Origin of the sequence: Williamsia sterculiae (assembly GCF_900156495.1) — a bacterium.
Lineage (GTDB): Bacteria > Actinomycetota > Actinomycetes > Mycobacteriales > Mycobacteriaceae > Williamsia_B > Williamsia_B sterculiae.
Window position 1 is genome coordinate 1 of the sequence record NZ_FTNT01000010.1, and the last position, 56,639, is coordinate 56,639.

59 protein-coding genes, 1 pseudogene and 1 riboswitch (1 of these 61 running past the window's edge) are annotated in these 56,639 nt (G+C 67.7%); of the genes and pseudogenes, 30 read left to right on the forward strand and 30 right to left on the reverse strand.

What is annotated here, in order from left to right:
• The first annotated feature begins 49 nt into the window (after positions 1-49).
• The 3 genes and pseudogenes from BW971_RS15365 (at position 50) to BW971_RS15375 (ending at position 2,862) form a co-directional block, all read left to right on the forward strand.
• A pseudogene (locus BW971_RS15365) lies at positions 50-1,299 on the forward strand (IS30 family transposase).
• Positions 1,300-1,436: 137 nt separating this feature from the next.
• The gene (locus BW971_RS15370; protein ID WP_143690410.1) at positions 1,437-1,685 is read left to right on the forward strand and encodes a hypothetical protein; all 249 of its coding nucleotides are present in this window, start codon (positions 1,437-1,439) and stop codon (positions 1,683-1,685) included.
• Between the two features lie 190 nt (positions 1,686-1,875).
• Positions 1,876-2,862, forward strand: coding sequence for an oxygenase MpaB family protein (locus BW971_RS15375; protein WP_076481247.1), 987 nt, complete (start codon positions 1,876-1,878; stop codon positions 2,860-2,862).
• Positions 2,863-2,895: 33 nt separating this feature from the next.
• Here BW971_RS15375 and BW971_RS15380 read toward each other — a convergent pair whose 3' ends face one another.
• The 6 genes from BW971_RS15380 to pdxH all read right to left on the reverse strand — a co-directional run bounded on the left by BW971_RS15380 (position 2,896) and on the right by pdxH (position 9,035).
• Positions 2,896-3,708, reverse strand: coding sequence for a phosphatase PAP2 family protein (locus BW971_RS15380; protein WP_143690411.1), 813 nt, complete (start codon positions 3,706-3,708; stop codon positions 2,896-2,898).
• 68 nt (positions 3,709-3,776) lie between these two features.
• Complete coding sequence (locus BW971_RS15385) at positions 3,777-4,862, reverse strand: isopenicillin N synthase family dioxygenase (RefSeq protein ID WP_076481252.1); 1,086 nt, start codon at positions 4,860-4,862, stop codon at positions 3,777-3,779.
• A gap of 106 nt (positions 4,863-4,968) precedes the next feature.
• The gene (locus BW971_RS15390; protein WP_076481255.1) at positions 4,969-6,270 is read right to left on the reverse strand and encodes an SAM-dependent methyltransferase; all 1,302 of its coding nucleotides are present in this window, start codon (positions 6,268-6,270) and stop codon (positions 4,969-4,971) included.
• Complete coding sequence (locus BW971_RS15395) at positions 6,267-7,031, reverse strand: alpha/beta hydrolase (RefSeq protein WP_234974425.1); 765 nt, start codon at positions 7,029-7,031, stop codon at positions 6,267-6,269. Before BW971_RS15395 ends, BW971_RS15390 begins: the two co-directional genes overlap by 4 nt.
• 43 nt (positions 7,032-7,074) lie before the next feature.
• Positions 7,075-8,352, reverse strand: coding sequence for an MFS transporter (locus BW971_RS15400; protein ID WP_076481264.1), 1,278 nt, complete (start codon positions 8,350-8,352; stop codon positions 7,075-7,077).
• Positions 8,352-9,035 carry a pyridoxamine 5'-phosphate oxidase gene (pdxH, locus tag BW971_RS15405; RefSeq protein ID WP_076481678.1) on the reverse strand — a complete coding sequence of 228 codons (684 nt, stop codon included), beginning with the start codon at positions 9,033-9,035 and terminating at the stop codon, positions 8,352-8,354. The genes BW971_RS15400 and pdxH overlap by 1 nt, the downstream gene beginning before the upstream one ends.
• A 93-nt stretch (positions 9,036-9,128) precedes the next feature.
• Here pdxH and BW971_RS15410 point away from each other — a divergent pair, with 93 nt between their 5' ends.
• From BW971_RS15410 to BW971_RS15430, 5 genes are read left to right on the forward strand one after another with little or no spacing between them, the layout of a single operon-like run.
• Positions 9,129-10,244 carry a citrate synthase 2 gene (locus BW971_RS15410; protein WP_076481266.1) on the forward strand — a complete coding sequence of 372 codons (1,116 nt, stop codon included), beginning with the start codon at positions 9,129-9,131 and terminating at the stop codon, positions 10,242-10,244.
• Positions 10,245-10,274: 30 nt separating this feature from the next.
• A complete protein-coding gene (locus BW971_RS15415; protein WP_076481268.1) occupies positions 10,275-10,580 on the forward strand; it encodes a hypothetical protein in 306 nt (101 codons plus the stop codon).
• Positions 10,581-10,585: 5 nt separating this feature from the next.
• On the forward strand, positions 10,586-10,906 hold the full coding sequence (locus BW971_RS15420; protein WP_234974426.1) for a YbaB/EbfC family nucleoid-associated protein: 321 nt from the start codon (positions 10,586-10,588) through the stop codon (positions 10,904-10,906).
• Positions 10,903-11,871, forward strand: coding sequence for a WXG100-like domain-containing protein (locus BW971_RS15425; protein ID WP_076481271.1), 969 nt, complete (start codon positions 10,903-10,905; stop codon positions 11,869-11,871). The genes BW971_RS15420 and BW971_RS15425 overlap by 4 nt, the downstream gene beginning before the upstream one ends.
• Entirely contained in the window at positions 11,868-12,308 is a 441-nt protein-coding gene (locus tag BW971_RS15430) for a hypothetical protein (RefSeq protein ID WP_076481274.1), read from the forward strand. Before BW971_RS15425 ends, BW971_RS15430 begins: the two co-directional genes overlap by 4 nt.
• A 9-nt stretch (positions 12,309-12,317) precedes the next feature.
• Here BW971_RS15430 and BW971_RS15435 read toward each other — a convergent pair whose 3' ends face one another.
• Positions 12,318-13,595 carry a hypothetical protein gene (locus tag BW971_RS15435; RefSeq protein ID WP_076481277.1) on the reverse strand — a complete coding sequence of 426 codons (1,278 nt, stop codon included), beginning with the start codon at positions 13,593-13,595 and terminating at the stop codon, positions 12,318-12,320.
• Positions 13,596-13,760: 165 nt separating this feature from the next.
• Here BW971_RS15435 and BW971_RS21280 point away from each other — a divergent pair, with 165 nt between their 5' ends.
• From BW971_RS21280 to BW971_RS15455, 5 genes are all read left to right on the forward strand, one after another.
• Positions 13,761-14,117 carry a hypothetical protein gene (locus BW971_RS21280; RefSeq protein ID WP_143690412.1) on the forward strand — a complete coding sequence of 119 codons (357 nt, stop codon included), beginning with the start codon at positions 13,761-13,763 and terminating at the stop codon, positions 14,115-14,117.
• On the forward strand, positions 14,114-14,749 hold the full coding sequence (locus BW971_RS22285; RefSeq protein WP_076481280.1) for a DUF3558 family protein: 636 nt from the start codon (positions 14,114-14,116) through the stop codon (positions 14,747-14,749). Before BW971_RS21280 ends, BW971_RS22285 begins: the two co-directional genes overlap by 4 nt.
• Positions 14,750-15,222: 473 nt before the next feature.
• Positions 15,223-16,362 (forward strand): phosphoserine transaminase, encoded by a 1,140-nt coding sequence (gene serC, locus BW971_RS15445; protein WP_076481283.1) that lies wholly within the window; start codon positions 15,223-15,225, stop codon positions 16,360-16,362.
• Between the two features lie 97 nt (positions 16,363-16,459).
• The gene (sepH, locus tag BW971_RS15450; RefSeq protein WP_076481286.1) at positions 16,460-17,296 is read left to right on the forward strand and encodes a septation protein SepH; all 837 of its coding nucleotides are present in this window, start codon (positions 16,460-16,462) and stop codon (positions 17,294-17,296) included.
• Positions 17,297-17,311: 15 nt separating this feature from the next.
• Positions 17,312-18,118 (forward strand): DUF6928 family protein, encoded by an 807-nt coding sequence (locus tag BW971_RS15455; RefSeq protein ID WP_076481288.1) that lies wholly within the window; start codon positions 17,312-17,314, stop codon positions 18,116-18,118.
• A gap of 17 nt (positions 18,119-18,135) precedes the next feature.
• Here BW971_RS15455 and BW971_RS15460 read toward each other — a convergent pair whose 3' ends face one another.
• The 3 genes from BW971_RS15460 to BW971_RS15470 are packed head-to-tail and all read right to left on the reverse strand — an operon-like array spanning position 18,136 to position 20,458.
• Positions 18,136-18,405 (reverse strand): DUF2537 domain-containing protein, encoded by a 270-nt coding sequence (locus BW971_RS15460; RefSeq protein WP_076481291.1) that lies wholly within the window; start codon positions 18,403-18,405, stop codon positions 18,136-18,138.
• Positions 18,402-19,238 (reverse strand): TrmH family RNA methyltransferase, encoded by an 837-nt coding sequence (locus tag BW971_RS15465; RefSeq protein ID WP_076481294.1) that lies wholly within the window; start codon positions 19,236-19,238, stop codon positions 18,402-18,404. The genes BW971_RS15460 and BW971_RS15465 overlap by 4 nt, the downstream gene beginning before the upstream one ends.
• Positions 19,238-20,458: an MFS transporter gene (locus BW971_RS15470; RefSeq protein WP_083710112.1), complete on the reverse strand. Its 1,221-nt coding sequence runs from the start codon at positions 20,456-20,458 to the stop codon at positions 19,238-19,240. Before BW971_RS15470 ends, BW971_RS15465 begins: the two co-directional genes overlap by 1 nt.
• 39 nt (positions 20,459-20,497) lie before the next feature.
• Between BW971_RS15470 and BW971_RS15475 the strand changes: the two genes are divergently transcribed.
• The gene (locus tag BW971_RS15475) at positions 20,498-21,712 is read left to right on the forward strand and encodes a GNAT family N-acetyltransferase (protein ID WP_076481297.1); all 1,215 of its coding nucleotides are present in this window, start codon (positions 20,498-20,500) and stop codon (positions 21,710-21,712) included.
• On the opposite strand, the gene BW971_RS15480 is transcribed toward BW971_RS15475, so the two are convergent.
• Positions 21,664-22,899 (reverse strand): MFS transporter, encoded by a 1,236-nt coding sequence (locus BW971_RS15480; protein WP_076481300.1) that lies wholly within the window; start codon positions 22,897-22,899, stop codon positions 21,664-21,666. The two genes, BW971_RS15475 and BW971_RS15480, sit on opposite strands and share 49 nt — an antisense overlap.
• Positions 22,900-22,957: 58 nt before the next feature.
• Positions 22,958-23,389 (reverse strand): Rv0880 family HTH-type transcriptional regulator, encoded by a 432-nt coding sequence (locus tag BW971_RS15485; RefSeq protein WP_076481303.1) that lies wholly within the window; start codon positions 23,387-23,389, stop codon positions 22,958-22,960.
• A gap of 31 nt (positions 23,390-23,420) precedes the next feature.
• Between BW971_RS15485 and BW971_RS15490 the strand changes: the two genes are divergently transcribed.
• Positions 23,421-23,666, forward strand: a complete 246-nt coding sequence (locus BW971_RS15490; protein ID WP_076481306.1) for a DUF2530 domain-containing protein — start codon at positions 23,421-23,423, stop codon at positions 23,664-23,666.
• Here BW971_RS15490 and BW971_RS15495 read toward each other — a convergent pair.
• The 6 genes from BW971_RS15495 to BW971_RS15520 all read right to left on the reverse strand — a co-directional run bounded on the left by BW971_RS15495 (position 23,566) and on the right by BW971_RS15520 (position 30,214).
• The gene (locus BW971_RS15495; protein ID WP_234974427.1) at positions 23,566-24,150 is read right to left on the reverse strand and encodes a phosphatase PAP2 family protein; all 585 of its coding nucleotides are present in this window, start codon (positions 24,148-24,150) and stop codon (positions 23,566-23,568) included. The two genes, BW971_RS15490 and BW971_RS15495, sit on opposite strands and share 101 nt — an antisense overlap.
• A 13-nt stretch (positions 24,151-24,163) precedes the next feature.
• Positions 24,164-24,826 carry a response regulator gene (locus BW971_RS15500; RefSeq protein ID WP_076481312.1) on the reverse strand — a complete coding sequence of 221 codons (663 nt, stop codon included), beginning with the start codon at positions 24,824-24,826 and terminating at the stop codon, positions 24,164-24,166.
• Positions 24,823-26,418 (reverse strand): ATP-binding protein, encoded by a 1,596-nt coding sequence (locus BW971_RS15505; protein WP_076481315.1) that lies wholly within the window; start codon positions 26,416-26,418, stop codon positions 24,823-24,825. The genes BW971_RS15500 and BW971_RS15505 overlap by 4 nt, the downstream gene beginning before the upstream one ends.
• Before the next feature lie 56 nt (positions 26,419-26,474).
• A complete protein-coding gene (locus BW971_RS15510; RefSeq protein ID WP_076481318.1) occupies positions 26,475-27,833 on the reverse strand; it encodes a CitMHS family transporter in 1,359 nt (452 codons plus the stop codon).
• A gap of 132 nt (positions 27,834-27,965) precedes the next feature.
• On the reverse strand, positions 27,966-29,168 hold the full coding sequence (locus BW971_RS15515; RefSeq protein ID WP_076481321.1) for a serine hydrolase domain-containing protein: 1,203 nt from the start codon (positions 29,166-29,168) through the stop codon (positions 27,966-27,968).
• 440 nt (positions 29,169-29,608) lie between these two features.
• The gene (locus tag BW971_RS15520) at positions 29,609-30,214 is read right to left on the reverse strand and encodes a TetR/AcrR family transcriptional regulator (RefSeq protein WP_076481324.1); all 606 of its coding nucleotides are present in this window, start codon (positions 30,212-30,214) and stop codon (positions 29,609-29,611) included.
• Between the two features lie 142 nt (positions 30,215-30,356).
• Here BW971_RS15520 and BW971_RS15525 point away from each other — a divergent pair, with 142 nt between their 5' ends.
• Entirely contained in the window at positions 30,357-31,619 is a 1,263-nt protein-coding gene (locus tag BW971_RS15525) for an aminotransferase class III-fold pyridoxal phosphate-dependent enzyme (protein WP_076481326.1), read from the forward strand.
• Positions 31,620-31,673: 54 nt separating this feature from the next.
• Positions 31,674-33,137, forward strand: coding sequence for an APC family permease (locus BW971_RS15530; protein ID WP_076481329.1), 1,464 nt, complete (start codon positions 31,674-31,676; stop codon positions 33,135-33,137).
• Between the two features lie 62 nt (positions 33,138-33,199).
• Here BW971_RS15530 and BW971_RS15535 read toward each other — a convergent pair whose 3' ends face one another.
• Both BW971_RS15535 and BW971_RS15540 read right to left on the reverse strand, forming a co-directional pair.
• On the reverse strand, positions 33,200-35,872 hold the full coding sequence (locus BW971_RS15535) for a sacsin N-terminal ATP-binding-like domain-containing protein (RefSeq protein ID WP_076481331.1): 2,673 nt from the start codon (positions 35,870-35,872) through the stop codon (positions 33,200-33,202).
• Positions 35,853-36,641: a DUF3027 domain-containing protein gene (locus tag BW971_RS15540; RefSeq protein WP_234974428.1), complete on the reverse strand. Its 789-nt coding sequence runs from the start codon at positions 36,639-36,641 to the stop codon at positions 35,853-35,855. The genes BW971_RS15535 and BW971_RS15540 overlap by 20 nt, the downstream gene beginning before the upstream one ends.
• A gap of 80 nt (positions 36,642-36,721) precedes the next feature.
• Here BW971_RS15540 and BW971_RS15545 point away from each other — a divergent pair, with 80 nt between their 5' ends.
• Positions 36,722-38,434: an MFS transporter gene (locus BW971_RS15545; protein ID WP_083710119.1), complete on the forward strand. Its 1,713-nt coding sequence runs from the start codon at positions 36,722-36,724 to the stop codon at positions 38,432-38,434.
• Between the two features lie 3 nt (positions 38,435-38,437).
• On the forward strand, positions 38,438-38,968 hold the full coding sequence (locus BW971_RS15550; protein WP_083710122.1) for a DUF2771 family protein: 531 nt from the start codon (positions 38,438-38,440) through the stop codon (positions 38,966-38,968).
• Between the two features lie 31 nt (positions 38,969-38,999).
• Here BW971_RS15550 and BW971_RS22165 read toward each other — a convergent pair whose 3' ends face one another.
• A complete protein-coding gene (locus BW971_RS22165) occupies positions 39,000-39,416 on the reverse strand; it encodes a cold-shock protein (RefSeq protein ID WP_076481691.1) in 417 nt (138 codons plus the stop codon).
• Positions 39,417-39,544: 128 nt separating this feature from the next.
• Here BW971_RS22165 and BW971_RS15560 point away from each other — a divergent pair, with 128 nt between their 5' ends.
• The 5 genes from BW971_RS15560 (at position 39,545) to BW971_RS15580 (ending at position 42,680) form a co-directional block, all read left to right on the forward strand.
• Positions 39,545-39,754, forward strand: coding sequence for a hypothetical protein (locus BW971_RS15560; protein ID WP_076481334.1), 210 nt, complete (start codon positions 39,545-39,547; stop codon positions 39,752-39,754).
• A gap of 5 nt (positions 39,755-39,759) precedes the next feature.
• Positions 39,760-40,251, forward strand: coding sequence for a flavin reductase family protein (locus tag BW971_RS15565; RefSeq protein WP_076481693.1), 492 nt, complete (start codon positions 39,760-39,762; stop codon positions 40,249-40,251).
• Positions 40,248-41,327, forward strand: a complete 1,080-nt coding sequence (gene moaA, locus BW971_RS15570; protein WP_076481336.1) for a GTP 3',8-cyclase MoaA — start codon at positions 40,248-40,250, stop codon at positions 41,325-41,327. Before BW971_RS15565 ends, moaA begins: the two co-directional genes overlap by 4 nt.
• A gap of 7 nt (positions 41,328-41,334) precedes the next feature.
• Entirely contained in the window at positions 41,335-41,586 is a 252-nt protein-coding gene (locus BW971_RS15575) for a MoaD/ThiS family protein (RefSeq protein WP_234974429.1), read from the forward strand.
• A 275-nt stretch (positions 41,587-41,861) separates the two neighbouring features.
• A riboswitch (cyclic di-AMP (ydaO/yuaA leader) is annotated at positions 41,862-42,023 on the forward strand.
• Positions 42,024-42,029: 6 nt separating this feature from the next.
• A complete protein-coding gene (locus tag BW971_RS15580) occupies positions 42,030-42,680 on the forward strand; it encodes a transglycosylase family protein (RefSeq protein ID WP_076481339.1) in 651 nt (216 codons plus the stop codon).
• A gap of 233 nt (positions 42,681-42,913) precedes the next feature.
• On the opposite strand, the gene BW971_RS15585 is transcribed toward BW971_RS15580, so the two are convergent.
• From BW971_RS15585 to BW971_RS15600, 4 genes are all read right to left on the reverse strand, one after another.
• A complete protein-coding gene (locus tag BW971_RS15585; protein ID WP_327201619.1) occupies positions 42,914-43,324 on the reverse strand; it encodes a molybdenum cofactor biosynthesis protein MoaE in 411 nt (136 codons plus the stop codon).
• Between the two features lie 23 nt (positions 43,325-43,347).
• The gene (locus BW971_RS15590) at positions 43,348-43,821 is read right to left on the reverse strand and encodes a MogA/MoaB family molybdenum cofactor biosynthesis protein (protein WP_076481343.1); all 474 of its coding nucleotides are present in this window, start codon (positions 43,819-43,821) and stop codon (positions 43,348-43,350) included.
• On the reverse strand, positions 43,818-44,255 hold the full coding sequence (gene moaC, locus BW971_RS15595) for a cyclic pyranopterin monophosphate synthase MoaC (RefSeq protein WP_143690419.1): 438 nt from the start codon (positions 44,253-44,255) through the stop codon (positions 43,818-43,820). Before moaC ends, BW971_RS15590 begins: the two co-directional genes overlap by 4 nt.
• A 70-nt stretch (positions 44,256-44,325) precedes the next feature.
• Positions 44,326-44,520 (reverse strand): hypothetical protein, encoded by a 195-nt coding sequence (locus BW971_RS15600; protein WP_076481348.1) that lies wholly within the window; start codon positions 44,518-44,520, stop codon positions 44,326-44,328.
• Between the two features lie 44 nt (positions 44,521-44,564).
• Here BW971_RS15600 and BW971_RS15605 point away from each other — a divergent pair, with 44 nt between their 5' ends.
• Both BW971_RS15605 and BW971_RS15610 read left to right on the forward strand, forming a co-directional pair.
• On the forward strand, positions 44,565-46,892 hold the full coding sequence (locus BW971_RS15605) for a helicase-associated domain-containing protein (protein WP_076481699.1): 2,328 nt from the start codon (positions 44,565-44,567) through the stop codon (positions 46,890-46,892).
• A 35-nt stretch (positions 46,893-46,927) separates the two neighbouring features.
• Complete coding sequence (locus tag BW971_RS15610) at positions 46,928-48,580, forward strand: DNA repair helicase XPB (RefSeq protein ID WP_076481352.1); 1,653 nt, start codon at positions 46,928-46,930, stop codon at positions 48,578-48,580.
• 15 nt (positions 48,581-48,595) lie between these two features.
• On the opposite strand, the gene BW971_RS15615 is transcribed toward BW971_RS15610, so the two are convergent.
• On the reverse strand, positions 48,596-49,498 hold the full coding sequence (locus BW971_RS15615) for an LppU/SCO3897 family protein (protein ID WP_143690413.1): 903 nt from the start codon (positions 49,496-49,498) through the stop codon (positions 48,596-48,598).
• A gap of 441 nt (positions 49,499-49,939) precedes the next feature.
• On the opposite strand from BW971_RS15615, the gene BW971_RS15620 reads away from it, so the two are divergent.
• Positions 49,940-51,097 (forward strand): pyridoxal phosphate-dependent aminotransferase, encoded by a 1,158-nt coding sequence (locus tag BW971_RS15620; RefSeq protein WP_076481701.1) that lies wholly within the window; start codon positions 49,940-49,942, stop codon positions 51,095-51,097.
• 133 nt (positions 51,098-51,230) lie between these two features.
• Here BW971_RS15620 and BW971_RS15625 read toward each other — a convergent pair whose 3' ends face one another.
• Together BW971_RS15625 and BW971_RS15630 are read right to left on the reverse strand one after the other, a co-directional pair.
• On the reverse strand, positions 51,231-51,965 hold the full coding sequence (locus BW971_RS15625) for a hypothetical protein (RefSeq protein WP_143690414.1): 735 nt from the start codon (positions 51,963-51,965) through the stop codon (positions 51,231-51,233).
• Positions 51,966-52,275: 310 nt separating this feature from the next.
• The gene (locus tag BW971_RS15630; RefSeq protein ID WP_076481360.1) at positions 52,276-53,136 is read right to left on the reverse strand and encodes an alpha/beta fold hydrolase; all 861 of its coding nucleotides are present in this window, start codon (positions 53,134-53,136) and stop codon (positions 52,276-52,278) included.
• Between the two features lie 81 nt (positions 53,137-53,217).
• On the opposite strand from BW971_RS15630, the gene BW971_RS15635 reads away from it, so the two are divergent.
• Entirely contained in the window at positions 53,218-53,721 is a 504-nt protein-coding gene (locus tag BW971_RS15635) for a CGNR zinc finger domain-containing protein (protein WP_076481362.1), read from the forward strand.
• Positions 53,722-53,730: 9 nt separating this feature from the next.
• Here the strand turns inward: BW971_RS15635 and BW971_RS15640 are convergent, their stop codons facing one another.
• On the reverse strand, positions 53,731-54,075 hold the full coding sequence (locus BW971_RS15640) for a winged helix-turn-helix transcriptional regulator (protein WP_076481365.1): 345 nt from the start codon (positions 54,073-54,075) through the stop codon (positions 53,731-53,733).
• Positions 54,076-54,171: 96 nt separating this feature from the next.
• On the opposite strand from BW971_RS15640, the gene BW971_RS15645 reads away from it, so the two are divergent.
• Complete coding sequence (locus BW971_RS15645) at positions 54,172-54,984, forward strand: NAD(P)H-dependent oxidoreductase (protein ID WP_076481368.1); 813 nt, start codon at positions 54,172-54,174, stop codon at positions 54,982-54,984.
• A 46-nt stretch (positions 54,985-55,030) separates the two neighbouring features.
• Positions 55,031-55,738 (forward strand): HAD family hydrolase, encoded by a 708-nt coding sequence (locus tag BW971_RS15650; RefSeq protein ID WP_200799452.1) that lies wholly within the window; start codon positions 55,031-55,033, stop codon positions 55,736-55,738.
• Positions 55,739-55,751: 13 nt separating this feature from the next.
• Here BW971_RS15650 and BW971_RS15655 read toward each other — a convergent pair whose 3' ends face one another.
• Positions 55,752-56,639, reverse strand: the 3' portion of a protein-coding gene (locus BW971_RS15655; RefSeq protein WP_076481373.1) for an ABC transporter permease. It continues 492 nt past the right edge of the window; 888 of the gene's 1,380 nt are visible here — the last part of the coding sequence; its start codon lies beyond the right edge, outside the window; it ends in the stop codon at positions 55,752-55,754.

The following is a 56,639-nucleotide window of genomic DNA, read 5'->3' on the forward strand; positions in this document are numbered from 1 at the left end:
GGGCGGGTTCTATCGGTCGTAGCAACGCTGACTGATAGGGAGTGTGGCGTTGCCGAAGTTGTTTGCCGACGAGGTGCGTGACGAGTTTTTCGCGTTGGTGTGTGGTGGGGCGTCGTTACAGCGGGCCGGCATGGTTGTCGGGGTGTCGCGTGAGACCGCGACAACGTGGTGGCGATCCTCGGGTGTTGTGACTCCACGAATCCAGTACGGCGCGACGGGGGGCTACCGGGCTCGGTACCGGCACCGAGCCCAGGCGCCCTGCGTGCCGAGGACCAGCTGCCGCGGCAGCGGCGGTCGTTGACCAGTGAGGACCGTTCCGCGATCGCGGTCGGTGTGACGTGTGGCTGCTCTTACGCCCAGATCGGAGCGATGATTGGGCGTGACAAGTCGGTGGTCTGCCGAGAGGTGACCCGTAACCGGGGCCCAGACGGCTCGTACTGGGCGCCGGTCGCCCACCGCGCCGCCCACGAACGGCGCCGGCGACCCAAACCGGTGAAGTTGGCTGCGAACCCGGGCCTGTGTCGTCGGATCGAGGTCGCGATGGACGAGGGCTGGTCACCGGGTCTGATCGCGGCGATGCTGCGCCACGAGCACCCCGGCACCAGTGCGGCAGCAAGGATGGGTCGGGTGTCGCACGAGACGATCTATCAGGCGCTCTACGTCCAGACCCGCGGCAACCTACGCGCGGACCTGCACCGGCAGCTGTCGCTGAAACGGTCGGCACGTAAATCCCGGGGCAGCACCGGCCGCGGTGGCTCACACACCTACGACCACGCACTCACGATCAGTCAACGCCCCGCACAGGTCGCCGACCGGGCCGTGCCCGGTCACTGGGAAGGTGACCTCATCCTCGGGCGCGGTAACCGATCCGCCATCGGCACCCTGGTCGAACGGTCCACCCGGTTCGTGATTCTGCTGCACCTACCTGGCCGCCGCCACGACGCCCCGAGCGTGGCGCAGGCGATGATCACCGAGATGAGCAAACTCCCCGCCCACCTACGACGCTCGATCACCTGGGACCGGGGCAGCGAGCTGGCCGACTACGTCGACATCCAACTCAACCTGCAGGCACCGGTCTACTTCTGCGACCCCCACTCACCGTGGCAACGCGGATCGAACGAGAACACCAACCGGCTCCTACGGTTCTGGTTCGAGAAAGGCACCGACCTCTCGACCCACACCCCCGACGACCTCGCCCGCATCGCCGCGACCCTCAACGCACGACCCCGCCCTACCCTGGACCTGAAGACCCCCACACAAGCACTACACGAGCTGCTCGCCAACCCGCCAGCAGCATGACCGTTGCTAACACCGATTGACCCAGCCCTGAAGCATCACCAGGATGTGAAGGGAACTGCGGGAAGAAGACTGCGGTCGCGATAATCCACAGCTTGCCGATCAGTCCCCAGATCCGTTGCCTCAGCACTGACCTGAGCGTGGCCCGGGTCACGATCCTTGACGTGGAGGATCACTCGCTCGATGCCGACGATCTCATTCGACGCCGCACATTGATCAGATCCGGCATTGCGACCGACAACGACATCCGTGCGTCGTTGGCGGCCGGTGACATCGCCCGGATCTGGCGTGGGGTCTACTACGCGATCGACCCACAGAGGTTTGGCCGCATGATCTTCGACGCCCTGGACGCTTGTGCGCTGTCCGGCGAGGTCGGGTTTTCCGCATGAAGCGTGATTTCCCGCTGAAAAGTCTGCAGGAAACGACCAAGACTGCGGGAAAGCCGATTTCCCGCAGTTTTCGAACACCCCCGCGAGCCCGCGCGCTCGTCGGGTCCGAATGAGCCGTTGACACCCCTATGAGACGAATCTACAGTTTCGTCTCATAGGGGTGTCCCGCAGTTTCAAGAGGAGGTATGCGATGACACGGTCACCGCAAGCCGTTCATCTCGTTGACTCCGCACCTGACGTCGGAGCGGTTCTCGGGCCCGACTCCGTCACCTGGCATCAGTTCGGTGACTGGCGTGGGATGCTGATGGGCCTGTGGTCGGGCTCGATGCAGAACATGCATCCCAAGTTGGGCACCGCGGTCTGGGAACACTCGGACTTCTTCGGTGAGCGCTGGGAACGGTTGATGCGCTCCCTGTACCCGATCTTCGGAGTGGTCTTTGACCAGCCGCATCCAACCGGTCGCGAGGTCCGCGACTACCACCGGGAGATCAAGGGCACGATGCCCGACGGCAGCCGTTATCACGCGCTGGACCCCGACGTCTTCTACTGGGCACACGCGACGTTCTTCTATGGCGCGATCCGCTGCGCGGAGGTCTTCGGTCCGCCGATGACCGAGGCACAGAAGCGGCATATGTTCGACGAGTCGCGGGTCTGGTATTCGATGTACGGCGTGAGCATGCGGCCCTGCCCGGAGACGTGGGAGGACTTCCTTGCCTACTGGGATCACATGTGTCGGAATGTGTTGATCGACCATCCGGCAGTACGGACCGTGTTGGACATCTCCGAACTACCACCGCCGCCGTATCTGCGTGGACTGCCCCGACCGGTGTGGAGGGTGCTGGCACGACCGCTGCAGTGGGGTTTCCTGTGGCTGACGACCGGTCTCTACGACCCGCCGGTTCGCGAGATGATGGGCCTGACCTGGTCGGATCGCGACGAGAAGGCGTTCCGGGTGGTCGGGCGTGGGGTTCACCTGGTGATGTCGCTGGTCCCGCGGCGCTATCGACTGCATCCGCGAGCCCGTGACGCCTGGGACCGGGTGTCGGGCCGCGTGCCCGCCGACGCCCCGCTGGTCGAGACCCCAGAGCGGAATCTGCCGCCCGAATCGGTGCGGGGGCGCAGCACGCACTACTGCCCGGTACATGCCGAACGTCGCGCCGACCTGCCCTGGCAGTGACGCCCGCCGGTGACCTGACCGGCGCGGGCGACCTCAGCGGGCGTAGACCTCGTCGTGGACGGGGTAGGTCTGAGGGACGAATTCCTCGGGTGCCCGACGTCTCGTGCGAGTACCCAGCAGCAACACCGACAGTGCGGCCGCCGCACAGATGCCCACGGCGGCGACCACTGGCTTGCCGATGTAGATCGACCAGGCCAACGGAGGCAGCGACGCGACGACGGCCAGCGTGATCGCGTGCAGCGGTGTGCCCACCAGGGTGGTGCGCGAGTTGGGGACCACCATCACCACGGCCACGGCCAGGAGAATCGAGCCGACGAGGTCGCTCGGACGATGCCAACCCCACACCATCAGATCCTGGGACACCAGGGTCAACCACATCGCACCGGCGGCCACGATCAACGGCTGGAGGGGTCGCGGCGCCGCCCGGACGATCGCGGCGACACATCCGGCGGCCGCTGCCGCATGCCCGCTGGGGAACGTGTTGGCGTCGGGGAACTGGCTGTTGATCAGGTCGGGCCGCAGCAGCACCACGTCACGTAGCAGCCGGGCCAACAGGATCACCACCACCGGAATGACCAACAGCGCGATGATGCTCAAGCGGCGTCGGGCCAGTAATCCGAGGACGATGATCGCGGCGACGGCGACCAACCACAGGCGGGGGTCCGTCACGGATCCCAGTCCGACCTCACTGGGCAGGTCGTTGTGCGCACCCGTTCCTCGAAGGGTCAAGAACGCGCGTTCGTCGAGATCCTGCCCGCGCACGGTGCGCACGCAGAACACGTAGACCCCCACCATCGCGGCCAGCAGCGCCAGGCTGCCGGCGATCCTGCCGAGAACTGCAGACACCTCCGGCTCACCCTTCCTCGTCGGTCGATGTTCGTTGGCGAGGGTACCCGCGCTCGTGGCGCGCCGGGTCAACGACGACGGGCGCGTTGCACCCTGGCCTGCTCGCGCTCGGCGAACACATTGCGCACCCCGGCGCGGGAACCGGCGAGTTTCATCGCGATGTGTTCGCCGACGGTGATCGGTGAGTACCGGGCTCCGGCGCCCACGCAGGAGGGAAGAGTGGAGATGAGTGCGTCGATGTTGCCGTCGTGGAAGTATGCGGCCGACCGTCGGCGCTCGACGACACCCTCGATCACGGGTGGTTTGACCCGGTGCAGGGTGGACATCCACCGCTCGTTGGTCCATCGGCTCATCAGGTCACCGAGGTTGACCAGCAGCGCGCCGTCAGCGGGTAGCACGTCGTGCCAACAGTCGTCACGGCCCAGGACCTGCAGCCCCTTGACCTGGTCGGCCCACAACACGGTGACGATCCCGTAGTCGGTGTGCTCCCCCATCCCGGTCAGATCGCCATCGAGCTCGACCTTGCCGGGCGGCAGTGCGTAGTTGTTCATCCGCAGCACGTCGAGCGAGTGATCGGTGAACGACTCGAAGAACCCCGGTTGCAGGTCGAGCGCATCGGCGAAGATGCGGGTGAGCACGCGTGCCACCCGGCCGGCCTCGCTGAAGTAGGTCTCGACCGCGGGCCGGAACACATCGGAGTCGGCGGGCCAGGTGTTGTCGGCGTAGTCGTCGGCGGGCAGATCCAGCGCCGGGTAGGTCGTCGCCTCCACACCCACGTTGTAGGCCTCGAAGAAATCGTTCATCCGGTCGGCGGACTCCACGCCCAGGCTCAGTGACAGCGACTCGGATTTGGGTGGCGAGTACCCCCGGTTGATGCGCGGCGGGGTGCGGTAGCGCGACTTCTCATCCAGCGATCGGTCGAAGAAGTCGTCGAGGGCACCGGTGAACTCGTGCAGGATGCGATTCGGCACACCGTGGCCGACGATCTGCATGAAACCGATCCGAGTGCACGCGTCGTCGATCTGCCTGGCCACCTCGTCACGATCGGCGGCGGATCCGTCGCCGACATACGGCGAGATGTCGACGACCGGTACACAGAAGTCGACGGGTGCAGAGAGGTCATCTGGGGCCGCAGCCTGGGGTGAATCGGTCATCGCGGCTGATGGTACTGCCGGTCGCGACCAGCTGCCGGGTATGCGCGGGCGCGGTCAGCGATGTGAGCAGCGAAAATTGCGGAAATCCACCGCGCAGCACAGACGCTCAGACGCCGCGCACCGCCGGCATCTGCGAGCGTCCCTGCGCGTCGGGCCGCACGGCCAGGATCTGATCGACGCCCATCCGACCGTCGCGGAAGGCCATCCGTCCGCCGACGAGGTAGAGCCGCCACACCCGCGCGACTTCCTCCCCGACCATTGCCACGACCTCGTCCCAGTGATCGGAGAAGGTGGCGTACCACGCATCCACGGTCCAGACGTAGTGCTCCCGCAGCGCGTGCACGTCGCGGACCTCGAGCCCTGCCTCCTCGATCATCGCCACCGTCTCGCCGACCGGCCGCATGAACATGTCGGGGGCGATGAAGGATTCGATGAAGGGGCCGCCGCCAGGATGGTTTCCCGCGGTTCGTGACATCTGCTGGATGAGCACGCGGCCGTACGGGATCACCTTGTCGCGCAACACTCGCGCGTAGGTGGAGTAGTTCTGTTGGCCCACGTGTTCGCCCATCTCGATGGATCCGACGGCGTCGAACGGCGGGTCGGGGACCTCGCGATAGTCCTGCACCCGGATCTCGACCCGGTCACCGAGGCCGCGTTCGGCGATCCGGGCGTCGATGAACGACTTCTGCTCCCGCGAGAGGGTCACCCCGACCACCCGCGCACCGAAGTGCTCGGCCGCGTGCAGGCTCAGCGAACCCCAGCCGCAACCGACGTCGAGGAACCGCATGTCGGGTCGGGCGTCAAGGCCGAGCTTGCGGCACACCAGGTCCAGCTTGTCGCGCTGGGCATCGCCGATCGTGTAACCCACTGCATCCGAGGTGAAGTACGCACTGGAGTAGGCCATGGTGTCGTCCAGGATGAGAGCGTAGAACTCATTGGACAGGTCGTAATGATGGCTGATGGCGGCGCGGTCGCGGTTCAACGAGTGCAGCCGACCGCGCAGCCGGGCCTGGGAGCGGGGGGCGGGCAACGGTTTACCGATCGCACCCAACGACCATGCGGTGGAGATGAGTTCGCGGATCCGGGTCGGGGTCAGCGACACCGTGGACAGGCCGCGATCGGCGACCACCCGCCACACGTGGGTCAGCGCGGCGTCGAGATCACCCTCGACGTCGAGTTCACCGGTCACGTACGCCTGCGCCGCGCCGAGCTCTCCCGGGTTCCACAGCAGTCGTCGCAGGGCGTTTCGGCTGCGCAGAACGACCCGGGGCGCATCGTCGGGCCCGGCAGTGCTGCCGTCCCACGCGGTGAGATGCACCGGCAACGAGCCCTTGACGATCGGGGTGAGCAGACGCTCCAGCTCTCCGGCCACCCCGAGCTCCGACCGGCGCGACGTGGACACGCTCATCGCAACTCCTCAGCGGCAAACCCCTCAGCGGCAAACCCCTCAGCGGCAAACCCCTCAGCGGCAAACCCCTCAGCGGCAAACTCCTCAGCGGCATTCGGGGTGTGGTCGGCGACGGTCTCGGCAACGAAGCCGAGTACCTGGCGGGTCCAGCGGCGCGGGCGCATCAGCATGAAGTGTCCCGCCCGAGCCATCGGGATCCATTCGGCGTCGACCCCACGGTGGCCTGCCAAATCCGTCGCGCGCCGGGACAGCTTGGGGTCGGTCCAGCTGTCGGCGGTGCCATGAGCCACGCGGAGCCGCTGACCGGGACGCAGGGTGACGGTCTCGGTGCCCTCGGGCCACCACGGCGCCAACGCCATCACCCCGACCACCGACGGCTCATCGGCGACGGCAGCGGCGGTGCGACCACCCATCGAGTGCCCGACCAGCACCACCGGGATGTCGCCGTGGCGTTCCCGGATCTGCTCCAGGGCCCAGCGTGCGTCGCGGACGGGACTGCGGTCGGCACCGTTCCACCCGCGCAGCCGGTACTGCAACGAGTACACGGCAGCCTGCGGGAAGGTCCGCCGGAGTGCCCGCGTGAACGGCCACATGCGCAACACCGACAGCTGCCACGAGCGGGTGGGGGCGACGCTGCGGACCTTGCCACCGTGCAACACGAGGACCGTGAAGACGGGATCGGCGGGCGGGCTGCCCGCGCGCAGGATCGGCGGATGGGAAGGACTCGGGGTCACCATGACCCGTATTCGGCGATCGGCCACCGACGGATGTGTCGACTCATGTCACAACCCTACGCACCGCAGGTCAGCGAGCAGATCGGTCGGTGATGCGGTATCGGACGAAAGCGGGAACAGCCAACGCGGCCAACACCGTGAACACCACCACCAGGATGCCGCCACCCGCTGTGGTGACCGCGACACCGGCGCTTGCCGCCACCGCGCCGTGGGCGACATCGGCAATCCGTGGGCCGCCCGCGACGACCACGGTGAACACCCCCTGCAGTCGCCCACGGACGTCGTCGCTGGCCGCGGACTGCAGCATCGACATGCGGAACGCGGCGGACGCGACGTCGGCGGCACCGCCGACCATCAGCAGGATCACCGCCACCGGCAGCATCGGCAACGTCGACCCACCGGCGAAGGCGACGGCCACGCCCGCCCCGGCCACCGACAGGCCCCAGGCGATGACGCAGAGGATCACCGCGAGACCCTGCCGTTGCACCCGAGTGACCCAGCCGGAGAACACACCACCCACCACGGAGCCGGCCCCGATCGCCGCGAACAGCAGCGCGAACGCGAGACCGCCGCCCTCGGGACCGCCGAAGCTGACGTGCGCCATCTCGGGGAACAGTGCCCGCGGCATGCCGAAGACCATCGCGATGAGGTCGACGACGAAGGACATCATCAGCACCTTGTGCCCACGCAGGTAGCGGAACCCGTCCAGCACGGACCGCAATCCGGCGACCCGCGGTGCGTCCTCGCTGCGTTCGGGTTTCAGCGCCGGCAGCTTGATGACCGCCCACAGCGTCGCGAACAGGAAGATCGTGTCGATGAGGTAGAGCGTCGAATACCCCAGTTTGGGGATCAGCGCCCCGCCGAGCACCGGACCCGCGATGGCACCGGCCTGCATGACGGTCATGTTCAGCGAGTTGGCCGCGGGCAGATCGGCCAACCCGACGATCTTGGGCAGGATGGCCGACTTGGTGGGCTGATTGATGGCGAAGAAGGCCTGCTGCACCGCGAAGAGCACCAGGATCGTCCAGACATCGTCCAAACCCACGGCTGCCTGCACCCAGAACAGTGCGCTGCATCCGACGAGGCCCGCGGTGGTGAATATCAGCAGCCGACGGCGGTCGATGATGTCGGCGAGCGCGCCGCCCCACAGTCCGAAGACGATGAGCGGGACCAGCCCGAAGATGCCCGCCAGGCCCACGTACGCCGAGCTGTGGGTGACCTGATAGATCTGCGCCGGGACCGCGACGACGGTGAGTTGCGCACCGATGACGGTGACGATGTTGGCCGTCCACAACCGCCGGAAGTCGAGATTGCGCAGCGGGGTGGTGTCGGCGAGCAGCCTCGCCATCAGGGCTGCAACCTGGTGACCTGCCATCTGCCGTCGACGAGGGTGGCCAGCGCCCGGTTGTGCAACCGATTGGCCCGGCCCTGCCAGAACTCGACGCTGTCGGGGACGAGGCGGAAGCCGCCCCAATCATCGGGGGCCGGAATGGGGTCGTCCCCGAATCGCTGCGCGGCCTCGGCGGCCTTGCGCTCGAGGTCGATCCGCGAGTCGATGGGTTTCGACTGGTCGGATGCGACAGCCCCCAGCTGCGATCCGCGGGGCCGGCGTTGCCAGTAGTGCTCGGTCTCGGCGCGGTCCACCTTGTGTACACGGCCGCGGAAGTGCACCTGCCTTTCCAGCGCGATCCAGGGAAAGGTGACCGAGGCCACCGGGTTGGCGTCGAGGTGGTGAGCCTTGTCCGAGTCGTATCCGGTGTAGAACACGATGCCGCTGCGGTCGGCTCCCTTGCAGAGCACGGTCCGCGTGGACGGCATCCCGTCGGCGTCGACGGTGGCGACCACCATCGCATTGGGTTCGGGGATGCGGGCCTCGATACCCTCACGCAGCCACAGGTTGAACAGGTCCAACCACGGCGGATCTCCGTGCAGCCAGCTCGGATCGAGGTTGTCGCGAACACCGTCGGCTCCGGCCGCACGGTCCCCGACCCCGACGTTGGGCGGGATCCCGGCCCCATATCCGACTCGCATGGCCTCCAGATCGACCCGTCCCTGATCGTCGCTCACAGTTCTGTGACCCTACTCTGCGGTAGCCGGCGGCTCCCGGTCGCTTACAGTTACGCCATGGCTGAAGTACCCGAGAACTTTGTCGAGGGACTCGAAGGCGTCGTCGCCTTCACCACCGAGATCGCCGAGCCGGACAAAGACGGCGGCAACCTGCGCTATCGCGGGGTCGACATCGAGGATCTCGTCGAGAACGACGTCACGTTCGCCGACGTCTGGGCGCTGCTGGTGGACGGTGAGTTCGGCGACGGACTGCCTCCGGCCGAGCCGTTCCCGCTACCCGTGCACACCGGCGATGTCCGGGTGGACGTCCAGGCCGCACTGGCGATGCTCGCCCCCATCTGGGGTTACAAGCCGTTGCTCGACATCGACGACGCGACCGCCCGCGACAACCTGGCCCGCGCATCGGTGATGGCCCTGTCGTATGTGGCGCAGTCGGCGCGCGGGATCCACCAGCCCGCGGTGCCGCAGGACATCATCGACCGGTGCGAGTCGGTGACCGCACGATTCATGACGCGGTGGAAGGGCGACCCCGACCCGAAGCATGTGAAGGCCATCGACGCCTACTGGGTGAGTGCAGCCGAGCACGGACTGAACGCCTCCACGTTCACCGCTCGGGTCATCGCGTCCACCGGTGCCGATGTCGCGGCGTCGTTGTCGGGGGCGATCGGCGCGATGTCGGGCCCGCTGCACGGCGGTGCACCCGCGCGCGTGCTGCCGATGATCGACGAGGTGGAACGCACCGACGATCCCCGCGGTCTGGTCAAGGGAGTCCTCGACCGCAAGGAGAAGCTGATGGGCTTCGGGCATCGGGTCTACCGAGCCGAGGATCCCCGTGCGCGGGTGCTGCGCAAGACCGCCCGCGAGTTGGATGCACCCCGTTACGAGGTGGCCGCCGCCCTGGAGCAGGCGGCGCTCACCGAACTACGGGAACGTCGCCCGGACCGTGCGATCGAGACCAACGTGGAGTTCTGGGCCGCGGTGATCCTCGACTTCGCGGAGGTGCCGCCGCACATGATGCCCGCCATGTTCACCTGTGGGCGGACGGCGGGCTGGTGCGCGCACATCCTGGAGCAGAAGCGACTGGGCAAACTGGTACGACCCGCGGCCATCTATGTCGGACCCGGTCCACGTCGGCCGGAGGACGTGGTCGGATGGGACCTGATCGACGGCTGAGCGGAACCGACGGGACGGAGTAGTCGTCCGATGGACATGGATCACGGTGGCGTTCGGGTCGAGCTCGACCCGAACGCGGTGCGCCATCGAGTCGCCGCGTCGGTCGAGTTGCGGGATGCGTTGGCCGGGTTGATGGCCGAGGCGGATGCCGCGAGTGCGTCGTTGCGGGCCGCGTGTTCGGACGACCAGGGCGGGCGTGGGTTCGTCACCGCACTGGGTGGTCGGGACCGTGCCGCGACCGAGTCGGTGCGGACGTCGCTACATGCGGCCGGGCGGCTGACCAGCGGGCTCGAGGGTGCATCCCGCTCCTTGTCCGACGCCGACGGGACTCGGTGAGCGTGGTGCCGTCGAACCGGTGGGACGACATGTTCGCCGCGGTGCAGGCGCAGCGCGCGGAACTCCACCGGGTCAGCGAGATCATGCAGGCGGCCACCGCCGAGGCGACCAGCACCGACCGATTGGTCGGGGTGACGGTCGATGCCCGCGGCAGGTTGGTGGACCTCCGGATCGATCCCCTCGCCGCGCGCAGGCACCGTGCGGACGTGTTGTCGACGATGATCGTCGAGCTGGTCGCGCAGGCCGACGACGCCATGCAGCAGCGGCGGGACGAGTTGATCGCAGCCACCGAGGAGCTCCGTCCGAGCTGGGAGGACGTCCGATGATCAGTCCGCCGTCCGACGTGGCCGACGCCGTTGCGCGGTTGGCCGGGGATCGCTGGCCGTCGGTCGACGAGGATGCGCTGCGCGGGTTCGCGGCGCGCTACCGCTCGATGGCCGACCGACTGGTCGAGGTCGCTTTGCGCTCGCATGAGGCGGACGGCACCGGAGTGGTGGGCCGGGCCGGCGCGGCGCATGAGCAGGTATACCGACAGTTGATCGCCGAGGACGGTCCGATGGCTACCGCGGCACGGGGTTTCCGCTCGTCGGCGGCGTCGATCGACGCCTTCGCCGACGTGGTTGAGGACACCAAGAAGCGGATGATCGTCATCGCGGCGATGTCGGAGCGCGATGCGGCGCAGACGCACCTGGCATCGGTGGCCGGAATGGCCGAACCCGCCGCGACGGTGCCGTCGTCGGGCAAGTATGCGATGACCGCCGCGGCCGACGACTACGACGACAAGTCGCACCACGCGGGTCAGGATCAGAACGGTCAGCCGCAGGCCGGCGGCGGGATGATGCCGATGGGCGGGATTCCCGCGATGCTGGGTGGCGCCGCGGGTGTGGCGGTCGCGGCGCGGGCTGCGGCCGGTGGCGGCGTGGACCACGAGATCTCCTCGGATGTCGCGGAGTTCCTCCGACATCGGGCCCGGGAACTGCAGTCGGCGCTGCCCGCCGATGTGGCCGGTCGGGTACGGATGGCCGTCGGGCTCGGGCAAGACGGTTCCGGCGGATACGCGGTGGTGGTCGGCACCAGCGAACACAACGGGTACCTACGGCCGGGAGTGACAACGGAACCAGACGAGAGCGTGGTGGGGTTGGCGGGTGATCCCGAGGGTGCGGTGGTGGAGAAGCTACGCGGTCACGGGTTGGAGGTGACCGCGGTGGCGTCCGGGATCGGCGAGCCGGTGGTCGCCGGGGATTCGCTGGGCTTCGACGACGACGATGCCGGCGATCCGGACCAGGGATGAGCGCGACCCGGCATCGGCTGGACACCGCACCGGGCGGGTTGTCGACGCTGGTGGACCGGGTCACCCAGGCACATGTGCATCGGGCCGCACGGTCGGTGACGCTGCTGGCACTGGACTTCACCCGCGTCCACACGGATCCTTCGGTGGCGAAGCTGTTGGACGAATGGGCCAATCAGTCGGCGTCGTCCGCACAGATCGTGCTGCAGGCGGCGGGGGTGCGGTCGCGGTACGACCAGCTGGCGTTCACCCGATCCGAGCAGGGTGACCCGGCGGGGTACGTCGACAGCTTCCAGAAGGCGCGGGCGATGGCGTGTCTGGCCTACGCCGCGGGCGATGGTGGTCGGGAGGCGTTACGCGAGGTCGCGTACGAGGGATACGCCGCCACGGGCGACGCCGAGGTCATCGCGTCACTGTTGGACGATCACACCGGGCTCTGAGTCGGCCGATCAGGCCGTGCCCTTGTTGTCGTCCTTCTCCTCGGTCTCTTCCGAGGGCAGCGCACCGTCGGGGCCGTCGCCGCGGGCGGCCCAGTCGCCGAGGACCGGTGGCGCGACCAACGGCAGCCCGCCGATGATCTCCGCACCGTTCTCGGTGTTGTGCATGTAGGCGGCGGCGCGATGGCGGCCTTCGCCGTCCTTACCCTTACGACCGCCCGCGCCGGGCGGCATGGATCCACTGGTCCCGCGGCCGGTGGCCGGAGCGCCTGCCGCGCCTGTCGGTTGTCCAGATGACGTTCCCAGAGAGGAATTCGGCAGGGACAGGCGCTTGGCGAGTGCGTTGGCTTCCCCTGCCGCTCCCCCGCCTGCGCCCGCCGCAGCGCCGGCGCCCAGGCCTCCTGCGAACCCGCCGAGGGGGGCGCCGCCCAGTCCGTCGGCGCCTTCACCACCCGCACCGTTCACACCGGCACCCGGGAGGTTGGTGAGCCCTTCGTCGGCCGAGGTCATGACCGGTGAGCCGAGGCCACCGGGACTCAGTCCGTCGCCGCCCCCACCGCCGCCACCGGACGGTCCGCCCGCATCCGAGGCCGAGCCGTTGCCCGCATCCGAAGCTGCTGCGGCGGGGCTCTGACCAGTGGTGGCGTCGGTCGAAGTTTGGGTATTCGGGCCCGATGGTCCGGAATCGCTCCCACCCGAGTTGGCGCTGTCGACGTCAGCCATCCCGCCCTGAGTCGACTTGACGGTGGAGCTGGCGGGGCCATCGCCAGTTGAGGTGCCTGAACCGCTGCCACCACTCGCGAAACCTTCACTGCCTCCGCTCCCGAAGGCAGGGAGTTGCAGGGGCGTGACGTCGGGAATCGCCGAGTTCGCGCTGTTCATCGGCACGCTGTAGACACCGGTCAGCAAAGCCGCTGCCTGACGACGAGCGGCCAACATCTGTGCGGGCGTGTAGTTCTGACTGAAGGCGTTGGAGGAACCGATCGAGGAACCTGCGGACTGCGAATCCGCTAGGACGTCCGCGGCCGCGGTTAGTTGATGGACAACCTGGTTGATGTTGTTTGAATTAGCTGCTGCATGGTCGTACAGCTGTTCGGCTGACGCCTGCATCGCGTTTGCCGCTTCGCCGAGCAGATCATCAGCGCCGCCAACCAAGTTGCGAATCTTCGCCATGAAACTTGTGGTGGCGACCGCCACCGTCAGTTGGGCGTTCGACAACACCTCGGCGTCTGCCTTCGCGTTCGCAGACTCGAGCTCGGCGATTGCGGCAAGCATCTGCGGCAGCGTCATACCTTCCCAGTTCGTGGTGCCGCCTGGTGCCACTTTGCCTCCTAATATGCATGAGTTGTGCACGAGGGTAGCGGCATTCCCTCAGTCCTGTAAGTTCCTAGCCGGGAACCTAATGCTTGTCGGATACGTCTGATGAGCAGCTGTGTGCCAGTGAGGGAGGTAGACATGACCGAGAGCTTCAGCGATAGCCCGGTGTCCAGTATGTCCGGTAGCGCAGTGCAACTGACAGCTCAGCAATGGCAGCAAGCCGCTGATGCCGCAAACCAGTGCGCTGAGGCGCTCGACAACGCACACAGCGCAGCCGTTAATACTCTACGCGGCAATTGGTTTGGTACGACACCAATTGAAGGACCTTCTATATACGACCGCCTCAAACAGCGCGTCAATGACGGCGATAACGCATGGGCTGGAGCTCTCGTCGCAGAGAGTCAATACTTGCGAAAATTTGCCGCTGAATGCGAATCTGCGCAACAGCGACTTTTTCAAGCAGACAGTAGTTCCGCATCAGGAATCCCGAGTTGAGAAGTCGATACTCGATACCTGTTAGCACTGCTCTCATACTTGGATCAGTTCTTACTTTTCTAACCTCGTGCGAGGCAAATCACAGCCCCATTACCGAGCATGCAACATCTTCAACACTAATTCCCCAAACAAAAATCCAGACCTTTACCACGGCGACACCCGTACCACTTCCATTCGCGACTACAAAGACAAAACGTTGGAACAGTGCAAACAACGGCACTCCGTACGAGCCTTGCAATGCCCTAACGCCCGCCTCGCTCTTAGCGTCCAAGATACTGCCAGAAACAATTCAGGATGCCGCAAGCGTCGATGGTCAAACCATTCGAGGATGCATGTGGGATAGGACAAGCACCGGTGCAGGATTTAGTCAGGTGGTCGTTAACTCTGCGTCGCTTACTGCTTATAAGCACAACGAACCCGACAACTTTCTTGCTGACATCGAACAGAACGGACGCACCATTGGGGTTGCCACTTCGGCAACCCAATGTTTTACCTACGTCCAGAGCTATCGTTCAGGTGTAATCACCGCATTCTACATGGGCTCCGTTAATCCAGAGAGTTACGAAGAACTCTGCCAAAATGCGATCCGCTTCACTCGAGCAAATCTTCAGCGAATCCCTATCGGTAATTAAATCAACCGCCGCCACTGTTGCAGAATCCAAGACGGCGTTCAAAGAACATACCCGAAAGTAAACGCTTTAATTTCTCACACAGAGTCCTCGCACGATTTCCTGATTAACATTTCATGTCACCTCAAAAGACCCCCTCGCGCACGGCAACTTCGACCATTCGGATTCTTCGCGAGGAACATAGACAGAACGGACGCCGCAGCGTTACGGGTTATCATTACCATAACCGTCATAGCCAGTCGGCACGGCCGATGTCGTGATCCCTAACCCCCGGCTACAAGCTAACGAGTGCTCTGTTATCTGCCGCGCGCCCATTCCGTAATCGGACTACCGCGATTCGGCGCTCAGTTTGGCTCCAACGGTCGACGATCGAGTCGCGACTGCATGCCGCCACTAGTCAAACTCATTCGGCGGGTTCCGGGCACCCCCCAACCCACCCTCCCGACCACAACTCCCACCTCCCTAGACTCGACACCATGAGTGACACCGCCGCGTCCATCACCATCCCCGCTGATCTGCTGCCGTCGGACGGCCGATTCGGTTGTGGTCCGTCCAAGGTGCGGACGGAGCAGATCCAGGCCATCGTCGACGCCGGAACCAGCGTCATGGGCACCAGCCATCGGCAGGCGCCGGTGAAGAACGTGGTCGGCCGGATTCGTGAGGGGCTCGCCCAACTCTTCTCACTGCCGGAGGGTTACGAAGTGGTGCTCTCCAACGGTGGCACCACCGCATTCTGGGATGCAGCGGCATTCGGGCTGGTCAAGCAGAAGTCGCTGCACCTCACCTACGGCGAGTTCTCCTCCAAGTTCGCCACGGTCACCAAGGGCGCCCCGTTCCTGGACGCACCGACCGTCATCTCCACCGACCCGGGCACCGCACCCGACCCGAACGACATCACCGCCGATCAGGCCGGCGACGTCGACCTGATCGCGTGGGCGCATAACGAGACCTCCACCGGTGTCGCTGTCCCTGTCGTGCGCCCGGCAAACGCCGGCGATGCGCTCGTCGCCATCGACGCGACCTCCGGTGCCGGTGGTCTGCCGGTCACCGCCACCGACGCCGATGTCTACTACTTCGCCCCGCAGAAGAATTTCGCCTCCGACGGCGGCATCTGGCTCGCGCTGATGAGCCCCGCGGCCCTCGAGCGCATCGCCGAGATCGGCGGCTCCGACCGCTGGTGCCCGGAGTTCCTCTCCTTGCCCACCGCCGTGGACAACAGCTCCAAGAACCAGACCTACAACACCCCCGCCGTCGCCACCCTGCTGCTGCTTGCCGACCAGCTCGACTGGATGAACGGCAACGGCGGACTGGACTGGTGCACCCAACGCACCGCCGACAGCTCCAGCCGCCTCTACGAGTGGGCTGAGAAGAGCGAGTTCGCGACCCCGTTCGTCGACGCCGCGCACCGCAGCCAAGTGGTCGGCACCATCGACTTCGACGACTCCGTCGACGCCTCGGCGGTCGCCAAGGTGCTGCGCGCGAACGGCGTGGTGGACACCGAGCCGTACCGCAAGCTCGGTCGCAACCAGCTGCGTGTCGGCATGTTCCCGGCCGTCGAACCCGACGATGTCAGCAAGCTGACGTCGTGCATCGACCACGTGGTGGCCGCCCTCTGAGCTGCTCGTTCTCTGCGTGTCTGCGGCGCACATCACGGCCGCTGGATTACGCTGGCGCCAATGCGACGCGCGCCTCGGCGCAAGAAGGAGGAGCAGGATGCGTGAACTCCGTGTCGTCGGCGTAGAACCGGACGCCGGACATGTGGTCCTTCAGGACATCGAGTCCGGTGAGAAGTTCCGCATCGAAGCAGACGACCGACTGCGGGCCGCGGCCCGCGGCGACCGGAGCCGACTCGGTCAGATCGAGATCGAGATGGACAGCACTCTGCGTCCTCGCGACATCCAAGCCCGCATCCGTGCCGGAGCGTCCATCGCGCAGGTGGCCTCCGCGGCCGGTGTCCCGGCCAGCCGGATCGAACGCTTCGCGCACCCGGTGCTGCTGGAACGACGTCGCGTCGCCGAACTCGCCGCGCTGGCCCACCCGGTTCGCCACGACGGCCCCACCCTGGAGAACCTGAGTGAGGTGGTCACCGCCGCCTTCGTCGCTCGCGGACACAACCCCGACGACACCGTCTGGGACGCGTGGAAGGGCGACGACAACCGGTGGATCGTGCAGATCGGCTGGCGCATCGGTCGCAGCCAGAACTTCGCGCACTTCCGCTACCTACCCGGCTCGCACGGCGGCACCGTCGAGGCCATCGACGAGTTCGCAGACGAGCTGATCGATCCCGACGTCAGTCGTCCTTTGCAGAGCGTCGCAGCGGTCGCCCCGCTGCGCGCGGAGTCCACCCCCGACCACCCGGAACTCGACTTCATCACCGTCGAGGCCGACGAGGTCATCGACGGCCAGCGGGCCCGGCACGAGGCCGAGGAACCCACCCCGTCGCTACCCGCGCCCGACAAGCCGCGACCCACCAAGCACAGCCGGAGTAAGCCCCAGGTCCCGGCCTGGGAGGATGTCCTCCTGGGTGTGCGCAGCAACGGCAACACGTGACGAGAGGCTTGAGACTTGGCAGCGAAGGCGTCGATGCTCTGGTTCGTCGATTCCGACGATCCGGTCACTGACATCCGGCGGGGACTGAACAACGACCCGCACCAAGCCCAGCATCTGGTACAGCAACTCGTCGGCGACGGCGTGGTGGTCGACGAGGGGCCGTGCAGTCTCGCCGACGCCGACGGCCTTCCCGACGACAACGTGATCGCAGGCGTCTACGGTCGCCTCGCGGTGATCTGCGGTCGGGCCGTCGCCACCGACCGACCCTCGGAGTTCACCGACACCCGACTGCGGCTTCGTCCGACCGCGGTCGCGGTGCTGCTCCACACCGACCCCGTCGACTCGTTCGGCGCGTTCGCGCGCTGGGAGAACGGAGCCCTGCGGCGCTCGTTCGCCGCCGACCCCGTCGACATCCGCGAAGACGAAGGCCTGCCGTACCCGTTCGAGCGCGGCTTCTGGGCCGGCGAACATCCCCTGCAGTACGCCGAGGGTGTTCCGCACGATCCGCAGGCCCTGCCGTTTCACCCGCAGGAATTCGCCGAACAGTCGACCCGTGACTGGCTCGGTTTCCGCTTCACCCGGCCCCTGGGCCCCGACGACGCGGACCCGCGCGACATCCCGGCCACCCGATTCGCCATCCGGCCGCCCGGCTGGCAGCCACCGCCCGAGCCCGAGCGGCAGACCGAGCCCGTCTCCGCTGCCACCGAACCCGCCCGACACCCGGAGGTGAGACCGGAACCGGGACAACCGGAGGCGCCGGCAGGCAACCGGGTCGCGCGCTGGTTCGGGTTCGCGCCGAAGTCGGAGTCGCACGAGTCCTGACCGGGACTCGCGCGCCGTCAGCGCAGCGTCAGCACCACCGAACCCACCAGGGCGACCACCGCACCGGCCATCACCCCCGCCGACACCCACCGCCACACGGGACGGCGGCGGCGCAACCAGACCGTCGGCAGCGTGCCGCCGCAGACCACCACCACGGCGAGCACCCCCAGCCACGGCCGCATCTGGGCGGCCACGCTGTACACCCCCAGCAGCACTCCCCCGGTGAACACAGCGGTGCAGGCGGTGACCAGCAGGCCGCTCAACCACGGGGTGGGCTCGGGGTTCACATCCGTGCCCGCGCCCGCTCGTAGAAGGCGACCGCGGCCGCGGTGGCGACATTCAGGGAGTCGGTGCCCCGGGCCATCGGGATCTGCGTACGGACGTCGCAGTTGCGCATGGCCGCCCGCGTCAGCCCGGGCCCCTCGGCCCCGACCAGGAACGCGACCTTCGCCGACCCCGCCACCCCGGCCAGCGGCACCGCGTCGGGTGCCGGGGTCAGGGCGATGGTGGTGAAGCCCTGCTCACGCAGCCATCCGATCTCACCCGGCCAGTCGTCGCACCGGGCGAACGGCACCAGCAAGGCGTGCCCCATCGAGACCCGCACACACCGCCGGTACAACGGGTCGGCGCACCCGGCGCCGAACAGCACCGCGTCCACACCGAGTCCGGCCGCGTTGCGGAAGATGCTGCCGATGTTCTCGTGGTCGTTGACGCCCTCGAGCACGGCCACGGAGGTCGCACCGGCAACCGCCTGCGCCACTGTGCACACCGGCGGTCGGCGTGACACCGCCAGCACCCCGCGGTTGAGGTGGAAACCGATCACCTCGGCCATCACCTCCGCCGACGCCCGGAAGTACGGCACCCCTGCCAACGACGGATCGTCGAGGGTCGTCCCCAACTCCACGCGACGCTTCTCCACCCCGAACAGTGCGTGGGTCGCGAACCGGGAGGCGACCATCCGCTCGACCACCAGCACACCCTCGGCGATCACCAACCCCTTGCCCGGCCGACCACCGGGCAGCGCGGGCAGGTCAGGCCGACGATCCACCGAGTTCAGATCGCGGAAGTCGTTCACCCGAGGGTCGTCGGGGTCGTCGATGTCGACGACCTGCACCCCCATCAGCGGACCTGCGCGCGTTCGCGCGCACCGAGCACCCCGGAGAGCAAGGCCAGACCCATCACGACGAACGCGAACACCACCCCGGCCCCGGTGATGGTCCAGGCGTTGGCCAGCAGTCCCTCGGCGATCACCGGCACCGAGATCGCGACGTAGCAGACCACGAAGAAGGCCGACGCGACCGCGGCCCGCTGATCCACCGGCGCGGTGCGGGTGACAACGGCCAAACCCTTGGCGAAGCCGATGCCCTGCCCGATGCCGCCGACGATCCCGGCAACCGCCAGCATCTCCCACCAGCCCGACCAGAAAGTCAGCACCAACGCGAGCGTCCCGCACACGAACAAGCCCACGGCCAACGGCTCGGCGCGGTCGTCGGCGATGCCGCGAGCGGCGACCTGTCCCGCCACCGAACCGAAGAAGGTGGTCGAGGCCAGCAACACCACCCCGATCAGCTGATGCACCCCGGTGACCTCGGTGGCGATGGTCGGCGCGACCCCGGTGAACAGGCCGAGCAGGGCGAATCCTGCGAACCCGAGCAGCGACGCCCGGATGAACGGTCGGCGCGTGTCCTCAGGCACGGCCATCGAGTTGAACCGCAGCGGTTTGTCGCGCTGCCTGCCGCGGGTCTCCGGAAGGACCAGCACGATCAGCACGGCGACCACACACGCCCCCAGATGCACCACATAGGTGGTGCGGGTGGGCGCGGGCAGCCAGGTGACCACCATCGCGGCGATGATCGGGCCCAACCCCAGCCCACCGATGTTGGCGATGGTCGCCAACGTCGGGGCTCGCGACACCAACCGACCGCGGGCCATCTCGGTGATCGCCACCGATGCCGTCCCGACGAAGATCCCCGCCGACAGCCCCGACAACAGCCGGCCCAGCAGCAACAGCGGGACATCGTCCGCGAACAGGAAGACGACGTCGCTGACGACGGCGAAACCCAGTCCGAACAGCAACACCGGCCGGCGACCCAGCACATCGGACCAGCGCCCGAAGGCCAGCAGGCTGGCCAGCACCCCCAGCGCGTAGGTCGCGAAGATGACCGTCACCGTGTGCAGCGAGAACCCGATCTCGCGCTCATAGGTGGAGTACACCGCGGTGGGCATGGTGGTGCCGAACATCACCACGATCAGCACGAGCATCAAGCCGTAGGTCGCGACCGCACGGTCGGCGGGGTCCGCACGGTCCGAAGTCCGGACGTGGTCCGAAGTGTCAGCCATGTTGGAGAGACTAGTGGGGATGTGACAGCGTGATCTTCCGTGAGCACAGCTGCCGGCACCCTGGAACTGCGACGCGCCACCGATGACGACTGGGACGACATCATCGCCGCCGACGCCCGCGCCTTCGCCTTCATCCACCCCCTCGACGACGAGGCGCAGCAGGATCTGCGGCGCAAGGTGCGCGACGAGGACGTGGTGGTGGTGCGCGACGGTGCCGACCTGGTCGGAGTGGCGATGTTCTACCGGATGACGATGACCGTGCCGGGCGGCACCCGCGTCGACATCCCGGGACTGTCCTGGGTGTCGGTCGCCGCGACCCACCGTCGTCGCGGGATCCTACGGATGATGCTCACCGAGATCTTCGAACAGTGGGAACGGGAGAACTTCACCTTCGCCGCGCTGACCGCCAGCGAGGGCACCATCTATGAGCGCTTCGGCTTCGGCCCGGCCTGCTTCGAGGAGCGGGTCAGCGTGGAGCTGGGCCGTTCGACGTTCCGTGAGCCCGCCCCCGACGATTCGCGCGTCAGGTTCGCCGACGACGAGCAGATCCGCACCGCCGTACCCGAATTGCACGACCGCTGGTCCGCGACGCGCTCGGGCGCGCTCGCTCGCAGCGACGTGTGGTGGCAGATGATCTTCGCCGACCGCGAGATGCTGCGCGACGGTCGCAGTGCACTGCACTACCTGTTGCACGCCGACGGTTACGCCAGCTACCGCATCGCCCACCGCGGTGACGACGCGGTCGCGGAGGTGTCGGAGATCTTCACCGTCTCCGACGTCGCCCACACCGATCTGTGGCGCGTACTGCTGGGCCTGGACCTCATCCCCCGGGTCACCGCGACCATCCCCACCGACGACGCACTGCCGGTGAAGCTGACAGACCTACGTGCGGTGAAGGTGGAACACGTCGCCGACGCGATGTGGCTGCGCATCCTGGACGTCCCCGCCGCGCTCGCCGCCCGCGTCTACGACCGCGACACCTCCTTCGTTCTGGAGGTGCACGACAACCACCGCGACGCCGGCGGCCGTTTCGCCGTGGACATCGCCGACGGCCGGGCCACCGTGACCGCGACCACCGAACCGCCGACCATCACCACCGACATCTCGGTGCTGTCGAGCATCTACCTCGGCGGGTACCGGGCGGTGGAGTTCGCGCGCGCGAACCGGTTGTGGGTCGCCGACCAGCCCACGCTGACCGCCTTCGATCAGGCGTTCTCCACCGAACGTCGCCCGTTCTCCGGCACCTTCTTCTGACGGTCCCGCCGCCACACCAGCAGTACACAGACCAGCACCGACACCGCGCTGATCACGCCGCCGACGACCAGCGGGGCACGCGGGTCGGTGACCCCGGCCAGCCAGCCGAGCACCGGACTGCCCAACGGGGTGCCGCCGAGGAAGCACAGCATGTACACGCCCATCACCCGGCCACGCATCTCCGAGTCAACCGACAGCTGCACGATGTTCATCGCCGATGTACTGAAGGTCAGCACCGCCGCCCCGACCGGCACCAACATCACCGCGACCAACCAGTACGTGGGCATCACCCCCACCACCACCTCCAGGACGCCGAACGCCAACGCGGCGACGAGAAACTGCCGCAACCGCGCCGGTGAGCTGCGGCGGGCGGCCATCGTGGCCCCCGACAGGGTCCCGACCGCCAACATCGTCGACAGCAGCCCGTAACCGCCCGCCGAACCGTGGAAGGTGTTCGCGGTGAGCAGGGCCAACGACAGCGGGAAGTTCATCCCGAACGTCGACACCATGAACACGGTGGTCAGTACGACCACCAACTGCGGGTTGTCGCGGACGTACCGCAGCCCGCTACGGATCGAGTTCCCTGCCGCAGCCCGCGGTGGTCGTTGCAACTCGTCGGTCCGCATCGCCAGCAGCCCGGCGATGACGGCGACCGAACTGACCGCGTTGAGCAGGAACACCGGACCGGTGCCCAACACCGTGATCAGCACGCCCGCGATCGCCGGGCCGATGATCCGGGCCAGGTTGAAGGTCATCGAGTTCAGTGCCACCGCGTTGGGTAGCTGCGCCGGACCCACCATCTCGATGGTGAACGACTGCCGGATCGGACTGTCGATCGCGGAGATACACCCCAGGGCCAAGGCAAGGACGTACACCTGGATCAGGGTGACCACGCCCGAGGTGTCCAACAGCCCCAACACCAGGGCGCACACCGCCATCGATGTCTGGGTGATCAGCAGCAAACGACGTTTGTCGAACCGGTCGGCCAACGCGCCCGCGGGTACCGACAGCACCGCGGTGGGCCCGAATTGCAGGGCCATCACGATACCGACGGCCAGCCCGCTGCTACCGGACAGATGCAGCACCAACCAGTCCTGGGCGATGCGCTGCATCCAGGTTCCGATCAGGGAGACGACCTGACCGCCTGCCCACAGCCGGTAATTGCGCACGCCCAACGAGACGAGCATGCGCGGGAGGTGTGGTCGGGTGACCACTCTGGGTGGCGTACCGGGCGGGCGGGCGATGTCAGTCTTCGTCGTTGACGAGATCACCCATGATCCCGACCGCGCGACGCAGGACGGCGGCGTCGTCGTCCGACAGCCGCGACAACCGGTCCCTCAGCCACGCCTCGCGGGCGTTCTTCTCGTCACGGATGACCTCACCGCCCTGCTCGGACAGGGTCACGATGACCTGTCGGCCGTCGGTGGGGTGGGGTTCACGGCGCACCATCCCCAGGTCGGCTAAGGATGCGATGACCCGGGTCATCGACGGCGGCTGCACTCGTTCGGTGGCCGCCATCGCCCCCGGCGTCATCGGGCCTTCCCGTTCCAGTGTCGCCAGCGCGGACAGCTGGGTGAGGGAGACCAGTGACGTCGCGCGGCGCAGACGCAGGTGCCGGGCCAAGCGGACGGTGGCCACCGCAAGGTCGCTGGCCAACTTCACATCCTTGTCATTCACGACACAAGGATAGGACAACTAACATGTTTGTATGAGCGACAGCGACATTCCTGAGCCGCCTCGGTTCCTCACCGCCCCCGAGCCGGTCATCGTGGTCGGGATGGTCGCGTTCCTGGTCGCCAGCGTGGTGGTCGGCGTGACCGGGTGGGGCGGCTCGTCGGCGCTGACCATCTGCCTCACCGGGTTGGGGGTGGGGCTTTTCGGGACGTCGCTGATGCTGACGCAGCGGGTCGCCGCGCGCCGCGGACGGCGCGGCGCACAGCTGGGACTGCGCTGACCCCCGCCACCCACAGGGCGCCGAACGTCCAGCCGGCCAACACGTCGGTCATCCAGTGCACGCCGAGGTAGACGCGGCTGACACCGATCAGCGCCGATGCCACGACCGCGATCATCGTCATCCAGCTCCGGCACACGGTGACCGCGACCAATCCCAACACGATCGCCGACATCATGGCGTGCCCGGAAGGGAACGCGTAGGTGTCGATGTCGACCAATCGAATCGGTGCGGGCGGCCGGTCGCGGCCGAAGAGATGTTTGAGCCCCACCATGACGACGTACCCCACCACCGAGCCGAGCAGTACCGTCAGCGCACGCACGGGCTCGCGGCGGATCGCCCAGCCAACGGTCGCGATCAGCGCGATCGCCGTCATCGCCAGGGTGTTGCCGACCGTGGTGATCGCATGCATCGCGTCGGTCCACGCCGGGGAGCGGTGAGCGACGAACCAGTCGGTGACGGTCTCGTCGATGTCGAGATGTCTCACGGGCAGCGGACTCTCATCGGGCGCGCCGGTACTCCTGCTTCGGTCGGCCGGTGGATCCGTACCGCAGCCGCATGATCAGGGTCCCCGCGGCCACCAGGTTGGCAAGGTGCTTACGCGCGGTCGGGGCGGCGATGCCCACCGCTGCCGACACATCGTCGGCGAACAGAGCGGTGTCGGGATCGGTGAAGACGGCGAGGACGGCCTCCTCTGTCTGCGACCCGCCTTCGGGACGATCGGCGCCGCGACCGCCGGTCCGCAACGCACCGAGCGCCGTGTCCACCTGGGCCTGGTCGACCGTGTCGGCGGCCAGCACCCGACGATAGTGGGCATACCCGGCCAGTCGGCGGGCGAGTTCAGCGCGGTCGAAGGGCTTGATCAGGTAGGCGAGGGCGCCGGCGCGCAGCGCGGCGCGGATGGCTCGGGCGTCGCTCTCCGCACCCACGACGAAGGCGTCGCAGGGCAGTTCGGTGAGTAGGTCGATGCCGGAGCCGTCGGGCAGGTAGACGTCCACCAACGCCAGGTCGATGTCGGGATGATCGGCCAGCGCCGACCGGGCCGCGGCCAGCGACCCCGCGGTCGCCACCACCCGGAACCCGGCCAGTGCTTCCACGATGCCGCGGTGGAGTCCTGCGACCCGGAAGTCGTCATCGATGACCAGAACCCGTAGATCCGTCACAGTGCCTCCGGCAGTACGGCGACGAAGACCGCGCCACCGAGCGGGTTGTCGGGACCGGTGCTGCCGCCCGGGTCGGCGATGGTGATGTCCCCACCCACCGACCGCGCGAGTTGCCGTGCCAGGGCCAGACCCATCCCCCGACCACCGGGCACGGTGTCGGCGACGTTGGTGGTGACCCCCTCGTCGAACACCCGGCCGGGTACGTCGATGGTGATGCCGTCGCCGCTGTCGGCGACGGTCAGCAGGAGGGTGGCGCCGTCGGTGATCACCTCCACCTCCACCGTCGCGGGGCGGGGTGTGGTCGCGCGGACCGCGGCGTCGAGGGCATTGTCGATCAGGTTACCGAGCACCGATATGACCAGCGGCGGTCTCGCCAACGCACCCTGCACCCAGCTCTGGTCACCGATCCGCAGGATGACCGCCCGCTCACGCGCCTGCACGATCTTTGCGGCCAGGAAGGCGTGCAGGTGTGGTTCGGCGATGTTGTCCAGGCCGCCGTCGGCGGCCGCGTCCCGGCGCAGTCCACCGATCTCGTCCAGGTAATCGCTCGCCTCGGTCACGTCGCCCCGGCGGATCAGCCCGGCGACCACGTGCATCTGATTGGCCGACTCGTGGCGCTGCGCGCGCAGGGCGTCGGTCATAGACCGGATCGCGTCGACCTCGCGGCCGAGTTCTTCGACGTCGGTGCGGTCGACCACCGACAGCACCAGCCCGAGGTCGGTTCCGTCGCGGGTCACCCGATGCGAGCGGACCAGGACGATCCGCTCCCCCACCGCTGCCGCCCGCGCGGTCGCGGTGGGTGTCATCGCGACCTCCAGCACCCGCGGGGTGAGGCCGACAGCGATCACCGGATCGCCCACGTCACCGGTCGGTGCCAGCAGCCTGCGCGCCTCGTCGTTGACCACCCGGACCACCCCGTACGCGTCGACCGCGAGCACCCCCTCGCCCAGAGCGTGGAGCACCGCCTGTTGTTCGCGGACCAGCTCGGTGAGTTGGTCGGGTTCCAGGCCCAGGGTGAGTCGTCGCCAGCGTCGCGACAACAGCACCGACCCCACGGTGCCGACCACCAGCGCCAACACGGCGATCCCGGCGATTCGCAGCAGGTCGTGGCGCAGGTCGTCGCCGATGGCCGCCGTGGAGATGCCGACGCTGACCAGTCCCACCACCCCACCCGTGGGACCGAACACCGGCACCTTGGCGCGGACCGATTCACCGAGGGTGCCGCGGTCGGTGTTGAGGTCCTCACGCCCGGACAACGCCACGGCCGGGTCGGTGGAGAGTGATCTGCCGATCTGGGTGGGGTCGGGGTGGGCAAGCCGTATGCCGTCGGCATCGGCGACCACCACGAAAAGGGCCCCGGTGCGCTGTGCGACGGCGATCGCCTCGGTCTGCACCCGATCGCCGCGACGCGCGCAGACGTCGGCGCGGACGTCCGGGTCGGTGGCCACCGACCGCGCGATGGCCAGTGCCCGCTGCCCGTACTCGGAACGCAGTCGGTCGTCGGTTCCGTAGATGAGATACCCGAAACCGACGAGCAGACTGAGCAGGATCACCACGATCTGCAGCGCCAACACCTGAGTCCGCAGCCGCATGGGCGACAGCCTAGACATCGCCGACACCCGACGGGGACCACTTACACCAGGGCCACCTACACCGGGATGACGCCCACGAGTCCGCCGACGACCAGCATCGCGACGGACACCACGGCCGCGCGCCACAGCACCTTCCTGTGATGATCACCCAGGCCCACCCCGGCCAGCGCCACCAACAGCAGGATCGCCGGGACCAGCGGGCTCTGCATGTGCACGGTCTGACCGGTGATGGACGCCCTGGCCATCTCCGCGGGCTCGATGCCGTACTGCGACGCGGTCTCCGACAGCACCGGCAGCACCCCGAAGTAGAACGCGTCGTTGCTCATCAGGAAAGTCAGCGGGATGGACAGCAAGCCGGTGACCACGGCCAGGTGTGGCCCCATCGACGACGGCAGGATGTGGGTGAGCCATCCGGCGATCGCCTCGACCATGCCGGTCCCCGCGAACACCCCGGTCAACACGGCCGCGGCCAACACCATCGCGACCACCGAGACGATGCTCGACGCGTGTCGGGTGATCGCCGCCTGCTGTTCGGAGACCTTGGGGAAGTTGATGACCAGGGCCAGCCCCGCGAAGATCATGAACAGCACCGGGATGGCGAGGATGTCAGCGCCCAGCAGCCCCAGCAGGACGACGGTGAGGGCGGCGTTGACCCAGAACAACCGCGGTCGGGCGTCGGGCCGGTCGGCGTCGGATCCGTCACCGCCGCCGGTGATCGCGGTCGTCTCCGGTCCGTCACCGCCGGTGGTCGTGACCGTGTCGCCGCCGGCACCGACCAGCACCCGCTCGCGGATCACGATCCGGCCGATGCGGCGGCGCTCCATCACCCCGAGGTGATAGGCGAAGAGCAGCACGATGATCAGGCCGACGGCCAGTGACGGCAGCATCGGGACGAAGACGTCGGACGGGGAGATCTTCAGCGCGGACGCGGCACGGGCGGTCGGACCGCCCCACGGGACGATGTTCATGGTGCCGTTGGCCAGACCCGCGACCACGGTGAGCACCACCGGACTGACCCCGAGTTTGAGGTACAGCGGCAGCAGGGCCGAGGTGACGATGATGAACGTGGTGGATCCGTCACCGTCCAGCGAGACCACCATGGCCAGCACCGCGGTACCCACCACGAGGCGGGCCGGGTCGTCGCGCACCAGCCGGACCACCGCCCGCACCACCGGGTCGAACAGTCCGACGTCGATCATGATCCCGAAGAAGATGATCGCGAAGAACAGCATCGCAGCGGTCGGCGCGAGGTCCTTGATGCCGTCGGTGATCATGTCGCTGATGCCCAGGCCGGCACCTGCGAACAACCCGAACGCGACGGGCACCAGGATCAGGGCCACCACCGGGGTGGCTCGCTTGGTGATGATGAGGAACATGAACGTGGCCACCATCAGGAGGCCGAGGGCTACGAGCATGACGAACGCCGATCTCTTCGGGTTGAACCAGGTGATCTGGACTACCCGATGAGTGTGTGAGTAACGCGCATCACAATCACGCTTGTGCGCCTAAGGCGCGTTTTGCGCTTTGTGCGCGCGTACCGCGCCCCCTCAACCGAGATGGTGCATGACCGCTCGATACACGGCATGCCATTCAGCGGCTCCCCCACCGACGTAGTCCCCACCTCGATTGAGAAGAACGGTGTGGGCCAATCGGACTCCGGTGAGACCGGCGTCGGGACCGACAGTGATGTACTGCCCTTGGAAGCCGTTGGCCTGGAAGCCGTCCGGCGTGGCTCCGTTCCACCACTGATACCCGTATCCGCCCGCACTGACCGCGTCGCCGACCGTTGTCCCGTTCCCGAAATCATCGCCCACCGCACCGCGGGACGGGACCAGCGCGGTGGCCTCGCGCACATAGGCCGCCGAGACCACCTGGCGACCATTCGCGGCCCGTCCGTCGTTCCCCATCAGTTCACCGAACCTGGCGAAATCCCGCGGCCGTGCGAACAACTCCTCGGACGCGATCGCCGCGCCCGTCCGATCGGTCATGATGTCGGCAGGAGCCTCCATACCCGACGGCTTCCACAGTTGCTCCGACAACACGTCGTTGAACGGCTTGCCGTACAGCTTCTCCAGCATCCAGGCGAGGACCTGGGGGTTGCCGCTGTTGTAGTTGAATGTGGTGCCCTGCGGCGTAACTCGTGGCAGTGAACTGAGGTACTCGTCACGAGTCCTGCCCAACGCTCCACGCGAGTAGTAGTCCAGCGCCAGATCTATCCACTCGGTTATCTGATTGTTGTCGGCCACCGAAGAGGTGTGTTCATCCCACTCGATACCCGATCTCATCTCCAAGATGTTCCTGATGGCGGTCCCCCGCCAGGCGGTTCCACGCAGTTCGGGCACGTACCGGTCGATGGGATCGTCCAGAGACCGGATGCGACCCTGATCACGCGCGATCCCGACGAGCGTCGAGACGAAGGATTTGGTCATGGACCACGCCTGATGCGCGACGGTGGGTGAGTACCCGTTCTCGTAGTACTCGGCGATGACCGTTCCGTTGTGGACGAAGACGATCGCATCGGTGCCCGAGTCCTTCAGGTAGTCACCGACGGTCTTCGACCGGCCGTCCCAGGAGTAGGCGATCTTCTCGAGCGGAACCGAGACATCGTGCAGCGCCGCCGGATCACCGGAAGCGATGGGGGCGTGCGGCAGGACCAGATCCGGCTTCACCGGATCTATCGGAGTCGGGAGGAGGATCCGGTTGTTCTCGGTGGCCTCCTTCACGAAGGTGGACCAGAACTCCGGGGTCATGAGTGTCCTCGACGCTCCCGACAGCACAGACGGCAGCGGCGGGACACCGAGAACTCTGCCGCCCTGAACGGCCGCGAGAAGACCACGCGCATCCGTCACCGCGGTGGGGGATGCGTTTGGCCCGAACGCATTCGACGGCGCTGCCCGTGCGACGCTCATCGGTGTCGCGAGAGCCAGGACAGCGAGTAGGGAGATCGCGCCTCGACGCACGTGCCGTCGGCGCCGGCCCGCCGGTTCAGGAGTGACCGCGGCCGTCGAGCGCACTCCGTCGTCGATGTTCATGTGTGGTCCCATCTCTCGGATGTTCGGCCTGGCACCGACCGGGTGGGGGCGACCTTCGGTGGGTAAATATTATTACGAACGTCCGGATTAATTCCATCGCAGTTCTCGCCCGCATGAGGACCGGGCTGCTCTCGGCGCCCACGCCAAGGTGCCGTGGGCTAAGCGACGCTACTGCGCGTGAAACTGTTCACGTGGTGTCGGATCACCTCGCGTTGGCGAGCAACCGTCATCTCCTCGGGAAAGAGAACTGCCTGAACGGAGATCCCGTCGATCAGGGCGACGGTCTCGACGGCCAGTGCCGTCGAGTCGACACCCGGTTGTGCGAACCCGAGGTCGACGACCTCCTCGATCAGCTCCTGCCACCCGAGGACCGTCGATGCATAGCTCGCCTGTCGCGCCGCGCGAAGGGTGGAGTCGTGCAGCGCCAATCCGAAGAAGCTCACGTCGATCTGGGCCTCCAGCAACCGGAGTCTGTCCAGCGGAAGTGCCTCTTCGAGTGCCCGGCACAGCAGGTCGACCGGGTCCCGCGTCGTCGATCTGAGAGTCTCTATCCGATTCGCGACCTGCTCGAACGCCGCCCTGTGCGCCGCGACCAGGATGTCCGCCTTGTTGGCGAAGTAGTGCGCGAGAACGCCCGTGGACACTCCCGCCTCGCGCGCGATCGCGCGGACCGTCACTCCCTCCAGGCCGACCTGGTCCACGACACGCATCGTCGCGGCCACGATCAGTCCACGTCGCTCCTCGTGATCCACGATCTTGGGCACATCACTCCTCATACGCGAGCCGACGGGTAGGACACAGCACCCCGAGACGACTTCACCGGAACTTTACATCGCGGAATTATATCGGACGCGTGTATTAAATACCTTCTCCTCATCGGTTTCGGAACTCCTGAGAGGTACCCCCATGACGACGACCAGCTCGAGCTCAGCCACGACTCTCGGGTCCGGAGTCCACGACCGCGCCCTGCGTGCGCGGGCGCACCGTGTCATACCCGGCGGGATGTACGGACACCTCGCGGTGGAGAAGACACAGCTCCCGACCAACTTCCCGCAGTTCTACGAGACCGCCGTCGGAGCGCACGTCCGCGACGTCGACGGCAACGAGTACATCGACTTGATGTGTTCATGGGGACCGGTACTCCTCGGATATGCGCATCCCGCAGTCGAGGAGGCGGTCCGACGACAGATGAGCCTGGGCGACATCAACAACGGGCCCTCCGCTCGCCTCGTCGAACTCGCCGAACTGCTGGTGGACACTGTCGCGCACGCCGACTGGGCCATCTTCGGGAAGAACGGCACCGATGCGACCACCGCATGCTGCACCATCGCACGGGCCGCGACGGGTCGGACCAAGATCCTGAAGGCCACCACGGCGTACCACGGATCCAACCCGACCTTCACCCCCATCCCAGCCGGGGTGACCGACGCAGATCGAGTGAACATCGTCGAGTTCGCCTTCAACGATCTGGCCTCGCTCGAAGCCGCGGCCGCCGAAAACGACGGTGACGTGGCGGCGGTGATCGTCACCCCGTTCTTCCATGACGGCTTCGGAGATCTCGCCTCCGTGGACCCGGCATTCGCAGCAGGCGTGCGGGCCCTGTGTGATCGCATCGGCGCCGTGCTGATACTCGACGAGGTCCGTGCCGGATTCCGCCTGGACGTTCGGGGGTCGTGGGAGCGGATCGGGGTTCGCCCCGATCTGTCCGCATTCAGCAAGGCACTCGGGAACGGTTATCCCATCTCCGCGATCACCGGCACCGACCAACTGCGCGACGCCGCCGACAGTGTCTATCTCACCGGATCCTTCTGGCTCCAGTCGGTTCCGATGGCTGCGGCCATCGCCACCGTTCACGAGCTGGTGAACACCGGCGGCGTCGAACACATGAACTCACTGGGACAGCGTCTGGTCACAGGACTCAGAGCGGTGGCGGAGGATCACGAGGTTCCACTCATCGTCTCGGGTGAGGTGACGATGCCGAAGATTCGTTTCGTCGACGACCCAGACCTACGTCTGGCCAACGTCTTCTGTTCGACCGCTCTGGATTTCGGTGTGTTCTTGCATCCTTGGCACAACTGGTTCGTCAGTGCAGCGCACACCGAGGGCACCATCGACGCGGCACTGACCGCCGCGGCCGCCGGCGCGAGCGCGGTCCGGCAGTCGCTCTGAGCGCGGCCACGAACGACCTTCCACCACTTTTCCACATCTCGACACGGAGACAGCATGTCCAGTTCAGCAGATTCAGCCAGCACAACGATTCGCGCCGATGGTGACGGGACACCAACGGCAGGCGCCACCTTACGCACCCGCCACCTGCTGTTGATGATCGTCGCCGCAGCGGCACCACTCGGGGTCGCGATCGGCAATCTGCCGATCGGGATCGTCCTCGGAAACGGGATAGGTCTTCCCGCGGCTTTCCTCGCCGCTGCGATCATCATCGCCTGTCTGGCAACCGGATTCATCCGCCTGGCACGACAGGTCCGAGCCGAGGGCGGCTTCGCCGACCTCGTCCGCGCCGGACTCGGCGAGGGCGCCGGGTTGGGGGTCGCGTACGTGACGGGCATCGCATACTGGACCGGTTCACTCGCGCTCGCGGCATCGACCGGATACTTCGGCAACCTCATCGCACATTCGCACGGCATCGACATCCCCTGGTGGGTCTACTCGTTCGTCGCCTACGGGATCATTCTCACCCTGGGTCGCCGCGCCGCGGACCTGTCGGCCCGACTGCTGCTGGCGCTGATGGTCGCCGAGGTCGCAGTCGTCGTCGCCCTGGATCTGGCGATCATCGTCAATCACGGTGCGAGCGCGTTCCCGGTGGACGTGTTCGCCCTCTCCCATGCGTTGTCCGGCAACCTGGGACCCGCAGTGCTGATCGGGTTCACGAGCTTCATCGGAGTAGAATCGGCCGTGCTGTACACCCGCGAGACCCGCGACCCCGGTCGATCGGTCCCGCGTGCGACCTACGGTGCGGTGGTCGCCATCGGTGCGCTGTACGTCCTGACCGCCTGGTTGATCATCGGCTCACTCGGGACCTCGACCGCGGTCGCCAAAGCCGGTGAGCTCCAGGGCGATCTCGTCTTCACCGTGGCAGGCAACGAGCTCGGCTCGACGTTCACCATTGTGGTCCAGATCTTCTTCGTCACGTCACTGATGGCCTGTTTCATCGCGTTGCACAACGCGAGTTCGCGCTATACCCATACACTCGCCGACCGCGGCGCACTGCCGAGGACACTCGCCACGCTGCATCCGACGTTTCGTTCGCCCGCCCGCGCGTCCACGGCCCTCGCGGGCATCGGACTTCTCCTGTTCATCGCTTTCGCCGCGACGGGTGCGGATCCCTACATCGGGCTCGCCACGTCGCTGACGGGTCTGTTCACGTTGGGGATAGTGGCCGCTCAAGCTCTTGTCGCCATCTCCGTCGTGGTCTACTTCATCCGGAACGGCGCGCGATTCGCGTGGTCGACCGTCACCGCGCCGCTGTTGGGAGGTGTCGGCGCTCTCCTCGCCTGCGCGGCCATCGTGGCGAACTATTCGGTGCTCGTCGGGTCGAATTCGCTGGGGGCGCGTCTGGTTCCCCTGATCCTGTTGGTCGCACTGGTGGCCGGCTTCGCCGTCCACGCAGTTCGGCACCGCGCCCCCGCTCGTCGCGGGCAGGCACCGCAGGAAGTCGTCGAAGCCGCCTGAGACGCCGGGCGCCTCGGCCGGCAGGCGACGTCACCCCGCCGAGATCTGATCGACGTCTCCGTTCAGCGTTGCAGGTGCATGACCCCCGCACGGTCCAACCAGTATGCGACCGCATGGTCGGTGACGGTGCCGCCCCGGGTGACCCGCACCACGAGCCGGTCGTGCAACCGCACCTCCCCCATCGGTGACGCCATCTCACGCGCCGTGGCGAACAGCACCGCGATGGCGGAGTCGCGCCAGATGGTCGGGTTCCCGAGCTCCATCACGACGACGTCGAGTTCCTCACCTGCGGTACCGATGTCGAGCACGGTGCCCAGGTCGCGGGCATCGTCTGCAGCGAGCGGCGACGTGGTGAGAACCACGTCGCCGGGTGTCAGGATCTGCAGGTACTGCGCGGCATCGACGGCGAGCGCCGAGGACGGGGTGGACCCGTCCACGGCACGTACCCGCGCGGGTGCGTCCACCCGGTCCAGGTCAAGCGCGCCCGACCGGTAGGCGGCGACCAGCGCGGAATGTGCGGCGGTGACCACCCCGGGCGCGATGGCGCGTGCGGGATCGGCGAGGTGGTCGAGCAGGAGTACCGCCTGATCGTCGTCGACCACCGTGATGGTGGCCAGCGCGGCCCCCAGCTCGTCGGCGCGGGGATGGTCGAGGGTGTCGTAGAGGCCCGCGGTCGCGGCGTCGCCGGGCGCGCGCAGCGCCCACAACGGGGTGTCGTCGATGCGGGCGTGGGTGCGTAACCACCACGCGGTGTAGCCGTCCCGGTCGCGGAGTTGGTCGGCGACCGCCGGGTCGTCGGCCAGCAGGGTGAGTGCTTCGGGCCACGCCGAGTCGTCGACGAGGTCGAGGTCGCGGACCGCGGCGAGGCGGGTGGGCGGTTCGTCGGACCGGTCCCACCACCGGTCCTCGTCGGGCAGGTCGTGGTCGGGTCCGGTCGGCAGGTCGTCGGTGACGACGACGAAACCCCAGCCCACCCCCAGTCTGCGCACCACCTCGGGGTGGTCGGTGTCGGCGAGGATGCCGAACGGTGCGTCGGGGGCCAACACTGCCGCCAGCGGGCTGTCGGGCAGCAGTAGCTCGTCGGCCGGACGCAGCTCACCGTCGGTGCTGCGCAGCAGGATCGCACCCAGCCAGTCCGGGACCGCGACGTCCGGCTCGGCCGCGATGAGGGCGATCACGGCGTCGGTGACCTTCGCGAGGTCGTCCGGGTCCGCGTCGTCCGGATCCTGGTCGAGCCACGACCGCAGCGCCGGATCGGCCAGGACTTCCGCCGTCGGGATCCGACGCGCCCCTAGTCGTTCGAGCAACGGATGAGCGGCGTCGGGGTGCACGGTGGGGATCCAGGGAATCGCGGTGGTCGCCCGGTCGGGCCCGATGGCCAGCCCGCGCGCTCCGACGTGCAGCCGGCCGTCGGCCCGCGGCACCGGCAGCGCCCCGAGTTCGGCGGCCGCACGGTCGTCGACCACCGACGGGCTGAGCGCCTCGTAGAGGTCATGCCACCAACCGGGCGGTCGCTGCACCCCGGTCAGCCGCTCGGCCAGCTCGGCGAGCCCGATCTCGGTGACCCCCACCGACCGCAGGCGGGGTAGGCCGCCGCGACCCGACAGGGCGGGGTGGACCAGCCCGCCCAGCAGGTCCGCGAGGTGGTCGGCCAGGACCACCGGGAGGTCCGCGAATACCACGGCCCGCGACGGCACCAGGTCGGCGCCATCCGCACCCGGCAGCCACGTATGTCGCGACAGGTCGTCGAGGATGGCCGCCCGCAATGTCTCGTCGACGGAGTTGCGGGCGAAACCCGGTGCGGGCACCAGTGCGACGCGCTGGTCGGCGGCGACGGCCAGCGGCAACCGGTGGTAACCGTCGGCCAGCGACGCGATGTCGGCGTCCGGGTGCAACGACCGCCGGTCCGCCGTGATCGCGATGTCAGCGAAAACTTTTGCAGGAATGGTGAGTTCGACGTCGGTACGAGTGGGAGCGCAGAGCACGGTCTCCCGCAGCGGGCGCACCCGCTCGGCGCTGCCGTGGATCAGCCAGCGTGCGTGAGTGGTCGACACCGGCAACCATCCGCCGGAGCGCTCGAACACGTTGCCGGTCACGGTGATCCGGTCCAGCGCCTCGAGCTCCAACAACAGTTCGGGGGCCTCGTCGGCGCAGCGGTCGAGGAGGTGGTCGAGGTCGATGCCCGCGCGCGGGGTGATGACGATCTCGGTGTCGAAGCCCTCGGCCGGCGCCTCGTTTACCGGCCACGGCAGCCGCAGCAGCGGCACCGGCCCGGGCAGGCCGACCGTGCCGACAGCGTCGGCGGTACGGGCGAGGTCGAACGCCACCCCGCCCCGGACCGAGCGGATGGTGACGGCATCGGCGATCACGGCGACAGCATGGAAACCGACGCCGAACCGACCCACCAAGCCGGGCTCGGACTTGTCGGAGACGCGGGTCGCAGCCAGCGCGCGCACCCCCGCGGCGGTCAGCGGCGCACCGCGGTTGGCCACGTGCAGACGACCATCGGTGGTCCACACCGACATCGCGCCGCGAACACCCGCGCGGACCGCGGCGTCGGCGGCGTTCGCTGCCAGTTCGGTGAACAGTCGGTCGCGATAACCGACCCCGGTCAGATCGGACTCGGTGGCGACGTCCTCGGCCAACCGCGTCGGCGACGCACGCCAGGCGCCGAGGACGGACGCGCGCAGCGTCTCGGTGTCGAACGGGTCGAGGTCAGGCGGACTTGTCGTCACCGACGATTTCCACCGCGCCGTCGTCGTAGGCGGGGTACGCGGGCGACCCCTCCCCGGCGGGCTGGGTGGCGTCGGAGTGCGCCCCGCAGCCGTAGCCCGCGGCGACCACCCGGCCGTCCTCGGCCATCGCGTTGGCGCACACCCCGAACGCGGCGCGCAGCGCGCCGGTCACCGGGATGTAGAAACCACAGGTCGAACAGCAGAACTTGGTGGCGCGGGCCATGTCCGACTCGGGTCCGCGGTCGGCGGACCAGCGTGCGGCGGCGAGGTCGCGACCGAAGGGTGACAGCAGCCGTGTGCGGCCGAGCCCCAGCTCCATCGACACCTCGCCGATCTGCGGGTCGTCGACCGGCGTGCGATCGACGTTGTCGATCTGGTTGGGCACCAATCGCGGATCGTCCTCGGGCGCGGCGAGCACATCACCGGGGTTGAGGTCACCCGGCTGTAGCCGCTGGTTCCACGGCACCCACTCGGGGGCGGTCAGCGCCCCCGCACCGGGCAGCAGCGCCACCTCGCTGACGGTCACCTCGTCGCCGCCGGGCGATCCGGCGACCACCGCACACCACTGCCATCCCCGGTATCCGGGTACGTCGGCCTCGAAGTAGTGCGTGACCGCGCAGTCACCCGCGGCCTCGGCGGCGAGGTGTGCGCCCACGGCACCGTCCTCGGTCGACTCGATGGCCGCGCGCGCCAGATCCACGGCGGCGAGCAGCCGGTCGTCGGGGTTCCCGACCCCGTCTGTCGTCGCGACGTCCAGTGCAGCGTTCACGGTGTCCAGTGTGCCGTATCCCGCTCCGAACCCCGCGTTGCGGGTTGGTGACGTCCTGGCGATGAGGAACAATTGATTCGATGAGAAGCAGCCGGGATCCACGTGACCACCCGGGTGCGGCCAACTACCCCGCGGGGACGCCGCGCTCCGGCGGCGCACATCCGCGCACCGGCCACGACGGAACGCGCAACGGCAACCCCTATCGGCAACCGCCCACGCACAACCCGCACCTGCCGCCGCTCGACGAGACCACGCCGCCCGACGATCCGTCGCACGGTCCCGGCGGCACCCGGGCCATACCGCGCAAGGTCACCGTCACCCGGGTGGCGGCGATGCGCGGACGCGAGCTCACCTTCCGCGGCTGGGGCAAACTGCGCAGCGCCGCCACCGCGGACGGCGCCGACCGTTCCGGACTCGAGGCGCTCACCTACCCGACGATCGTCAACTACGCGGTCGACGCGGCGATGACCGTCGCGCTGGCGAACACGCTGTTCTTCGCCGCCGCGAACGCCGAGTCCAAGGGCAAGGTCGCGCTCTACCTGCTGCTGACCATCGCGCCGTTCGCGTTGGTCGCCCCGTTGATCGGGCCGATGCTGGACAAGCTGCAGCGCGGTCGGCGGATCGCGATGGCCACCACCTTCGGACTCCGGGTGCTGCTGGCGCTGCTGATCATGGCCAACTGCGCCTGGGATGCGACCAGCCATCAGGTGACCTACGACCCGTGGGTGTTGTACCCCTGCGCGTTGGGCCTGTTGGTCCTGTCCAAGTCGTTCGGGGTGCTCAAGTCCGCGGTGACGCCGCGGGTGTTGCCGCCGTCGATCGACCTGGTCCGGGTGAACTCCCGGCTCACCACCTTCGGCCTGGTCGGCGGCACGGTGCTGGGCGGCGCGATCGCGGCCGCGTTCGAGATGATGTTGGGCAAGTGGTTGCCGTTGCACCTGCCCGGCGCGATGGTCTGGTTGGCCGTCATCGCGCTGGTCGGGGCGGTGTTGTGTATGCGGATCCCGTCCTGGGTGGAGGTCACCGCGGGTGAGGTCCCCACCACGCTGACCTACCACGGCGAACCCGCCCGGCCGGGAACCGAGACGCGACAGGAGACCCGGGAACACAAGCGCGCATTCACCCCGGCCGCCCTGGCCGCCACCATCCGCCAGCCGCTGGGACGACTCGTGGTGACCGGGCTCTGGGGCAACGGCACCATCCGCATCCTCACCGGTTTCCTCACCCTGTTCATCGCGTTCTATGCCAAGTCGAACCAGGGTTCGCACAGCGGGTGGATGCAGCTGGCCATGTTGGGCGGCGTCGGCGCGGCCGCAGGCATCGGCAATTTCGTCGGCAACGCCGCGGGCACCCGCCTGGAACTGAGGAACCCATCGTTGATAGTTGTCGCCAGCACCGGCGCCTGTCTGGCCGTCGCGGTGCTGGCCGCGGTGTTCGGCAACATCCTGTTCGCCGTGTTGGCCGCGCTGGTCGCCTCCGGGACCAGCGCCATCGGCAAGGTCTGCCTCGACTCGTCCATCCAGCACGACCTGCCCGAGGAGTCCCGTGCGTCGGCGTTCGGGCGGTCGGAGACGGTGTTGCAGCTCAGCTGGGTGTTCGGCGCCGCGCTGGGTGTGCTGCTCCCGCCGACCCTGTGGATCGGGTTCACGGTGGTCGCCGTCCTGCTCGCCGCCGGGCTGGCGCAGACGGTGATGAGCTTCCGCGGGTCCTCTCTCATCCCCGGGTTCGGCGGCAAGCGACCGGTGCAGGCCATGCCGACGGGATCCTTCCCCCGACCCGATGGCTATCGTTGACCCGTGGTTGCGGTGTCATCGGGCGAGAAGAAGGCACTCGCCATCATCCTGGTTGTCGCAGTCGTGTTCGTCGCCGTGGTCGGCGGTCTGGTGTTCGCACTGACCAGCGGCCACGACGACCCCGATGAGCCCTACCTGCAGGTGACCTCGGGGTCGCATTTCGCCAGGGTGCGTCCGTCGGTGTGGTGCGACGTCAAGCTCGAGAAGTGCGATCCGCCCGCAGGCACCCAGGCCCGCCGTCCCGCCGCGTTCCCGGTGCAGCCCGGCGACACCCTGATGCTGTCGGTGTCCGCCGACATCGCCTCCGGACCGTGGTTTCTGGTCACGCAGTACGCCACCCCGCGGGGAGTGCAGGAACCCGGTATCGCGGTCAAGCTGTCCAAGACCACCTACACGGAGGTGCTGCGCTCCACTGCCGACCGCACGCTGGTGTCGGTGGAGGTGCAGGTGCCGTCCGCGGTGGCCGTCGGTGACCAGACCAACGTGCGCGGATACCTCTCGTTGGACACCACCCCGTACGACCGGAAGAAGTGACGCGGTCGCGGTCGACCACGACCGCTGCGGCTCAGTGGCTGTCGAGCTCGCGGGACACGGCGCGGACGACCTCGGAGATGCGCTGGGAGGTCTTGCGGTCCGGATAGCGGCCGTTGCGCAGATCGGGCTGGACCTTCGCCTCGAGCAGCGTGATCAGGTCGGCGATCATGCCGTGCAACTCGTCCGGGGTGTGTCGCTTGGCCGATTTGCGCTCCGCCTCACGGGTGTTCTTGGTCACGCTCGGGGCCGGCTCGAGCACCGTCACCGACAGCGCCTGTGGACCGCGACGGCCCGCGGCCATCCCGAACTCCACCTTCTGGCCCGGTTTCAGTGATTCGACGCCGCCGGACAATGCAGAAGACCGCACGTAGACGTCCTCCCCACCCTCCTGGGACAGGAAGCCGAAGCCCTTCTCCGCGTCGTACCACTTCACCTTGCCGGTCGGCACCGTGCTCACCTTCATCCGTCGTCACACATGAGTACTGATTGCAAAAGAAAGCGCCCCGTCGACGACCACAGGTGTCCTCGCGAGACGCGTCCCCTACTCATGGTAGCCGCCTGAACTACCGTGGTCATATGCGTACCCACCCGGGAGACTGGCTGTTGCGGACCGCGGTCGCGCTGTTCGCGGTCGGTGTGCTGGCCATCGCGGCGTTGTTCGTCACGCCTGCGGTCGACCACGGCACCACCCTGCCCACGTTCGTCTATCTGCTCACCATGTGCGCGCCCCTCGGCTTCGTCGCGGGGCTCGTCTTCGCTCTACGCTCAGGGAGGCGTCGACCGTGATCACGATGTACCCCGTCAGTGACGATGCAGCGCTGCGTCGCGCGTTCAGCTGCTTCCCGTCCGGCGTCGTCGCGGTCTGCGCGGGTGACGAGACCGAACTGGTCGGGATGGCGGCGAGCTCGTTCGCGACCGTCTCCCTCGATCCGCCGCTGGTGTCGTTGTGTGTGCAGAACACCTCCACCACCTGGCCACGCCTCCGGACCGCCCCGAGTATCGGGGTGAGTGTCTTCGCGGGCGGTCAGGATCAGTTGTGCAAGCAGCTGGCCGGTCCGGCCGAGCGCCGTTTCGACGGCATCGAGCCCCAGTTCGGTGAGAACGGTGACGTCTTCATCCCGGATGCCGCGGCCAAGCTGTCGTGCTCGATCTACAACGAGATCCCGGCAGGCGACCACATCCTGGTGCTGCTCAAGATCGACGCCCTCGACGCCGACGTCGGTGTGGAACCGCTGGTGTTCCACGCCAGCACCTTCCGTGCCCTGGAGGCGCGTATTCGATGACCGCCACGGACCTCGGACTGCCCCTGCCGACCCGACCACACGAACCCGCGCCGGGGATGCCGACGGAGGGGCCGATGGTCGACACCCATGGCCGCGCCGTGCACGACCTGCGGGTGTCGGTCACCGACCGGTGCAATCTGCGGTGCCGGTACTGCATGCCCGCCGAGGGACTGGACTGGTTGTCGCGGGACTCCACGCTCCGCGCCGACGAGATCGTCCGGTTGGTCCGGGTGGGCGTGCAGCGGTTGGGCATCCGCGCGGTTCGCTTCACCGGCGGTGAACCACTGCTGCGTCGCGACCTTCCGGAGATCATCGCCGAGGTCGCCGCGTTGACCCCGCGACCGGAGATCTCCGTCACCAGCAACGGTCTGGCGCTGGGCCGCAAGGCCGGGATCCTGGCCGCCGTCGGCCTGAACCGGGTGAACGTCTCGCTGGACACCATGGACCGTGATCGATTCGCCCACATCACCCGCCGCGACCGCCTGGACGACGTGCTCGCAGGCCTGCGAGCCGCGGCCGACGCCGGGTTGACCCCGGTCAAGGTGAACGCGGTGCTGAGTCCGGACGGCGGCCTCGACGACGCGTCGGCGTTGCTCGCTTTCTGTCTGACCCACGGATATCAACTGCGCATCATCGAGCAGATGCCGCTGGACGCCGAGCACGGCTGGTCGCGGTCGGCCATGGTGTCTGCCGACGACGTCCTCGCCCGCCTGTCCACCGATTTCACCCTGATCCCCGACGAGGTACCACGGGGCGCCGCTCCTGCCGAGACATGGCGGGTGCCGGGGTTCACCGACGCCGCGGACGAGCCCGCCAAGGTCGGCATCATCGCCTCGGTCACCCGACCGTTCTGCGGCGACTGTGATCGCACCCGGCTCACCGCCGACGGTCAGGTGCGCAACTGCCTGTTCGCGGAGGACGAGACAGATCTGCGTGACCTGCTGCGAGCCGGTGCGAACGATGACGAACTGGCGCTGCGGTGGCGCCGGTCCACCTGGCTCAAGCTGCCCGGCCACGCCATCAACGACCCCGACTTCCTGCAACCGCGTCGGCCGATGTCGGCCATCGGAGGCTGACCGCTCGGTGCAGACCATCCACATCCGCTATTTCGCCGCCGCCGCGGCCGCGGCCGGTACCGACACCGCTGTCGTGGACCTCCCCGACGACATCACCTTCGCCGGGCTGGAAGTGACGCTCGGTCATGCGAACCCGGAACTGGCCCGGGTATTGCCGCAGTGCTCGTTCCTGCGCGACGAGGTCGCGGTTCGGAGCCGGGCCGAGACGGTGGCGCCGTGCCTCGAACTCGACGTGTTGCCACCGTTTGCCGGCGGCTGAGACCGCTCCCCGGCGTGTCGGCCGTCCGGATGGCTGTGACTTCTATCACATCACAATGCAATAACAAGCAGGACACGGACTGACCCTCATGCCCGTGATCTGCGGTGACGCTTCGGACACACCGTCCAGGCCTCCGGTCGGCTCGAATCGACCGATCGACATGTTGTGACTTCATCGTTGTTTTCTCGTAGCGTCTGTCTCGGCCGCCACGGCGGTCACCACAGACAACATCCACAAAGCTGATCACCGCGCCCAACCTCGCTCCGTGATCAGTGGGCAGACACGAGCAATTCAGGAGCGAGGACGGGGGACCCACCATCTCCCAGGAGACCGGATCTCGCACAGAGATCCTCGGGGTGTAGCCCTGCACCGCAGGGCCGAGCAGCCTCTCGCTCGAACCCGACAGCTGACTTCGTAGGCGCGTGGAGAGAGGGAACACATCTATGTCCGGACGTCACCGCAAACCGACTGCCACCGGCCGCACCGTCGCCAAGCTCGCTCTGACCTCCGCCGTCGTCGGCGGCGGCGCCACCCTGGCCTTCGGTGCCGGCAGCGCCAACGCCGCCACCGATTCCGAGTGGGACACCGTCGCGCAGTGCGAGTCGGGCGGCAACTGGGGCATCGACACCGGTAACGGCTTCCAGGGTGGACTGCAGTTCACCCCGAGCACCTGGGCCGCATACGGCGGCACCCAGTACGCACCGTCGGCCGACAGCGCCACCAAGCAGCAGCAGATCGCCGTTGCCGAGAAGGTGCTCGCCGGACAGGGTGCAGGCGCATGGCCGGTCTGCGGTACCGGACTCAGCGGGCCGACCCCGCGTTCCGCGGCTCCGACCGACACCCCGGCGGCCCCCGCCCCCGCAGCCCCGCAGCAGCAGGCCCCGACCCAGGAGAGCGGCTCCGGCCTGGCCAAGGCTCCCGAAGCCAAGACCAGCGACGACGCCAAGAAGCAGTTCGACGCGGCGGTTCAGGCCTCCAAGCTCGACCCGGCCATCAAGAAGCTGTGGGAGCAGGCCAACGCCAGCGGCTTCCAGCTCACCCCGGATCAGGTCAAGCTGTTCAACCAGAACAAGGGCCTCATCCCGCTTCCCTGAGCGGATCTGAATACCCGCGCCCCGCGCGGACACAGACGAAGGACCCCACACGAGGATCACTCCCGTGTGGGGTCCTTTTCCAATGCCGGCGCAGATTTCGGCCCGCTCGGCGGGCGTGCCGGTTCTACCCCGTCGAGTGTGCCCTTATCAGCGTCGAGCGGGCGTTTATCCCCGTCGAGTGGGCCGTTGTTCCGGTCGAGTGGGCCGAGAGTCGGGGCGGGTGGCGGTTCCGCTCAGGCGGTACCGACCCATTCGTCGGTGCCGTCGGCGAAGAACTGGTGTTTCCAAACCGGGAGTGCGGCCTTCACCTCGTCCACCACCCGTGCGCAGGTCGCAAAACCCGCGGCTCGGTGATCGGCCGCCACCGACACCGCGAACGCCACGTCGCCGACGACCAGGTCTCCCACCCGATGGGCCACCGCGATGGCGCGCACGCCGTCCACCTGCGCGGCGATTCCGGCGACCAGGTCGGCGACCACCTCGCCCGCGGTGGGATGCGCGCGATAGTGCAGCGCGATCACGCCGCGGTCACCGTCGTGGTCGCGGACGGCCCCGGTGAAACTCACCACCGCACCGGCGTGACCCTCGGCGGCCGCGACGACACCCGCCTCCAGATCGGCGGCGCCGATCGGTTGCGAGGTCACCTCCGCCCGCACCACCGTCGCGCTCAATGGTCACCGCCGGCCATCTGGTCGAGCGCGTGGTCCACGACCGGCGCGAGGACGGCGAGACCATCACGTACGCCACCCGTCGACCCCGGCAGATTCACCACCAGCGCGGAACCCGCGATCCCGGCCACACCCCGCGACAGGATCGCGGTGGGTACGGCATCACCACCGGATGCGCGGACGGCATCGGCGAGACCGGGGATCTCGGTGTCGAGAACGGTCCGTGTCTGTTCCGGCGTCCGATCGGTCGGCGCCAACCCGGTACCGCCCGTCGTGAGGATCAGGTGCGCGCCGGAGTCGACGGCCGCCCGCAGAGCGTCGCCCACGGGATCACCGTCGGGCACCACGGTCGGTGCACCGACGTCGAAGCCGTGGTCGGCGAGCCACTCGACGATCACCGGGCCCGTCCGGTCGGGATAGACCCCGCCCGACGCCCTCGTGGATGCCACGATCACCGCGGCGCGACGACTCATCGCCCCTCCGTGCGAGTCCAGTGCCCGCGACGACCCCCGGTCTTCTCCAACAACCGGATGCCGTCGTTGTGGGCATGCGGATCGAGCGCCTTGACCATGTCGTGCAGGGTCAAACCGGCAACGGCGACGCTGGTCAGCGCCTCCATCTCCACCCCGGTGCGGTCGGTGGTCGACACCGTCGCGGTCACCTCGACCGCGCCCGGCCGTACCTCGAAGCGGACGTCGACCGCCGAGAGCGCGAGTTGGTGGCACAGCGGGATGAGCGACGACGTCTGCTTGGCGGCCATGATCGCGGCGACACGCGCGGTCGCGAGCACGTCACCCTTGGGTAGCCGACCGGCGGTGAGCAGGTCGGTCACCTCGGTGGTGGTGTGGAACGTGCTGCCGGCGACGGCCGTTCGACGGGTCGTCGACTTGTCACCGACGTCCACCATGTGCGCCGAGCCGTCGGCGCCGACGTGGGTCAATCCGCCGGTCGGGTCCTCCGGCTCCTGGGTCACCGGGTCAGCGGTTGACTTCGGTCACCGGGTGCACGTAGGGCAGGTGATCGGCGGGCAGCGGGAACTCGATATCACCGAACGGCGACAACGCGCCGGACACCGACGCCGCGAACTCCGACACCGCGTGCTCGTGCTCACCGTCGTCCGACGTGGGCCAGCCATTGTCGATGTACCGCTTCTTCTCAGCCACGTCCGACATTCTGCCACGCGGCACCCGTCGCGGGCGTCACTAGTATGGACCGGATGAGCCCCGACGATCGGCACCCCAGCCTGGCCGACGATCTCGCCGCTCGCACCGACGAACAGCTCGTCGACATGCTCGCCGCCCGACCCGATCTGGCCAGCCCACCACCCGCGGGGGTGACAGTGCTGGCCCGCCGCGCACAGGCGTCGGGTTCCATCGGTCTGGTCGGCGAGAGTCTGGACCTGCTCGCGGTCGCGGTACTGGAACAGTTCCTCGCCGCGGCCGGGCCGTTGTCCCGGGAAGCGGTGATCGCCGCCCTCGACGGTCGGGCCGACAAGGACGACATCGTCGAGCGGATGGACCTGCTGACCGACCGTGCGCTGCTGTGGCACTCCGGTGAGCAGCTCGAGGCGGTCGCGAATGCGGGCAGCGCGTTGCCCTGGCGCGGCATGCACACCGCCGGGCCACTCGCCGAGCGCACCGTCGCCGAGGTGTCGGCCCAGATCGAGGCCCTACCCGAACACCAGCACGACCTGTTGTCGACCCTGGCCACCGGTTCACCGCTCGGTCGCACTCGCGATGCCGCGCGCGACGCCCCCGCCGACCGTCCGGTGCAGCAGTTGCTGGCCGCGGGTCTGCTCGGCCGCGTCGACGACCAGACCGTCGAGTTGCCGCCGGTCGTCGGCGCCCTGCTGCGGGGTCGTACCCCACCCGAGCCAGGTGACCTGCGACGTCCCGAGCTGACGCCGGGTAGCGCCAAGGGTCGGTTCAGCATGTCCGAGGTGGACGCCGCCGGCGGGGGTGAGGCCCTCGAGGTGCTGCGGCACGTGACCACGATCATCGACGCGCTGGGCGCCGCTCCGGCCTCCGTGCTGCGCGCGGGCGGGCTCGGCGTCCGCGAGTTGCGGCGACTGGCCAAGACCACCGAGATCGACGTCGACCGCCTCGGTTTCCTCGTCGAGTTGTCGGCCGCCGAGAAGGTCGTCGCACAGGGGTTGCCCGACCCCCCGCCGAGCCGCCGGTTCGACGAACCGGTCTGGGCGCCGACCACCCTGGCCGACGTCTGGCAGCATCAGGCCGCCGAACGCCGCTGGCTCGCGCTGGCCACCGCATGGCTCGACCTCCCCCGTCGCCCGTGGCAGGTGGGTTCGGCCGGTGCCGACGGTTCGGCGTTGCCGGTGCTCTCCGGTGAGTTGCACGACGTGTCGGCGGCCATCGAACGGCGGTTCGTGTTGCAGGCCATGGCCGAGAGCCGTCCCGGAGTGCCGGTGGACGTCGATCGGTTGGCGGCACTGCTCGACTGGCGACACCCGCGCTGGGCCCGGCGTCTCACCCCCACCCTGCTGGCATCCACGCTGGCCGAGGCCACCTCGCTGGGGCTCGTCGCCCACAGCGCGCTCACCTCGGTGGGACGCCTCCTGGTCACTCGCGGCGGTCAGGACCGGGACAAGGAGGACTGGGAGAAGACGGTGACCGCGGCGATGCACAAGGCCCTGCCCGAACCGATCGACCACTTCCTGACCCAGGCCGACCTGACCATCACCGCGCCCGGCCCGTTGAACGCCGAGCTCGAGGCCGAGGTCGCGCTGGTCGCCGACCTGGAATCCGGTGGCGCGGCATCGGTGTACCGGGTCAGCGAGACATCGATCCGGCGGGCGCTGGACGCCGGACGGTCCAGCAGCGAACTGCTGACCCTGTTCACCACCCACTCACGCACCCCCGTCCCGCAGTCGTTCCGCTATCTGGTCGAAGACGTCGCCCGACGACACGGTCAGCTGCGGGTGGGGATGGCCGGGGCGTTCATCCGCTGTGAGGACGCGGCCACCCTGGCCGGCGTGTTGTCGTCGCCCGCGGCGGCCACCCTGGCTTTGCGTGAACTCGCGCCCACCGTGGCGGTGTCGCCCGCGTCACTACGGGAGGTCCTCGACGAGTTGCGCTCCGCCGGCTTCGCGCCCGCGGGTGAGGATTCCACGGGAGCCGTGGTCGACCTGCGCGAACAGGGCAGCCGAGTGCCGGTGTCGACGGGTGCCCGACGCACCCCGCTGCGCCGTCCCGGTCCCGCGGTCCCCGATCGCGACCAGTTGCAGGTCGTCGTCGCACGCATTCGTTCGCAGGACGCGGCCGACAAGGTGACGGTCACCTCCCCCGGCGGGCCGGCGCGGGCTCGCGGCGGCGGCGAGTCGGCCACCGCGCTGCTGCAGTTGGCGCTCCGCGCTGCCCGACGGGTTCGCGTGGGTTACGTCGACGCCCACGGTTCGGCCAGCCGCAGTGTGGTGCGCCCGCGCACGCTGGGCGCCGGGCAACTCGTCGCGGTGGACGAGACCACCGACGACGAACAGCGGTTCTCGCTGCACCGGATCACCTCGGTGGAGTTGCTGGACAGCTGATCGCACGGGTTGCGTGAAGTGTGGACAATGGTCGAGTGACCGATGGACCGCTGATCGTGCAATCCGACAAGACCCTGCTGCTCGAGGTCGACCATCCGCAGGCCGCCGAGGCGCGAGCCGCCATCGCGCCCTTCGCCGAGTTGGAGCGCGCCCCCGAACACATCCACACCTACCGGGTGACCCCGTTGGCGCTGTGGAACGCCCGTGCCGCGGGCCACGACGCCGAGCAGGTGGTCGACGCGCTGGTGAACTTCAGCCGCTACGCGGTGCCCCAGCCGCTGTTGATGGACGTCGTCGACACCATGGGCCGCTTCGGCCGCTTGCAACTGGTCAAGAGCCCGGTGCACGGCCTCACCCTTGTCAGTCTCGACCGCGCGGTACTCGAGGAGATCCTGCGCAACAAGAAGGTGGCGCCGATGCTCGGCGCCCGCATCGACGACGACACCGTGGTGGTGCATCCGTCCGAACGCGGTCGTCTCAAACAGGTGCTGCTCAAGGTCGGCTGGCCGGCGGAGGACCTGGCGGGTTACGTCGACGGCGAGGCGCACCCCATCGCACTGGACGAGGGCGACTGGTCGCTGCGCGACTACCAGCAGATGGCCGCGGACTCGTTCTGGGACGGCGGCTCGGGTGTGGTGGTGCTGCCCTGCGGCGCCGGCAAGACGATGGTCGGTGCCGCCGCGATGGCCAAGGCCGGCGCCACCACCCTGATCCTGGTGACCAACACCGTCGCGGGCAGGCAGTGGAAGCGAGAACTGATCGCGCGGACCACCCTCACCGAGGAGGAGATCGGCGAGTACTCCGGTGAGCGCAAGGAGATCCGCCCGGTCACCATCGCGACGTATCAGGTGATGACGCGTCGTTCCAAGGGCGAATACCGCAATCTGGAGCTGTTCGACTCCCGGGACTGGGGGTTGATCATCTACGACGAGGTGCACCTGCTGCCCGCGCCGGTGTTCCGGATGACCGCCGATCTGCAGTCGCGACGACGGCTGGGATTGACCGCCACCCTGGTACGCGAGGACGGCCGCGAGGGCGACGTGTTCAGCCTGATCGGACCGAAACGGTACGACGCCCCGTGGAAGGACATCGAATCGCAGGGGTGGATCGCCCCGGCGGAGTGCATCGAGGTCCGGGTGACCCTGACCGACGAGGAACGGTTGCAGTACGCGGTGGCCGAGCCGGAGGAGAAGTACAAGCTCTGCTCCACCGCGCACACCAAGGTCAACGTGGTGAAGTCCATCCTGGCGCGGCACGCGGATTCGCAGACGCTGGTGATCGGCGCCTACATCGACCAACTCGAGGAGCTCGGCGCGGCTCTCGATGCCCCGATCATCCAGGGGTCGACGAAGAACAAGGAACGCGAGCTGCTGTTCGACCGGTTCCGCAAAGGCGAGATCCAGACGCTGGTGGTCAGCAAGGTCGCCAACTTCTCGATCGACCTACCCGAGGCATCAGTCGCGGTGCAGGTGTCCGGAACGTTCGGATCGCGGCAGGAGGAAGCCCAGCGGCTGGGGCGGTTGCTACGACCCAAGAGCGACGGCGGACAGGCACACTTCTACTCGGTGGTCGCTCGCGACACCCTCGACGCCGATTACGCGGCCCATCGGCAGCGCTTTCTCGCCGAACAGGGATACGCCTACCGGATCACCGATGCCGACGATCTGCTGGGACCCCCAATCGGCTGAGTACTCGCGACTCGGTCACTGCGTCTGCAGGCAATAGCCGACCGGTCTAGGCAGGCTGTACGGCAGCGGCGTCTCACCGTCACCACAGGTGGGGGGTGTCGTCTCCTGCCGCGAGACCACCTTGACGACGGTGGTGTCGGTTTTCGGGGTGTCCGCGCAGTCCGCGGCGGTGTAATCGGTGAGTTCGTCGCTCGTGGTGGGGATCTGATAGCAGAGGCCCTGTGTCATGTTCGGGACCACACACATGCCGGAACCATGGAGGAGGTCGGTCACGCGGTCGTACCCCGGGCAGGTGTCGGTGCCACTCACCTTGGATGCGACAGTGAAACTGAACACCTTTGCACCGCACGACGTCTTGCGCACCTCCAACGGCGAGGAGGACAGACCGTCAGCTCGGCTGAGGTTCACACAGTCCTCGACGTTCAGCTCACCGAGATCGTCGACCTTCTTGTCGAAGCAGTACGACACAGCGGTGGGGCGGTCGTAGCTGACCCCGTCGACGCAGTCGGCTGTCGAGTCGGTCGGCGTTCGAGTGAACACCTCGACCTGACGGGTGTTCGGTGCCAACGCGTCGCCACAGTGGATCTCGCGGAAGTCGACGAGTCGCGTATTCGAGTCACCGGGCACCTGATAGCAGCGCCCCTGCCGAAAGTTCGGCACCACGCAGAGTTTGGCGTCACTACCCTGCGCGGTGATCCGGTTGTACTGCTCGCCCGGGCAAGGGTCGTTCTTGCCCACCTTCTCGGCGATCGTGAACGAGAAATCTCCCTGACAGTCGACCTTGGTCACGTCGGCGTTGCTGTTGTCCCCCTTGACGGACACGCAGTCGTTGGCTTGGACCTTGTCGATGGTGGGCCGCGACACCTGCAGGACCAGCACCACCGCGGTTGCCACACCGGCGATAACCAACAGGGCCACCACCGGCAACGCCCAGAGCCACCATCGACGCTTGCGTTTCGGCGGCGGGCCGAAGGGAGACGGTTGGCCGAAGGACTGCCCGCCGTATGGAGGCTGGCCGAAGGGAGGCTGACCATACGGTTGCTGGCCGTACGGCGGTTGGCCCGGTGGTGGCTGCACATAGGACGGTTGCCCGGGTCCCGGCGGCGGGCCTGGCTGTGGATAGGAGCCCTGTTGTGGCGGTGGCCCCTGGTGCGGAGGCCACCCGTGGGGCGGCGGCCCGTGACCCGGCGGCGGCCCGTATTGCGGTGGCGGCTCGTGGGGACCAGACCCGGGGCCGGGCCACCTGGGGTCTTCGGGATTCGTCATCTCGAATCTTTCGGTACGGGATCAGTTCAGGTGACCGTACTGTCCGCGCGACGGCCGCGCCCAGCGTTCGGGCCGCATGAGTACGCTGACCGCATGACGCTCGTGACCAGGCTCAAGCCGTTCACCTCGACGATCTTTGCCGAGATGTCACAGTTGGCAACCGAACAGGGGGCCATCAACCTGGGGCAGGGATTCCCCGACACCGATGGTCCCGAGGCGATGTTGGCGGCGGCGCAGAAGGCCATTGCCTCGGGCGACAACCAGTACCCGCCGGGTCCCGGGATCCCCGAATTACGCGCCGCGGTCGCGCGCCAGCAGGCCCGCGACTACCACCTGGACTACGACCCACAGACCGAGGTGCTGATCACGGTGGGTGCCACCGAGGCGATCTCCGCCGCCGTCGTCGGCCTGGTGGAGCCGGGACGGGAGGTGGTGATGATCGAACCGTTCTACGACGCCTACGCCGCGGCGGTGGCCATCGCAGGAGGGGTCCGCAGAACGGTCCCGTTACGTCGTGAGGGAGACGGTTTCGTCCTGGACCGCGATGCTCTGCAGCAGGCCGTCACCGACCACACCGCGTTGATCATCGTGAACACCCCCCACAACCCCACCGGCACCGTATTGACCGACAACGACCTGTCCGCGATCGCCCGGGTCTGCGTCGACCACGACGTGCCCGCGCTGACCGACGAGGTGTACGAACACCTCGTCTTCGACGATCGGGTGCAGCGGCCGCTGGCCTCCTTGCCGGGTATGCGCGAACGGACACTACGTATCTCGAGCGCGGCGAAGACGTTCAATGTCACCGGCTGGAAGGTCGGGTGGATCAGCGGACCCCCGCAACTCGTCGCCGCGGTACGAGCCGCCAAACAGTATCTGACCTATGTGGGCAGTGGCCCGTTCCAACCCGCCGTCGCCTTGGCGTTGGACACCGAGGACGCATGGGTGCACCGATCACGCGCGGACCTGCAACGCAAGCGCGATCTGTTGACCACAGCATTACGCGAGGTGGGATTCGACGTGATCAGCAGCGAGGGAACGTACTTCGTATGCGCGGACGCGCGGCCACTCGGCTACGAGGACGGCACCGCATTCTGCCTGGACCTACCTCGAACGGTCGGCGTCGCGGCCGTCCCGGTGAGCGCCTTCGTCGACGACTCAGCACCCTGGAAGTCCATGGTGCGCTTCGCCTTCGCCAAGCGCGACGACGTGATCGCCGAAGCCGCGGAGCGCTTGCTGCACCTGCGCTGACCGACGTTCCCCACCTATCGACCGTGCCCTCATCCCCGTCGACCGTGCACTCATCCCTGTCGACCGTGCCCTCATCCCTGTCGAGTGGGCCCTTATCCCGGTCGACCGCGCCCTTATCAACGTCGATCGGGCCTCAATCCACGCCGGCCGGGCCGATGGCTGCGTGGATGTCGGCGACGAAGTCGGCTGGGTGATCGACGGATATCGCCAGTTCCCGCACCGGCATACCACGGATATGCGTCACCTCGTCCAACTCGAGAATCACCGACCCATCCCCGTAGCAGAGCCGACCGCGCGCGTCATGGTCAATCGCCATCCCGGATCTACCGATATTGCGGGTCCGTCTGCGGTCGACTCGCGATATGAGTTCGAGACCGATGGTGTGCTCTCCGAATATGCTGTCGGACAGCAGGATCGCGTCAGGTCCAACACGATGCGGAAGGGTCGTGAACGATGCGACAACGCCGAGAAGCCACACCACCGCATAGATGTGAACGGCCGCAACCAGCCACAACCACCATCGGTGGCCGAAGACGGCCAGCAGCACCGCTTCGGCGATGACTCCCTCGACCACCACGAGACCTGACATCGCCACGACGACCGGTCGAATGGACGCACCGTAGGTGAATTCCCGTGACCTGCCATCGCGCCGGGTGAAGCACCGCATCAAGGCGAGCCAGACCCGTGCTTCGCCGATTGCCAGAGCAACGACGTGATGAGGCAACACAGTGTGCAGCGCTTCCTCAGCCGCAATCCAGCGATTGTGGTCGCCCACGATGATGCCCGTACGGTACGCGCGAACCACTCTCAGAACAGTTCCGACCGCCGAGACCGCGATGAGGGATTCGATGACCACGAAAATGATCACCGCGGTATGTGTCTCGAGAAAGTCCGCGACGACCAGGGCGACCTCGACCGCGATGAGCGCGGGCGTCGCCCACGGAATCACCCTGCGCCACCACCCGCGCATTCAGACCTCCGTCCACGGTCACTGTCGTGTCATCAGAATATCCGGCGGTGATCACACGTCCCACACGGAGGCGTCCCCCACCCGCGTCCTGTTCCAGCACGGCACGGCGTGAACACCGGTATCCACGATGCGTCGGCCGTCGCCTGGTGAACCGGACGTCGCACTCGACTAATCACCCTGCAGCACTACCCAATTCTCGGTCGGACAATCAGAACTGCTGACGCCACTCTCGGATGATGGTGACCACGTCGTCGAGGTGGGACTCCAGCAGGAAGTGTCCGCCAGCGATCAACTCCACACGGGCGTCGGGGACATCTCGGCTGAACGCCTCCGCACCGGCAGCCCCGAAGATCTCGTCATTCGCACCCCAGATCGCCAGCAGCGGAACTCGGGTATCCCGCAGCCATGCGTGCACTCGCGGGTACAGGTCGCGGTTCGACACGTAATCGGCGAAGAGCGCCAACTGTGCCCGATCGACTCCCGGCCGCCCGAGCAGGGTGAGGTCGTGCTCCCAGGCATCCGGGTCGACGGTCGTCGGATCCGGCACACCGTGCAGGTATTGCCACTCGACCGCACCACGCTCGAGGGCCGGGCGCAGTGCGGCCTCGTTCTCGGGGGACTGATCACTGCCGTAGGCCCACACCGGTTCCCAGAATTCGGGGACGAAGCCCTCCTCATAGGCGTTGCCGTTCTGCGAGATGACGCCGACCACTGAATCCGGGTCCTCCAGCGCGAGTCGCCAGCCGATCGGGGCACCGTAGTCCTGAACGTACACCGTGTACGTGGTCACACCGAGTCGTTCCAACAGTCGGCGGGTGACGCCGCTCAACGCATCGAAGGTGTACGGGAACTCGTCCACCGATGGAGTCGACGACCGGCCGAACCCGATGTGATCGGGCGCGATGACCCGATACTGATCAGCCACAGCGGGAATCAGATGTCGGAACATATGCGAACTCGTCGGGTATCCGTGCAGCAGCAGGAGTACGGGCGCATCCGGCGAACCGGCCTCACGATAGAACACCCCCAAGCCGTCGATCGACGCGGTGCGGTGGTGGACGGCGACCATGCTAACCCCTTAAATTATTGTTACTGGTTAGCACAACAGTAGCATGAACTCGGACACACCACATCGGCAGAGCGAGGACAGATGGACGAGATCAACGACGAGGATCTGCTGCTGGCGTTGTTGAACAGCGCTCCCGTCGTCGACGGCACCAGGACGGACACCCTGGACGGTCCGGGTGGTGCCGAGTTGGTCGCCCGATTCGACGGCACGGGGTCACCGGCGGAGTCGACCCGGCTACGGCAGATGCGCGGCGCCCTGCAGGGTGCCATCCGAGATCAGGACGACGCGTTGGGTGCTCTCGACGCCCTGCTCGAGGACGCGACATTGATTCCCGAGGTGACCACCGAAGGGATCCACTGGAATCTGCAGGTACCCCCCGACCAGCGGATCGCCGTCCGGGCGGCGTTGGCCTGGGCAGCGGTCGTCGACGGTCTACCCGGACGGTTACGCCCGTGCGCCAACAGTGAGTGCAACCTGTTCCTCATCGATCGCAGCCGCCCGGGTACGGCCAAATGGTGTTCGATGGCCACGTGCGGAAATCGGATGAAAGCCCGGACACATGCACACCGCCGCCGCACGTCCTGACCGAGTCGTTCACTCCTGTGTGGCGGCCATCCGGTCCGCGTAGTCCGCTCCCCACGTATCAAGCCACGCCACGGCCGGTGACAGCGTCCGACCCAGGTCGGTCAGCGAATACTCGACTCGCGGCGGTACCTCGGGATACACCGTTCGACGAACGATTCCGTCGGCTTCCAGTTCGCGCAACTGGCGCGTCAGTACCCGCGGATTGACTGCGCCCACCCGGCGGCCCAACTCGCCGAATCGGTGGGTCCCGCCGATGAGCGCCTTGACGATCGTGAGCTTCCACGCCCCGCCGAGTACGGCGACGGCCACCTCGACCGGACACACATCGACCGCTGCCTGCACCTGACGACGCACCGGATATCCTCTCCACCTCCACACTTACCCAGAGGTCACTACTGGCCGAGTAAGTCAGTACTTGTCGATACGCGACGTAGGCCCGACGCTGAGTGTATGACGACCCCCACCGACGCCCTCTGGGTTCTGGCCAATCCCGACCCGAACTCACTCGGTCACGCGCTGTCCGCTGTCGGAGCCGAACACCTTCGCACCTCGGGATCGACGGTGTCGCTCGTCGACCTCTACGCCGAACGCTGGGATCCCGTCCTGTCCGACGCAGACCTTCCCGGTGCCACCGGGCAGACCCTGTCGGACCGCCAGGGCCAGACCACGCTCTCGGGAAACCTGCCCGCCGAGGTCGTACGCCAACAGGAGCTGATCACCGGAGCCGACCTCGTGGTCGTACAGTTTCCTCTCTGGTGGTACGGCATGCCCGCCATTCTCAAGGGATGGTTCGACCGGGTGTTCACCAACGGCTTCGCCTTCGGCGTACGCGACGACGACGGACACGTGCGGAAGTACGGCGACGGGGGGCTCGCGGGTCGCCGGCTCCTCCCGGTCGTCACCGCCGGCGACCGGTCCGAAGCGCTCGGGGCACGCGGCATCAGCGGCGACATCATCGACGTACTCTGGCCCTTGCTGCACGGCACCGCCCACTACACCGGGATGACACCGTTACGGCCCCACCTGATCACCAGCGTGCATCACCTCGACAGCCGACAGATCGACGCCGAATTCGATGCACTCCGTGCCCGCATCGATCACGTCTTCGACGAGGAGCCCCTCGTCTACCGGCACCTGCGCGGTGGTGACTACACCGGGAACCACGAATTGCGCGACGAGATCGCCACCCATACACCCGGTTTTGCGGCCCATCTCCGGCCGACGATCTCTTACGCGCCAGAGCGGCGGTCCCACTGCGCATGACCGCGAACGTGTCGGGCCACCAGCAACCGGGACTACACTCCTCACGGTGTCCTTCTGGTCTGACCCCATAGAAGTCCTGGGTATGGACGGAGACGACACGCTGTGGCGATGTCAGGACGGTTTCGACCATGCCGAGTCCGAGTTTCGAGCCCTGTTGAGTCCCTATGCCGACGCAGAGACCGCCGATCGAGCACTGAACGCCACCGTGCGGCGCAATCTTGATATGTATGGTTACGGCGTCAAGAGTTTCGCCCTGTCCGCGATCGAGACCGCGAGCGAATTGGTGGGCCCCGCCCTGACCACGCAGATGGTCGGCCGGGTACTGGAACTCGGACGCGAATTGCTCACCGCCCCGGTCGAGTTGCTCCCCGGTGCGTCCGCCGCCGTCGGCGCACTGCGTGCGGCCGGGCACCGTCTGGTGTTGATCACCAAGGGCGATCTGGTCGACCAACAGCGCAAACTCCGCGAGTCGGGGCTCGGCGATCACTTCGACCACGTCGAAGTGGTCAGTGACAAGGTGGCCGACACCTACCGCGACCTCTTGGCGGTTCTCGAGTGTCCACCGGAACGATTCCTCATGGTCGGCAACAGCCCGCTCAGCGACGTACTACCCGTGGTCGAGATCGGTTCGCGGGCAGTCTATGTCCCATACCACACCACCTGGCGACACGAGGAGGCCGCCGATGTCGGGTGGCACCGGCACCCGGCCATCCGCACACTCGACAACCTCGTCGAACTCACGCACAGCCTCTGATCAGGGCAGATCCTCAACTCGTGGCCAACGCGTCGACCGGGCTGATCCCGACGGCGCGACGACTCGGCGGTAGTGACGCCACCAGCACCAGCACCAGTGTTCCACCGACGATGGCCGACAACGCCTGCCATGGCAGCCCCACCGGGATACCCGAGGTCACCCGACCGACAACCGATTGCGCGCCGACCGAACCGAAGACGATGCCCAGCGCGAGTCCGGCGAGCGCCGCCGTACCCGAGAGGGCCAACGATTCCAGGGTGATCATCGAACGGACCTGACGCGCGGTGAATCCCATGGCCCGCAACATGCCGATCTCGCGGGTGCGCGTGATCACCGTGAGCGACATGGTGGACACGAAACCCACCGCGGCGATGATCGCGGAGATCGCCACCATCCCGATCAGCACCGCCGACACGACCGACATCGTCTGCCGCACGATGTCGGCCTGCTCGGGGCTCATCCCACGCCAACTGTCCGTGGCCTCGGTCAGTGAGTTCATCCCCGCGGAGATGGTGGTCACCAGCGTGACACCGATCAGCAGCCCGATGGTCGACCGGGTGGTGCGGAGAGGGTCGCTGACGGCGTTCTTCCGCGCCACCAGCGACGGCGCGCTGCCGCCGAGGAGTCGGCCGGCGACCGCCACCAACCGCGGAACCACCATTCGCGCGCTGAGCAGGATGCCCGCGCACACCGTCGACGCTCCACCGAACGCCACCAATATGCCGGCCGCACTGGCCTTCTCCCCCAGGATCGCGGCCCCTGCGAGGCCCACCATGCCCAGGCAGATCAGGACAACCGAGCTCGCGGTTCGTACCACCGACACCTCCCCTGATCGGGAGGTCGCGACGACTGCGGTGCCGGCGAGCGGTCTGCGCGCCCCGGCCACGGCGGCCACCACCGC

Coding starts and splice junctions, on each gene's coding strand:
- BW971_RS15375 (WP_076481247.1), top strand. CDS start 1,876: ATGACACGGTCACCGCAAGCCGTTCATCTCGTTGACTCCGCACCTGAC.
- BW971_RS15385 (WP_076481252.1), bottom strand. CDS start 4,862: ATGACCGATTCACCCCAGGCTGCGGCCCCAGATGACCTCTCTGCACCC.
- BW971_RS15390 (WP_076481255.1), bottom strand. CDS start 6,270: ATGAGCGTGTCCACGTCGCGCCGGTCGGAGCTCGGGGTGGCCGGAGAG.
- BW971_RS15400 (WP_076481264.1), bottom strand. CDS start 8,352: ATGGCGAGGCTGCTCGCCGACACCACCCCGCTGCGCAATCTCGACTTC.
- pdxH (WP_076481678.1), bottom strand. CDS start 9,035: ATGCGAGTCGGATATGGGGCCGGGATCCCGCCCAACGTCGGGGTCGGG.
- BW971_RS15410 (WP_076481266.1), top strand. CDS start 9,129: ATGGCTGAAGTACCCGAGAACTTTGTCGAGGGACTCGAAGGCGTCGTC.
- BW971_RS15415 (WP_076481268.1), top strand. CDS start 10,275: ATGGACATGGATCACGGTGGCGTTCGGGTCGAGCTCGACCCGAACGCG.
- BW971_RS15425 (WP_076481271.1), top strand. CDS start 10,903: ATGATCAGTCCGCCGTCCGACGTGGCCGACGCCGTTGCGCGGTTGGCC.
- BW971_RS15430 (WP_076481274.1), top strand. CDS start 11,868: ATGAGCGCGACCCGGCATCGGCTGGACACCGCACCGGGCGGGTTGTCG.
- BW971_RS15435 (WP_076481277.1), bottom strand. CDS start 13,595: ATGACGCTGCCGCAGATGCTTGCCGCAATCGCCGAGCTCGAGTCTGCG.
- BW971_RS21280 (WP_143690412.1), top strand. CDS start 13,761: ATGACCGAGAGCTTCAGCGATAGCCCGGTGTCCAGTATGTCCGGTAGC.
- serC (WP_076481283.1), top strand. CDS start 15,223: ATGAGTGACACCGCCGCGTCCATCACCATCCCCGCTGATCTGCTGCCG.
- sepH (WP_076481286.1), top strand. CDS start 16,460: ATGCGTGAACTCCGTGTCGTCGGCGTAGAACCGGACGCCGGACATGTG.
- BW971_RS15465 (WP_076481294.1), bottom strand. CDS start 19,238: ATGGGGGTGCAGGTCGTCGACATCGACGACCCCGACGACCCTCGGGTG.
- BW971_RS15470 (WP_083710112.1), bottom strand. CDS start 20,458: ATGGCTGACACTTCGGACCACGTCCGGACTTCGGACCGTGCGGACCCC.
- BW971_RS15480 (WP_076481300.1), bottom strand. CDS start 22,899: ATGCTCGTCTCGTTGGGCGTGCGCAATTACCGGCTGTGGGCAGGCGGT.
- BW971_RS15490 (WP_076481306.1), top strand. CDS start 23,421: ATGAGCGACAGCGACATTCCTGAGCCGCCTCGGTTCCTCACCGCCCCC.
- BW971_RS15505 (WP_076481315.1), bottom strand. CDS start 26,418: ATGCGGCTGCGGACTCAGGTGTTGGCGCTGCAGATCGTGGTGATCCTG.
- BW971_RS15510 (WP_076481318.1), bottom strand. CDS start 27,833: ATGCTCGTAGCCCTCGGCCTCCTGATGGTGGCCACGTTCATGTTCCTC.
- BW971_RS15515 (WP_076481321.1), bottom strand. CDS start 29,168: ATGACCCCGGAGTTCTGGTCCACCTTCGTGAAGGAGGCCACCGAGAAC.
- BW971_RS15525 (WP_076481326.1), top strand. CDS start 30,357: ATGACGACGACCAGCTCGAGCTCAGCCACGACTCTCGGGTCCGGAGTC.
- BW971_RS15530 (WP_076481329.1), top strand. CDS start 31,674: ATGTCCAGTTCAGCAGATTCAGCCAGCACAACGATTCGCGCCGATGGT.
- BW971_RS15545 (WP_083710119.1), top strand. CDS start 36,722: ATGAGAAGCAGCCGGGATCCACGTGACCACCCGGGTGCGGCCAACTAC.
- BW971_RS15560 (WP_076481334.1), top strand. CDS start 39,545: ATGCGTACCCACCCGGGAGACTGGCTGTTGCGGACCGCGGTCGCGCTG.
- BW971_RS15565 (WP_076481693.1), top strand. CDS start 39,760: ATGTACCCCGTCAGTGACGATGCAGCGCTGCGTCGCGCGTTCAGCTGC.
- moaA (WP_076481336.1), top strand. CDS start 40,248: ATGACCGCCACGGACCTCGGACTGCCCCTGCCGACCCGACCACACGAA.
- BW971_RS15580 (WP_076481339.1), top strand. CDS start 42,030: ATGTCCGGACGTCACCGCAAACCGACTGCCACCGGCCGCACCGTCGCC.
- BW971_RS15590 (WP_076481343.1), bottom strand. CDS start 43,821: ATGAGTCGTCGCGCCGCGGTGATCGTGGCATCCACGAGGGCGTCGGGC.
- moaC (WP_143690419.1), bottom strand. CDS start 44,255: ATGGTGGACGTCGGTGACAAGTCGACGACCCGTCGAACGGCCGTCGCC.
- BW971_RS15600 (WP_076481348.1), bottom strand. CDS start 44,520: ATGTCGGACGTGGCTGAGAAGAAGCGGTACATCGACAATGGCTGGCCC.
- BW971_RS15605 (WP_076481699.1), top strand. CDS start 44,565: ATGAGCCCCGACGATCGGCACCCCAGCCTGGCCGACGATCTCGCCGCT.
- BW971_RS15620 (WP_076481701.1), top strand. CDS start 49,940: ATGACGCTCGTGACCAGGCTCAAGCCGTTCACCTCGACGATCTTTGCC.
- BW971_RS15630 (WP_076481360.1), bottom strand. CDS start 53,136: ATGGTCGCCGTCCACCACCGCACCGCGTCGATCGACGGCTTGGGGGTG.
- BW971_RS15635 (WP_076481362.1), top strand. CDS start 53,218: ATGGACGAGATCAACGACGAGGATCTGCTGCTGGCGTTGTTGAACAGC.
- BW971_RS15645 (WP_076481368.1), top strand. CDS start 54,172: ATGACGACCCCCACCGACGCCCTCTGGGTTCTGGCCAATCCCGACCCG.